Annotated in this window: 52 protein-coding genes, 1 other RNA gene and 1 pseudogene (1 of these 54 only partly in view); 33 read left to right on the forward strand and 21 right to left on the reverse strand. The window is 60.1% G+C overall.

The genetic code is table 11. The features are described from left to right. A partial coding sequence (locus tag HU755_RS19685) for a M10 family metallopeptidase (RefSeq protein ID WP_186635707.1) occupies nt 1-3,091 on the reverse strand: 3,091 nt, incomplete at its 3' end. Between the two features lie 201 nt (nt 3,092-3,292). Between HU755_RS19685 and HU755_RS19690 the strand changes: the two genes are divergently transcribed. After that, on the forward strand, nt 3,293-3,937 hold the full coding sequence (locus HU755_RS19690; RefSeq protein ID WP_186635710.1) for an MBL fold metallo-hydrolase: 645 nt from the start codon (nt 3,293-3,295) through the stop codon (nt 3,935-3,937). A 117-nt stretch (nt 3,938-4,054) separates the two neighbouring features. Further along, complete coding sequence (locus HU755_RS19695; protein WP_090286156.1) at nt 4,055-4,789, forward strand: OmpA family protein; 735 nt, start codon at nt 4,055-4,057, stop codon at nt 4,787-4,789. A 224-nt stretch (nt 4,790-5,013) separates the two neighbouring features. Here the strand turns inward: HU755_RS19695 and HU755_RS19700 are convergent, their stop codons facing one another. Then, nucleotides 5,014-5,448 (reverse strand): YhcB family protein, encoded by a 435-nt coding sequence (locus HU755_RS19700; protein WP_016773251.1) that lies wholly within the window; start codon nt 5,446-5,448, stop codon nt 5,014-5,016. A gap of 144 nt (nt 5,449-5,592) precedes the next feature. Here HU755_RS19700 and HU755_RS19705 point away from each other — a divergent pair, with 144 nt between their 5' ends. The 3 genes from HU755_RS19705 (at nt 5,593) to zapE (ending at nt 8,787) form a co-directional block, all read left to right on the forward strand. Next, nucleotides 5,593-6,222: an alpha/beta hydrolase gene (locus HU755_RS19705; RefSeq protein ID WP_186635880.1), complete on the forward strand. Its 630-nt coding sequence runs from the start codon at nt 5,593-5,595 to the stop codon at nt 6,220-6,222. A gap of 24 nt (nt 6,223-6,246) precedes the next feature. Then, nucleotides 6,247-7,602, forward strand: a complete 1,356-nt coding sequence (locus HU755_RS19710) for a tryptophan--tRNA ligase (protein ID WP_186635713.1) — start codon at nt 6,247-6,249, stop codon at nt 7,600-7,602. A 90-nt stretch (nt 7,603-7,692) separates the two neighbouring features. Next, a complete protein-coding gene (zapE, locus tag HU755_RS19715) occupies nt 7,693-8,787 on the forward strand; it encodes a cell division protein ZapE (RefSeq protein ID WP_186635716.1) in 1,095 nt (364 codons plus the stop codon). A gap of 72 nt (nt 8,788-8,859) precedes the next feature. Here the strand turns inward: zapE and HU755_RS27805 are convergent. Further along, nucleotides 8,860-8,949, reverse strand: a pseudogene (locus HU755_RS27805) (metal ABC transporter ATP-binding protein); the annotation flags it as partial. A 24-nt stretch (nt 8,950-8,973) separates the two neighbouring features. After that, entirely contained in the window at nt 8,974-9,870 is an 897-nt protein-coding gene (locus HU755_RS19720) for a GlxA family transcriptional regulator (RefSeq protein WP_186549152.1), read from the reverse strand. Nucleotides 9,871-10,121: 251 nt separating this feature from the next. On the opposite strand from HU755_RS19720, the gene HU755_RS19725 reads away from it, so the two are divergent. Next, on the forward strand, nt 10,122-11,258 hold the full coding sequence (locus HU755_RS19725) for an acyl-CoA dehydrogenase family protein (protein WP_186548984.1): 1,137 nt from the start codon (nt 10,122-10,124) through the stop codon (nt 11,256-11,258). 104 nt (nt 11,259-11,362) lie between these two features. Here the strand turns inward: HU755_RS19725 and HU755_RS19730 are convergent, their stop codons facing one another. Further along, entirely contained in the window at nt 11,363-12,403 is a 1,041-nt protein-coding gene (locus HU755_RS19730) for an NADP(H)-dependent aldo-keto reductase (protein WP_186635719.1), read from the reverse strand. 244 nt (nt 12,404-12,647) lie between these two features. Between HU755_RS19730 and rplM the strand changes: the two genes are divergently transcribed. The 7 genes from rplM (at nt 12,648) to HU755_RS19765 (ending at nt 17,533) form a co-directional block, all read left to right on the forward strand. Next, nucleotides 12,648-13,076, forward strand: a complete 429-nt coding sequence (gene rplM / locus HU755_RS19735) for a 50S ribosomal protein L13 (protein ID WP_007917032.1) — start codon at nt 12,648-12,650, stop codon at nt 13,074-13,076. 14 nt (nt 13,077-13,090) lie between these two features. Continuing rightward, a complete protein-coding gene (gene rpsI / locus HU755_RS19740; protein ID WP_003228056.1) occupies nt 13,091-13,483 on the forward strand; it encodes a 30S ribosomal protein S9 in 393 nt (130 codons plus the stop codon). Nucleotides 13,484-13,755: 272 nt separating this feature from the next. After that, complete coding sequence (gene petA / locus HU755_RS19745) at nt 13,756-14,349, forward strand: ubiquinol-cytochrome c reductase iron-sulfur subunit (RefSeq protein WP_007917031.1); 594 nt, start codon at nt 13,756-13,758, stop codon at nt 14,347-14,349. Continuing rightward, nucleotides 14,349-15,560, forward strand: coding sequence for a cytochrome bc complex cytochrome b subunit (locus HU755_RS19750; RefSeq protein WP_186548989.1), 1,212 nt, complete (start codon nt 14,349-14,351; stop codon nt 15,558-15,560). Before petA ends, HU755_RS19750 begins: the two co-directional genes overlap by 1 nt. Further along, entirely contained in the window at nt 15,560-16,342 is a 783-nt protein-coding gene (locus tag HU755_RS19755; protein ID WP_186635722.1) for a cytochrome c1, read from the forward strand. Before HU755_RS19750 ends, HU755_RS19755 begins: the two co-directional genes overlap by 1 nt. Nucleotides 16,343-16,488: 146 nt before the next feature. After that, nucleotides 16,489-17,106: a glutathione S-transferase N-terminal domain-containing protein gene (locus HU755_RS19760; RefSeq protein WP_186530436.1), complete on the forward strand. Its 618-nt coding sequence runs from the start codon at nt 16,489-16,491 to the stop codon at nt 17,104-17,106. 16 nt (nt 17,107-17,122) lie between these two features. Further along, nucleotides 17,123-17,533 carry a ClpXP protease specificity-enhancing factor gene (locus tag HU755_RS19765; RefSeq protein WP_186548993.1) on the forward strand — a complete coding sequence of 137 codons (411 nt, stop codon included), beginning with the start codon at nt 17,123-17,125 and terminating at the stop codon, nt 17,531-17,533. A gap of 76 nt (nt 17,534-17,609) precedes the next feature. Here HU755_RS19765 and HU755_RS19770 read toward each other — a convergent pair whose 3' ends face one another. From HU755_RS19770 to HU755_RS19785, 4 genes are all read right to left on the reverse strand, one after another. After that, entirely contained in the window at nt 17,610-18,188 is a 579-nt protein-coding gene (locus tag HU755_RS19770) for a BON domain-containing protein (RefSeq protein ID WP_186548995.1), read from the reverse strand. Beyond that, on the reverse strand, nt 18,185-18,778 hold the full coding sequence (locus HU755_RS19775; RefSeq protein ID WP_008082788.1) for a phosphoheptose isomerase: 594 nt from the start codon (nt 18,776-18,778) through the stop codon (nt 18,185-18,187). The genes HU755_RS19770 and HU755_RS19775 overlap by 4 nt, the downstream gene beginning before the upstream one ends. Nucleotides 18,779-18,882: 104 nt before the next feature. Continuing rightward, on the reverse strand, nt 18,883-19,245 hold the full coding sequence (locus HU755_RS19780; RefSeq protein ID WP_186635726.1) for a YraN family protein: 363 nt from the start codon (nt 19,243-19,245) through the stop codon (nt 18,883-18,885). After that, a complete protein-coding gene (locus HU755_RS19785) occupies nt 19,245-21,056 on the reverse strand; it encodes a penicillin-binding protein activator (RefSeq protein WP_186635729.1) in 1,812 nt (603 codons plus the stop codon). Before HU755_RS19785 ends, HU755_RS19780 begins: the two co-directional genes overlap by 1 nt. Before the next feature lie 177 nt (nt 21,057-21,233). On the opposite strand from HU755_RS19785, the gene rsmI reads away from it, so the two are divergent. The 18 genes from rsmI (at nt 21,234) to lpxC (ending at nt 40,806) form a co-directional block, all read left to right on the forward strand. Next, entirely contained in the window at nt 21,234-22,139 is a 906-nt protein-coding gene (rsmI, locus tag HU755_RS19790; protein WP_186635732.1) for a 16S rRNA (cytidine(1402)-2'-O)-methyltransferase, read from the forward strand. Nucleotides 22,140-22,212: 73 nt separating this feature from the next. Further along, nucleotides 22,213-22,566, forward strand: an RNA gene (rnpB, locus tag HU755_RS19795) — RNase P RNA component class A. Between the two features lie 400 nt (nt 22,567-22,966). Then, nucleotides 22,967-23,422 (forward strand): division/cell wall cluster transcriptional repressor MraZ, encoded by a 456-nt coding sequence (gene mraZ / locus HU755_RS19800; RefSeq protein WP_122590036.1) that lies wholly within the window; start codon nt 22,967-22,969, stop codon nt 23,420-23,422. A 2-nt stretch (nt 23,423-23,424) separates the two neighbouring features. Next, entirely contained in the window at nt 23,425-24,366 is a 942-nt protein-coding gene (rsmH, locus tag HU755_RS19805) for a 16S rRNA (cytosine(1402)-N(4))-methyltransferase RsmH (protein ID WP_186619894.1), read from the forward strand. Continuing rightward, nucleotides 24,363-24,656: a cell division protein FtsL gene (ftsL, locus tag HU755_RS19810; protein ID WP_095123194.1), complete on the forward strand. Its 294-nt coding sequence runs from the start codon at nt 24,363-24,365 to the stop codon at nt 24,654-24,656. The genes rsmH and ftsL overlap by 4 nt, the downstream gene beginning before the upstream one ends. Beyond that, the gene (locus HU755_RS19815) at nt 24,656-26,395 is read left to right on the forward strand and encodes a penicillin-binding protein 2 (RefSeq protein WP_186619895.1); all 1,740 of its coding nucleotides are present in this window, start codon (nt 24,656-24,658) and stop codon (nt 26,393-26,395) included. The genes ftsL and HU755_RS19815 overlap by 1 nt, the downstream gene beginning before the upstream one ends. Next, nucleotides 26,395-27,858: a UDP-N-acetylmuramoyl-L-alanyl-D-glutamate--2,6-diaminopimelate ligase gene (locus HU755_RS19820; protein WP_186635735.1), complete on the forward strand. Its 1,464-nt coding sequence runs from the start codon at nt 26,395-26,397 to the stop codon at nt 27,856-27,858. Before HU755_RS19815 ends, HU755_RS19820 begins: the two co-directional genes overlap by 1 nt. After that, entirely contained in the window at nt 27,851-29,218 is a 1,368-nt protein-coding gene (gene murF / locus HU755_RS19825) for a UDP-N-acetylmuramoyl-tripeptide--D-alanyl-D-alanine ligase (protein WP_186635737.1), read from the forward strand. Before HU755_RS19820 ends, murF begins: the two co-directional genes overlap by 8 nt. After that, entirely contained in the window at nt 29,218-30,300 is a 1,083-nt protein-coding gene (mraY, locus tag HU755_RS19830) for a phospho-N-acetylmuramoyl-pentapeptide-transferase (RefSeq protein WP_126366224.1), read from the forward strand. Before murF ends, mraY begins: the two co-directional genes overlap by 1 nt. 5 nt (nt 30,301-30,305) lie before the next feature. Beyond that, nucleotides 30,306-31,652 carry a UDP-N-acetylmuramoyl-L-alanine--D-glutamate ligase gene (gene murD, locus HU755_RS19835; protein ID WP_186635740.1) on the forward strand — a complete coding sequence of 449 codons (1,347 nt, stop codon included), beginning with the start codon at nt 30,306-30,308 and terminating at the stop codon, nt 31,650-31,652. A gap of 2 nt (nt 31,653-31,654) precedes the next feature. Continuing rightward, a complete protein-coding gene (gene ftsW, locus HU755_RS19840; protein WP_186549160.1) occupies nt 31,655-32,866 on the forward strand; it encodes a putative lipid II flippase FtsW in 1,212 nt (403 codons plus the stop codon). Continuing rightward, nucleotides 32,856-33,926, forward strand: coding sequence for an undecaprenyldiphospho-muramoylpentapeptide beta-N-acetylglucosaminyltransferase (gene murG, locus HU755_RS19845; protein WP_186635743.1), 1,071 nt, complete (start codon nt 32,856-32,858; stop codon nt 33,924-33,926). The genes ftsW and murG overlap by 11 nt, the downstream gene beginning before the upstream one ends. Further along, nucleotides 33,919-35,379 (forward strand): UDP-N-acetylmuramate--L-alanine ligase, encoded by a 1,461-nt coding sequence (murC, locus tag HU755_RS19850; protein WP_186549011.1) that lies wholly within the window; start codon nt 33,919-33,921, stop codon nt 35,377-35,379. Before murG ends, murC begins: the two co-directional genes overlap by 8 nt. Then, nucleotides 35,376-36,335 carry a D-alanine--D-alanine ligase gene (locus HU755_RS19855; RefSeq protein WP_186549013.1) on the forward strand — a complete coding sequence of 320 codons (960 nt, stop codon included), beginning with the start codon at nt 35,376-35,378 and terminating at the stop codon, nt 36,333-36,335. Before murC ends, HU755_RS19855 begins: the two co-directional genes overlap by 4 nt. Before the next feature lie 4 nt (nt 36,336-36,339). Further along, on the forward strand, nt 36,340-37,206 hold the full coding sequence (locus tag HU755_RS19860; protein WP_039761388.1) for a cell division protein FtsQ/DivIB: 867 nt from the start codon (nt 36,340-36,342) through the stop codon (nt 37,204-37,206). Between the two features lie 15 nt (nt 37,207-37,221). Continuing rightward, nucleotides 37,222-38,481: a cell division protein FtsA gene (gene ftsA / locus HU755_RS19865; protein ID WP_186549015.1), complete on the forward strand. Its 1,260-nt coding sequence runs from the start codon at nt 37,222-37,224 to the stop codon at nt 38,479-38,481. A 104-nt stretch (nt 38,482-38,585) separates the two neighbouring features. Next, on the forward strand, nt 38,586-39,782 hold the full coding sequence (ftsZ, locus tag HU755_RS19870; protein WP_016986475.1) for a cell division protein FtsZ: 1,197 nt from the start codon (nt 38,586-38,588) through the stop codon (nt 39,780-39,782). Between the two features lie 112 nt (nt 39,783-39,894). After that, nucleotides 39,895-40,806 carry a UDP-3-O-acyl-N-acetylglucosamine deacetylase gene (gene lpxC, locus HU755_RS19875; RefSeq protein ID WP_007939852.1) on the forward strand — a complete coding sequence of 304 codons (912 nt, stop codon included), beginning with the start codon at nt 39,895-39,897 and terminating at the stop codon, nt 40,804-40,806. Nucleotides 40,807-40,979: 173 nt separating this feature from the next. Here lpxC and HU755_RS19880 read toward each other — a convergent pair whose 3' ends face one another. The 7 genes from HU755_RS19880 to HU755_RS19910 form a co-directional block, all read right to left on the reverse strand. Then, a complete protein-coding gene (locus tag HU755_RS19880; protein WP_186619816.1) occupies nt 40,980-42,488 on the reverse strand; it encodes a sensor domain-containing diguanylate cyclase in 1,509 nt (502 codons plus the stop codon). A 218-nt stretch (nt 42,489-42,706) separates the two neighbouring features. Next, nucleotides 42,707-44,023, reverse strand: coding sequence for an OprD family outer membrane porin (locus tag HU755_RS19885; protein WP_186635746.1), 1,317 nt, complete (start codon nt 44,021-44,023; stop codon nt 42,707-42,709). 197 nt (nt 44,024-44,220) lie between these two features. Beyond that, nucleotides 44,221-44,442 (reverse strand): hypothetical protein, encoded by a 222-nt coding sequence (locus tag HU755_RS19890; RefSeq protein WP_186619818.1) that lies wholly within the window; start codon nt 44,440-44,442, stop codon nt 44,221-44,223. Nucleotides 44,443-44,742: 300 nt separating this feature from the next. Then, nucleotides 44,743-46,107, reverse strand: a complete 1,365-nt coding sequence (locus HU755_RS19895; protein ID WP_186549024.1) for a heavy metal sensor histidine kinase — start codon at nt 46,105-46,107, stop codon at nt 44,743-44,745. After that, nucleotides 46,097-46,774, reverse strand: coding sequence for a heavy metal response regulator transcription factor (locus tag HU755_RS19900; RefSeq protein WP_186549026.1), 678 nt, complete (start codon nt 46,772-46,774; stop codon nt 46,097-46,099). The genes HU755_RS19895 and HU755_RS19900 overlap by 11 nt, the downstream gene beginning before the upstream one ends. A gap of 7 nt (nt 46,775-46,781) precedes the next feature. Beyond that, nucleotides 46,782-49,883: a multidrug efflux RND transporter permease subunit gene (locus HU755_RS19905; protein ID WP_186635749.1), complete on the reverse strand. Its 3,102-nt coding sequence runs from the start codon at nt 49,881-49,883 to the stop codon at nt 46,782-46,784. After that, the gene (locus HU755_RS19910) at nt 49,880-51,040 is read right to left on the reverse strand and encodes an efflux RND transporter periplasmic adaptor subunit (protein ID WP_186635752.1); all 1,161 of its coding nucleotides are present in this window, start codon (nt 51,038-51,040) and stop codon (nt 49,880-49,882) included. The genes HU755_RS19905 and HU755_RS19910 overlap by 4 nt, the downstream gene beginning before the upstream one ends. A 735-nt stretch (nt 51,041-51,775) precedes the next feature. Between HU755_RS19910 and HU755_RS19915 the strand changes: the two genes are divergently transcribed. Next, a complete protein-coding gene (locus tag HU755_RS19915; protein ID WP_186549037.1) occupies nt 51,776-52,015 on the forward strand; it encodes a hypothetical protein in 240 nt (79 codons plus the stop codon). Nucleotides 52,016-52,150: 135 nt separating this feature from the next. Here the strand turns inward: HU755_RS19915 and HU755_RS19920 are convergent, their stop codons facing one another. The 5 genes from HU755_RS19920 to norR all read right to left on the reverse strand — a co-directional run bounded on the left by HU755_RS19920 (nt 52,151) and on the right by norR (nt 56,649). After that, nucleotides 52,151-52,900, reverse strand: a complete 750-nt coding sequence (locus HU755_RS19920) for a YkgJ family cysteine cluster protein (RefSeq protein ID WP_186635755.1) — start codon at nt 52,898-52,900, stop codon at nt 52,151-52,153. Nucleotides 52,901-52,983: 83 nt separating this feature from the next. Then, entirely contained in the window at nt 52,984-53,310 is a 327-nt protein-coding gene (locus tag HU755_RS19925; RefSeq protein WP_186635758.1) for a hypothetical protein, read from the reverse strand. A 150-nt stretch (nt 53,311-53,460) separates the two neighbouring features. Next, nucleotides 53,461-53,919: a GNAT family N-acetyltransferase gene (locus HU755_RS19930; protein ID WP_186635883.1), complete on the reverse strand. Its 459-nt coding sequence runs from the start codon at nt 53,917-53,919 to the stop codon at nt 53,461-53,463. Between the two features lie 27 nt (nt 53,920-53,946). Then, a complete protein-coding gene (locus tag HU755_RS19935) occupies nt 53,947-54,849 on the reverse strand; it encodes a chemotaxis protein CheV (protein ID WP_133338371.1) in 903 nt (300 codons plus the stop codon). Between the two features lie 240 nt (nt 54,850-55,089). Further along, nucleotides 55,090-56,649 carry a nitric oxide reductase transcriptional regulator NorR gene (gene norR / locus HU755_RS19940; RefSeq protein ID WP_186635761.1) on the reverse strand — a complete coding sequence of 520 codons (1,560 nt, stop codon included), beginning with the start codon at nt 56,647-56,649 and terminating at the stop codon, nt 55,090-55,092. A gap of 163 nt (nt 56,650-56,812) precedes the next feature. On the opposite strand from norR, the gene hmpA reads away from it, so the two are divergent. After that, nucleotides 56,813-57,309: the start of an NO-inducible flavohemoprotein gene (gene hmpA, locus HU755_RS19945; RefSeq protein WP_186635764.1), read on the forward strand. It continues 685 nt past the right edge of the window; the window shows 497 of its 1,182 coding nt (coding positions 1-497); the start codon lies at nt 56,813-56,815; its stop codon lies beyond the right edge, outside the window.

The following is a 57,309-nucleotide window of genomic DNA, read 5'->3' on the forward strand; positions in this document are numbered from 1 at the left end:
TGTCGACATGGTAGGTGTCATTGCCCAGGCCGCCGGTCATGGTGTCGGCACCGAGGCCGCCGTCGAGGACGTTGTTGGCATTGTTACCGGTGAGGACGTTGTTCAGGTTGTTGCCGGTAGCATTAAGGCTGGCCGAACCGAGCAGCGTCAGGTTCTCCAGATTGGCGCCCAGGGTGTAGGAGACCGACGCCATGACGGTGTCGATTTCATTGGCCAGGGTGCTGGTCTCGACAATCACATCGTTGACGTTGTCGACATGGTAGGTGTCATTGCCCAGGCCGCCGGTCATGGTGTCAGCGCCGAGGCCGCCGTCGAGGATGTTGTTATCGGCGTTGCCGACGATAATATTGTTCAGTGCATTACCGATTACTGTAAACTCACCCTTTCCGGTCACCAGCACGTTTTCAACGTTTTGCAGATTGGCCTGACGCAGGTCGACCTCGTTTTGTGCCAGATTGGATGTGAAGGTAATGTTCAGAACATCGGAACCTTCATCAGCGTTCTCGACCAGCCGATCCAGTTCCCAGTAGTTGTCAATGTTGTAAATGTCATCCCCGGCACCGCCAATCAGGGTATCGATACCCAGCCCCCCGAACATGACGTTATTGCCGGCGTTGCCGGTCAGCACGTTGTTCTGGTTGTTGCCATACGCATTGATGTTAGCGGTGCCGGTGAGGGTGAGGTTTTCAACGTTGCTGCCCAACGTGTAGCTGATGGAGGTCAGCGCTGTATCGATACCATTGGTTTGCTGGTCGCTTTCGATAATGACGTCCAGAGCATTATCAATGATGTACGTATCGTCCCCTGCACCGCCGATCATCGTGTCGACGCCAACGCCGCCGTCGAGGACGTTGTTGCCGCTATTGCCGGTAAGGGTATTGTTCAGCGTGTTGCCAGTACCATTGATATTCGCCGAACCGAGCAGTGCCAGGTTTTCGAGGTTGGTGCCCAACGTGTAATTGATCGACGTCATCACGGTGTCGATTTCGTTGGCAGAGGTGTTTTGCTCAACGACGATGTCATCGACATTGTCGACGTAGTAGGTGTCGTTGCCCAATCCGCCTGTCAGGGTGTCTGCACCGGTACCACCATCGAGAATATTGTCGCCGATGTTACCGGTGAGCGTGTTGTTCAAGGCATTTCCGGTCAGGGCAAGTGCGCCGGTACCTGACAACAGACCGTCTTCGATATTAGCCGACAAGGTGTAGCTCACCGCCGCCTTGATCAGGTCGTGACCTTCATCTGCCAGTTCTACAACCGAGTCACCGATGTTGTCGACGATATAGATGTCATTACCGCTGCCACCACTCAACGTATCGCTGCCGGCACCACCGTCGAGCTGGTCATCGCCTGCGCCACCCTGCAGGGTATTGTTCGCCGTATTACCGACCATGATGTTGTCGAGGTCGTTGCCAATGACGGTGAAAGCCCCGGAACCCGTCAACAAAACGTTTTCAACATTGGCCAGACTGTTTTGAGACAGGTCGACAATACTCGTTTGTGCATTCGCGGTGAAGGCTATGTTCAGTACATCGGCGCCTTCGCCGACCTTTTCCACGAGCACTGCCAATTCTTCAAACTGGTCGACATTGTAAATGTCGTTGCCCGCGCCGCCGATCATGATATCCATACCGGCACCCCCAAAAAGGGTGTTATTGCCGGTGTTGCCGATCAGGACATTGTTGAGTTCATTGCCGCGGGCATTTGTGTTGTCGGTGCCGGTCAGCGTAAGGTTTTCAACGTTGGCGCTGAGTATGTAGCTGACAGAGGCATAAACGCTGTCGATCTCGGTCGTCAGAGTGCCGGTTTCGATGATCAAGTCTTGGCTGTTGTAGACCAGGTAGGTGTCGTTGCCCAGGCCTCCGATCATCGTGTCGACGCCCCAGACGCCATCAATGAGGTTGTTTCCGTTATTACCTACGAGCGTGTTGTCGAGCGTGTTACCGGTCAAGTTCAGGTCGGCCCATCCGGTAACGGCCAGATTTTCAAGGTTGTCACCCAAGGTATATGTGATCGATGAGACGACTGTGTCGATTCCCGCTCCTGCGATTTCGACGACAGTATCCCCAGCGTTATCCACGTAATAGGTGTCATCGCCGTTTCCGCCCTCCATCGCGTCCGCACCGGCCATACCCTGAAGGGTATTGTCCAGATCGTTGCCGATCAGTGTGTCGTTGAACGCAGACCCAATGGCATTTTCGATCTTGGCACCAATGGCAATCGCCAAGCCATCATTCACGGAGGTGTTGTTGTTCAGATCAGTAAACGCTTTGCCGATCTGACTGTAGCTACCCTCGTTCAGATTGATGGTGACAGCCGCAAGCTGGTTGCTGCCATCAATGATGTCGTTGCCTCCCGCGTCCCAGATCGTTTCGAAAATAGACTGATTGGCGCCCCATTTGTAAACCGTGTCGCCTGCCTGCCAGGACATGTTGGCGCCGTACAGACTCTGGATCGCAACGATGTCCAGCACCATCGGCGTTGTCGGTAGATAGGAATAGTTGTTGTTGTAACTCATCACCGTAAAATGCACATCATCCAGCGATGGATTCAGCAGAGTATTGTTGGTTGCACTTGTATCAAAAGGGTGCTTGAGTCCCAGCGCGTGGCCGATTTCATGAACGAATGTCAAGAAATCATACGTGCCGTTGACAGGGTTCGGATCGTTGGTTTGCATGCCCACCCAGACGTCGCCGGCGACGGGGAGGTTGTCAGGAAAGTAGGCCCAGGCGGCAGTCTGGTTGTCCATCAACCGGTAACCGCCAAAGCGCAGGTCGCCAACATTGGTGATGGTGTCGCTGGTCAGCGTGAAGGTGAGGTTGGCAACAGCACTCCATGTGCCCAGCGCATTAGTGATCGCCGTCTTTTGTGCAGTCGTCAGTTCATACAGAGCGTTATATTCATTTAACGGACTATAGTCAGTGGCAAAATACGACGTACCCGGCGCCATGAAGCTGTAGCTGAGCTTTGTTTCCCCGGCGAATGGCCAGTTTGGTCCCAACCAGTAATTACCGGCAATAAGGCTGTCGACAATAGCATTGCCGGTCAGAGTGGCGGGTAAGGCGAAGGTGTAGCTCAAAGGCGTTGGCATGGAGTATTTCCTGAGTGCGCTGCGATCCTTCCTGAATGCGACCGCTACAAAAAAAGGCGATTTTGCACCATTGATTGTAATTTGACATCATTTGGCCACCACTTTCTGATTGGTGGCGTCAGATTCCTGACTTAGCGCCATGTATCGGCTCTTGCAGTAGAATACTGAGCAAAATGTCACTGCCGTCCGTCGAGGATGCTTATGTCTACTCCGTCTCTTTCACTCATCCGTGAAACCTTCCCCGTCGGCCCTTTGCAGTGCAACTGCACCATCATCGGCGACCCCCTCAGCAAAAAAGCCATCGTCGTCGACCCGGGCGGCAACCCTGACCTGATCATGGCGCGCCTTGATGCCCATGGTCTGAAAGTCGTCAGCATCATCCACACCCACGCGCATCTCGATCACTTCCTCGCTTCCGGGCAAATGAAAGAAAAAACCGGCGCAACCCTGCATCTGCACAAGGAAGACCAGTTCCTCTGGGACAACCTCGAGATGCAATGCAAGATGTTTGGTGTGCCGTACACCCCGGTGCCAGCGCCGGACCGCTGGCTGAGCGACGATGAAGAACTGGCCTGCGGCTGCGGCGTGGCGCTGCACACGCCGGGGCATACACCGGGCTCCATGAGCTTTTGGTTTTCCGAGGCTAAGCTGTTGATAGCCGGCGACACGCTGTTTCGTCGCGGAGTAGGGCGCACGGATTTGTGGGGCGGCGATCAAGCCACCATTGTGCGTTCGATCAAGCAGCGGTTGTACACGCTGGACGAGGACGCAACCGTCGTGACCGGGCATGGTCCCGATACGCGTCTGGGTGATGAGATGCGCGAAAACCCGTTTGTGCGGGCTTAAAAATTTCGTCATGAGTGTCGCGCGGAATTTTTGCGCATTGTCATGATCCAACGCCCGCGCAGGTCCATTAGCCAAGTGGCCGCTGCACCATAGAATGCAAAAAACCAGGAGCTCTCCATGTTCACCACGCGTCGTTTGATTATTGTCGCTACTGCCGTGGCCTTGCTGTCCGGCTGCGCCTCGCCCAACCCGTATGACAATCAGGGTCAGGCCGACGGTGGCTCGCAAGGCATGAGCAAAACCGCCAAATACGGCGGCCTCGGTGCGCTGGCCGGTGCACTCGCCGGCGCCGCCATCGGCCACGACAACCGTGGCAAGGGCGCCCTGATCGGTGCGGCTGTCGTCGGTGCCTCCGCTGCCGGTTACGGCTATTACGCTGACCAGCAGGAAAAGAAACTGCGCGCGAGCATGGCCAACACCGGTGTTGAAGTGCAGCGTCAGGGCGATCAGATCAAGCTGATCATGCCGGGCAACATCACCTTCGCCACGGATTCGGCGAACATTGCCCCGAGCTTCTACCAGCCGCTGAACAACCTGGCCAACTCGCTGAAAGAGTTCAACCAGAACCAGATCGAAATCGTCGGCTACACCGACAGCACCGGCAGCCGCCAGCACAACATGGATCTGTCTCAGCGTCGGGCACAGAGCGTGGCGACCTACCTGACCTCGCAAGGCGTCAGCGGTGCCAACCTGTCGGCCCGTGGTGCCGGTCCGGATAATCCGATTGCCAGCAACGGTGACGTCAATGGCCGCGCGCAAAATCGTCGCGTCGAGGTCAACCTGAAGGCGATTCCGGGCCAGCAGTATGGTGGTCAACAGCAACAGCCGGGTACGGTTCAGCAGTATCCGTAAGCGATTGTCTGAATGAAGAAATGCCCGGTCCTGTGATCGGGCATTTTTTTATGTTGTCGCTGCCGGCGTCATCGCGAGCAGGCTCACTCCTACAGGGGAACGCATTTCAAACTGTAGGAGTGAGCCTGCTCGCGATGAGGGCCTGACATGCACCGAAGAACCAGGCACAAAAAAGCCCCCTGACGACACACTTGTCCGGGGGCTTTTTTATCAGCGAAGGCTGCTTACTTCTTCAAACCATAATGCTCATCGAGCATACCCGGTGAGTTCGGGCTCTTCGGTGCGTAGTCACGCGGCGGTTCCTGATCGCGCGGTGGCGTCAGGCGTTCGCGCGGTGCCTGCGCGGCGTCGGCGTGCAGGGCGGCGATGAGGCGCTGGCGGGTCTGCTCGTCCAGGGCCAGACGGTTGGCGCCCTCGGCGAGATGATCCTGCACTTCCTGATAACTCTGGGTCAGCTTCTTGACCAGCATCGCCGTGCTGTTGAAGTGGGTGACCACCTCGTTTTGATAACTGTCGAAACGCTCCTGGATATCATCCAGTTGACGCTGCGTACGGCTCGGTGCGGCGTTCGGCGCAACGCGCGCGATCAGGAATCCAATGGCGACACCCACAACCAGGGCAAGAGTCGGTAACAACCAAACTAAGAGCGAGTGTTCCACGAGTCCTTCCTCTATAAACGGCTTTGCTTTACGTTAACGGCTCGAACCTGCGCTGTATACCGCGATTCACTCGCAATAGATTGGCACAGACAATTTGCTAGACGAGTCGACCCGATTCGAGGTCACGGAGTTCCTCCCTTGCTGATGCGTGAAACCCCTGTAGTAATTGACGGCCCAGTCGGGCAAATCGAGGCTTTGTACCTGGAGACTGAGCAGCCACGCGGCATCGCGCTGATCTGCCATCCGAACCCGGTGCAAGGCGGCACCATGCTCAACAAGGTCGTCTCGACCCTGCAGCGCACCGCGCGCGACGCAGGACTGATCACCTTGCGCTTCAACTATCGCGGCGTCGGCGCCAGCCAAGGCACGCACGACATGGGCAGTGGTGAAGTCGATGACGCCCAGGCCGCCGCTGCCTGGCTGCGGGAAAAACACCCCGACTTGCCGCTGACCCTGTTCGGTTTCTCCTTCGGCGGATTTGTTGCAGCAAGTCTCGGCGGCCGTCTCGAAGCGCAAGGCGTGCAGCTTGAGCACTTGTTCATGGTCGCCCCGGCGGTGATGCGTCTGGGCGAGCAGGATCAACTGCCGCTACGAGGCAAGCTGACGGTGATCCAGCCAGAAACCGACGAAGTCATCGATCCGCAGTTGGTCTATGACTGGTCGGAAAAACTCCAGCGCCCCCATGAGCTGCTGAAAGTGGCAGAATGCGGACACTTTTTTCACGGCAAGCTGACTGATCTCAAGGATCTTCTGCTGCCGCGTCTCTCGAATTGATTGCAGTCTGACAAGCGATTACCCATGACCAACCGTACCCGCATTCTCACCGGCATCACTACCACTGGCACGCCGCATTTGGGCAACTACGCCGGCGCCATCCGCCCGGCGATTCTCGCCAGCCGCGACAGCAATGCCGACTCGTTCTACTTCCTGGCCGACTACCACGCCCTGATCAAATGCGATGACCCGCTGCGCATCCAGCGCTCGCGTCTGGAAATCGCCGCGACCTGGCTGGCCGGTGGCCTCGATGTCGATCGCGTGACCTTCTACCGCCAGTCGGATATCCCGGAAATCCCCGAGTTGACCTGGCTGCTGACCTGCGTTGCTGCCAAGGGCCTGCTCAACCGTGCGCACGCCTACAAGGCGTCGGTGGACAAGAACGTTGAAACCGGTGAAGACCCGGATGCCGGTATCACCATGGGCCTCTACAGCTACCCGGTGCTGATGGCGGCGGACATCCTGATGTTCAACGCGCACAAGGTGCCGGTTGGTCGTGATCAGATTCAGCACGTCGAGATGGCGCGTGACATTGGCCAGCGCTTCAACCATCTGTTCGGCCAGGGCAAGGAGTTCTTCACCATGCCCGAAGCGCTGATCGAGGAAAGCGTGGCGACCTTGCCGGGCCTTGACGGTCGCAAGATGTCCAAGAGCTACGACAACACCATCCCGTTGTTCTCCAGTGCCAAGGAAATGAAGGACGCGATCTCGCGGATCGTCACCGATTCCAAGGCCCCGGGCGAAGCGAAAGATCCGGACAACTCGCACCTGTTCACTCTGTTCCAGGCCTTCGCCACTGCGGCGCAGTCCGACGAGTTCCGCAGCGAACTGCTCGGCGGTCTGGGCTGGGGCGAGGCAAAGAATCGCCTGTTCCAGTTGCTCGATCACCAATTGGGCGAGGCTCGCGAGAAGTATCACCAGTTGATCGAGCGTCCGGCGGATCTGGAAGATATCCTGCAACACGGTGCGAAAAAGGCCCGCGCCGTGGCGACGCCATTTCTCAACGAACTGCGCGAAGCCGTTGGCCTGCGTTCTTTCGTCAATCAGGTGCAGGTCGCCGCGACCACCAAAAAGAAAGCCGCGAAAGCCGCACGTTTCGTCAGCTTCCGTGAAGACGATGGCAGCTTCCGTTTCCGTCTGCTGGCGGCCGATGGCGAGCAACTGCTGCTGTCGCGCAACTTCGCCGACGGTAAAACTGCCGGGCAGGCGACCAAGCAACTGCAATCTGGGCAACCTTTGGACGTACGCAGCGCAGGCCTGAATTTCAGTGTCTGGCTGGAAGGCGAGTGCATCGGCGACAGCCCGGTTTTTGCCGACGCTGACGCGCGTGACGCCGCCATCGAGGCGCTGCGCATCGCCCTGACCCCGGCTCAGGACTAAACGGCGGCACGACCCGACCAAGGGCCGATTGCCATTCCCACAGGCCGTCGCTACAGTGACGGCCCGTTTTTGTTGCCTTGCTAACGAATTATGACGCCCCTAGAACGATATCAAGCTGATCTGAAACGCCCGGATTTCTTCCATGACGCCGCGCAGGAAACTGCGGTGCGTCACTTGCAGCGTCTGTACGACGACTTGATCGCCGCCGACCAGAACAAGCCGGGCCTGCTGAGCAAGCTGTTCGGCAAAAAAGATCAGGCGCCGGTCAAGGGCCTGTATTTCTGGGGCGGCGTCGGTCGCGGCAAGACTTACCTGGTCGACACCTTCTTCGAAGCGCTGCCGTTCAAGGAAAAGACCCGCACCCACTTCCACCGCTTCATGAAGCGTGTGCACGAAGAAATGAAAACCCTCGGCGGCGAGAAAAACCCGCTGACCATCATCGCCAAGCGTTTTGCCGCCGAGTCGCGGGTGATCTGCTTCGATGAATTCTTCGTCTCCGATATCACCGACGCGATGATCCTCGGCACGCTGATGGAAGAGCTGTTCAAGAACGGCGTGACCCTCGTCGCGACCTCGAACATCGTTCCGGACGGCTTGTACAAGGATGGCCTGCAACGCGCGCGGTTCCTGCCGGCCATCGCGCTGATCAAGCAGAACACCGAGATCGTCAACGTCGACAGCGGCGTCGACTACCGTTTGCGTCACCTCGAGCAAGCGGAGCTGTTCCACTATCCGCTCGACGAAGCCGCTCACGAAAGCCTGCGCAAGAGCTTCCGCGCGCTGACGCCGGAGTGCACCGCTGCCGTCGAGAATGACGTGCTGATCATCGAAAACCGCGAAATTCGCGCGTTGCGCACCTGCGATGACGTGGCCTGGTTCGACTTCCGCGAATTGTGCGACGGTCCACGCAGCCAGAACGACTACATCGAGCTGGGCAAGATCTTCCACGCCGTGCTGCTCAGCGGCGTCGAGCAGATGAGCGTCACCACCGACGACATCGCCCGTCGCTTCATCAACATGGTCGACGAGTTCTACGATCGCAACGTCAAGCTGATCATTTCTGCTGAAGTCGAGCTGAAGGATCTGTACACCGGCGGACGCCTGACGTTCGAGTTTCAGCGCACGCTGAGTCGGTTGCTGGAGATGCAATCCCACGAGTTTCTGTCTCGGGCGCACAAGCCTTAAGCGGAGTTTCGGCAAAGAAAAAGGGCCTGCGATTGCAGGCCCTTTTTTATATTTTGAATTCACCTCAAAACCCTGTGGGAGCGAGCTTGCTCGCGAAAGCGGTGTGTCATTCAGTGTTGAATTCGACTGATGCACTGCCTTCGCGAGCAAGCCCGCTCCCACAGGGGATCTCTGTGTAGTTCGAAACTAGGCAGCCTGCTGAAACTGCTGCCGATACTGGTTCGGCGACAGTTCAGTGTGCTGGCGGAACAGCCGCGCAAAGAAGCTCGCATCGTCGTAACCGACTTCATAACTGATGGTCTTGATGCTCTTGCGCGTGCCGGACAACAATCCCTTGGCCGTCTCGATGCGCAGTCGTTGCAGGTAGTGCAGCGGCTTGTCGCCGGTGGCGGTCTGGAAGCGGCGCATGAAGTTGCGGATGCTCATGCCATGCTCGCGGGCGACGTCTTCAAAGCGGAACTTGTCGGCGAAATGCTCTTCGAGCCAGTGCTGGATCTGCAGGATGATCACGTCCTGGTGCAGCTTCTGCCCGCCGAAACCGATGCGGCCCGGCGAATAGCTGCGCTGCACTTCGTAAAGGATGTCGCGGGCCACGGCTTGCGCCACGTTCGAGCCGCAGAAGCGTTCGATCAGATAAATGTACAGGTCGCAGGCCGAGGTGGTGCCGCCCGCGCAGTAGAGATTGTCGGCATCGGTGAGGTGCTTGTCCTGATTCAGGTACACCTTGGGGAAGCGTTCGGCGAAGGCGTTGAAGAAGCGCCAGTAGGTGGTGGCTTCCTTACCGTTGAGCAACCCGGCCTCGGCCAGCCAGAACACTCCAGTCGCTTCTCCGCATAGCACCGCGCCGCGCGCGTGTTGTTCGCGCAGCCACGGCAGGACTTGGGGGTAACGGGCGCACAGCGTATCGAAATCGTCCCAGAACGCCGGGAGGATGATCACATCGGCGTTTTCCAGGCCGCCATCGACCGGCATGATCACATCGCTGAAGCTCTTCACCGGTTTGCCATCGGGACTGACCAGGCGCGTTTCGAATGCCGGTGTCAGGCCATGGCCCAGTTGCTTGCCATAACGCAGGCTGGCCACATGGAAGAAATCCTTGGCTTGCATGAGGGTGTAAGCGAATACCCGGTCAATGGCCAGGATGCTGACGCGCCGTAGGGGCGGGGAGACTTGCTTGGACATAATTCAACTTTTTGTTTTGTTTTTATAAGGGAAAGTGGTCACCAGACGGCTGGATCGTCTTATTTTTTGTCGGATGTGTCCAGTGTCCTGTAGCACAAGCCAGGCTTAGTCTCTGAAGGTCGTATTCCTTCAACAAGAAAGACAGGTGCCGCATGATCCCCAGAACCTTGTTCAGCCCCGAGCACGAATTGTTTCGCGACAGCGTACGAACATTCCTCGAAAAAGAGGCGGTGCCGTTCCACGGGCAATGGGAAAAGCAGGGGCATATCGATCGCCAGCTCTGGAACAAGGCGGGGGAGGCGGGGATGCTCTGCTCGCATCTGCCGGAGGAGTACGGCGGGCTGGGCGCCGATTTCCTGTACAGCACCGTGGTGATTGAAGAGGTCGGTCGCCTGGGCTTGACCGGTATCGGTTTTTCGCTGCACTCGGATATCGTCGCGCCGTACATCCTGCATTACGGCAGCGAGGCGCTGAAGCACAAATACCTGCCGAAACTGGTTTCCGGGGAGATGGTCACCGCCATTGCCATGACCGAGCCGGGCGCCGGATCCGACTTGCAAGGGGTGAAAACCACGGCGGTGCTGGACGGTGACGAGTACGTGATCAACGGTTCGAAAACCTTTATCACCAACGGCTTTCTCGCCGATCTGGTGATCGTGGTGGCCAAGACCGACCCGAAGGCCGGCGCCAAGGGCACTAGCCTGTTTCTGGTGGAGGCGAATACGCCCGGCTTCGAGAAGGGCAAACGCCTGGAGAAAGTCGGAATGAAGGCGCAGGACACGTCGGAATTGTTCTTTCAGGACGTGCGCGTGCCGAAGGAAAACCTGTTGGGGCAGGCGGGAGCCGGGTTTGCCTACCTGATGCAGGAATTACCACAAGAGCGCCTGACGGTGGCCATCGGCGGGTTGGCCTCGGCGGAAGCGGCGTTGCAATGGACGCTGGATTACACCCGTGATCGCAAGGCGTTCGGCAAGGCGATTGCCGACTTTCAGAACACCCGATTCAAATTGGCCGAGATGGCTACAGAGATTCAGATCGGCCGGGTCTTTGTTGATCGCTGCCTGGAACTGCATCTGCAAGGCAAACTCGACGTGCCGACGGCGGCGATGGCCAAATATTGGGGTACAGACCTGCAATGCAAAGTGCTCGACGAATGCGTGCAACTGCATGGCGGCTACGGCTTCATGTGGGAATACCCGGTGGCCCGGGCGTGGGCGGATGCACGGGTGCAGCGGATTTATGCCGGGACCAATGAAATCATGAAAGAGATCATTGCGCGTTCGCTTTAATTTGGGGGGACTATCAGACCGCTATCGCGAGCAGGCTCACTCCTACAGGGGAACGCATTCCAAATGTAGGAGTGAGCCTGCTCGCGATCGGTTTTATGGATCAATCAGGGGGCAGGATTCGGATGATCCTTGTGAATCGCCTCGATCCCGGCCAGCACTTCATCGGAAAGCTTCAGATCAAAACTGGCAATGTTGCTGTCCAGTTGCGCAAGCGTTGTCGCGCCAATGATGTTGCTGGTCACGAACGGTTGCTGCGTAACAAACGCCAGAGCCATTTGCGCCGGATCCAGGCCGTGTTCACGGGCCAGCGCGACATAACGGCTGCATGCCGCTTCCGATTGCGCGTTGAAATAGCGGCTGAAGCGGCTGTAGAGGCTCAGGCGGCCTTTCGGTGGGCGGGCTCCGCCTTCGTACTTGCCCGACAGGAAGCCGAACGCCAGTGGTGAATAGGCGAGCAGGCCGCATTGTTCACGGATGGCGATTTCCGCCAGTCCGATTTCAAAGCTGCGGTTGAGCAGGTTGTACGGGTTCTGGATCGACACCGCCCGGGGCCAGCCGCGGGCTTCAGCCAGGGCGAGAAAACGCATGGTGCCCCATGGCGTCTCGTTGGACAGACCGATATGGCGGATTTTGCCGGCCTTCACTTGTTCGTCGAGGGCTTCGAGGGTGTCTTCGAGCGGGGTGAGGTTGGCTTCGACCTTGTGCTTGTAGCCCAGCTGTCCGAAAAAATTGGTGCTGCGCTCCGGCCAGTGCAACTGGTACAGGTCGATGTAATCGGTCTGCAGGCGCTTGAGGCTGGCGTCCAGCGCTTCGGTGATGTGCTGGCGGTTGTGGCGCAGGTTCTTGTCGCGGATGTAGTCGATGGTGTTGCCGGGACCGGCGATCTTGCTGGCGAGAATCCAGTCGGCACGGTCGCCGCGGCTTTTGAAGTAATTGCCGATATAACGCTCGGTGGTGGCGTAGGTTTCGGCTTTTGGTGGCACCGGGTACATCTCGGCGGTGTCGAGGAAATTGATCCCGGCCTCTTTGGCCCTTTCGATCTGGGCGAAGGCTTCAGCTTCAGTGTTTTGCTCGCCCCAGGTCATGGTGCCGAGGCAGATTGCACTCACGTTCAGGTCGGTACGGCCTAGCTGGCGATAGTCCATCGGGTGCTCCTTGGGCAAAACAATCATAAAAGCAGGTTGAAAAATTTTTCGCAATCTGCATAATTGCCGACCTCTTTCTGCAGTGGAAGTGATGCGCCGCCGCCGAAGAATCTTGCCGTTGAACGGACGCGCCGACCCGAGCCCCCGAAAGCGTCTGTATCCGGCTGCCTTTGACTTGTCAAAGTACGCACTATTCAGTAAGATCCGCCGTCTAATTTACAGGCGGCCCCTGAGGCTATAAAGAATGAAAACTTTTACTGCTAAACCGGAAACAGTAAAGCGCGACTGGTTTGTCGTCGACGCTGCTGGTCAGACCCTGGGTCGTCTGGCCACCGAAATCGCGAGCCGTCTGCGTGGCAAGCACAAGCCTGAGTACACTCCTCACGTTGACACCGGCGACTACATCGTCGTCATCAACGCCGAGCAGATCCGTGTTACCGGCGCTAAAACCACTGACAAAATGTACTACTCCCACTCCGGTTTCCCGGGCGGCATCAAGTCGATCAACTTTGAAAAGCTGATCGCCAAAGCCCCTGAGCGCGTGATCGAGACCGCGGTTAAAGGCATGCTGCCTAAAAACCCGCTGGGTCGCGACATGTACCGTAAGCTGAAAGTCTATGCGGGCGCTGCACACCCTCATACTGCTCAGCAGCCCCAAGAACTGAAGTTTTAACGGAATAGTACATTATGTCGGCGACTCAAAATTACGGCACTGGCCGTCGCAAGACCGCAACCGCACGCGTTTTCCTGCGTCCGGGTACTGGTAACATCTCCATCAACAACCGTTCGCTGGATAACTTCTTCGGCCGCGAAACTGCCCGCATGGTAGTTCGTCAGCCGCTGGAGCTGACCGAGACTGTCGAGAAATTCGACATCTACGTCACCGTGATCGGCGGTGGTGTAAGTGGTCAGGCTGGCGCAATCCGCCACGGCATCACTCGCGCTCTGATGGACTACGACGAAACCCTGCGTAGCGCTCTGCGCAAAGCTGGCTTCGTTACCCGCGACGCCCGTGAAGTTGAACGTAAGAAAGTGGGTCTGCGTAAAGCGCGTAAGCGTCCGCAGTACTCGAAGCGTTAATTCCGCTTCCACGTTCAAAAAAGAACGCCCGATTCCTCACGGAAGCGGGCGTTTTTTTATGCCTGCGATTTATCAAAGAATTGCGTTGTGACAACTTGCCACATCCGTAGACCCCCTATACTCCAAGGCTTGAGGGGGTTAGCCCCGGGTAATTAACCTTGTCAGAATTGGGGGTTTTCATTACCATTCGGGCAAAATTTTTATAAGTAACATTTGATTTATTTAGTAGACGCCTGATTTAACAGGCCAAAAAGCTGATGGGAGAGGACTGAATGAGCAATGACGGCGTGAATGCAGGCCGGCGTCGCTTCTTGGTAGCAGCCACATCCGTGGTGGGTGCTGCAGGAGCGGTGGGGGCTGCGGTCCCGTTCGTGGGGTCATGGTTTCCCAGTGCCAAGGCGAAAGCCGCCGGTGCACCGGTGAAAGTGAATGTCAGCAAAATCGAGCCAGGACAGCAGATGATTGCTGAATGGCGCGGCCAGCCGGTGTTCATTGTCCGCCGTACCGAGGAAATCCTGGGGAATCTCAAGAAGATCGAAGGCCAGCTCTCCGATCCGACTTCCAAAAACTCCACGCAACCCACCTATGTCGACCCTGAAGTGCGCTCGATCAAGCCGGAAATTCTGCTGCTGATCGGGATCTGCACGCACCTGGGTTGCTCACCGACCTTCCGTCCCGAAGTGGCACCTGCGGATCTGGGCAAAGACTGGGTAGGCGGGTATTTCTGCCCGTGCCACGGTTCCCATTACGATCTGGCTGGCCGCGTCTACAAGTCGCAACCTGCGCCTTTGAACCTGCCAGTTCCCCCGCATTCCTATGAGACCGATGACCTGATTGTCATCGGCGTCGATACGGAGAAAGCGTGATGAGCAAGTTCATGGATTGGGTTGATGCGCGCTTTCCCGCGACCAAAATGTGGGAAGACCATCTCAGCAAATATTACGCGCCAAAAAACTTCAACTTCTTCTACTTCTTTGGTTCCCTGGCGCTGCTGGTGCTGGTCAACCAGATCGTCACCGGTGTCTGGCTGACGATGAGCTACACGCCGTCGGCAGAAGAAGCCTTCGCTTCCGTCGAATACATCATGCGCGACGTCGAGTACGGTTCGATCCTGCGGCTGCTGCACTCGACCGGCGCCTCGGCGTTCTTCATCGTGGTCTATCTGCACATGTTCCGTGGCCTGCTTTACGGTTCGTACCAGAAGCCGCGTGAGCTGGTCTGGGTGTTCGGCATGCTGATTTATCTGGCTCTGATGGCCGAAGCGTTCATGGGTTACCTGCTGCCGTGGGGGCAAATGTCCTACTGGGGCGCGCAGGTGATCATCTCGCTGTTCGGCGCGATTCCGCTGATCGGCGATGACCTGACCCAGTGGATTCGTGGTGACTACCTGATCTCCGGAATCACCCTGAACCGCTTCTTTGCCTTGCACGTCGTGGCGCTGCCGATCGTGATTCTCGGACTGGTGGTGTTGCACATTCTGGCGCTGCACGAAGTGGGTTCGAACAACCCTGACGGCGTCGACATCAAGAAGCACAAGGACGAAAACGGCATCCCGCTGGACGGCATCGCCTTCCACCCGTACTACACGGTGAAAGACATTGTCGGCGTCGTGGTGTTCCTGTTCATCTTCTGCTTCATTGTGTTCTTCTTCCCGGAAATGGGTGGCTATTTCCTCGAAAAACCCAACTTTGAGCCGGCTAACCCGTTCAAGACGCCTGAGCATATCGCCCCGGTCTGGTACTTCACACCGTTCTACGCAATCCTGCGCGCGGTGCCGGACAAGCTCCTTGGCGTGATCGCCATGGGCGCGGCGATTGCCGTGCTGTTTGTGCTGCCTTGGCTGGATCGCAGTCCGGTCAAGTCGATGCGCTACAAAGGCTGGCTGAGCAAAATCTGGCTGGTGGTGTTCTGCATTTCGTTCGTGATCCTCGGCGTTCTGGGTGTGCTCGCCCCGACACCGGGCCGCACGCTGCTGTCGCAGGTCTGCACCTTCCTGTACTTCGCCTACTTCATTCTGATGCCGTTCTACACCCGGCTCGAGAAGACCAAACCGGTTCCGGAAAGGGTGACTGGCTGATGAAAAAGTTATTTTTTGCTCTGATTTTTGCTGCGCTGCCTGCCCTCGCTTTTGCTGCCGGGGGCCACGGTCCGGAATTGGAAAGTGTCGACATCGACGTCTCCGACAAAGCCGCCTTGCAGGATGGTGCGCGGACCTTTGCCAACTATTGCATGGGGTGCCACAGCGCCAAGTTCCAGCGTTACGAGCGAGTCGCCGATGACCTCGGCATCCCGCACGAGTTGATGCTGGAGAAGCTGGTATTCACGGGCGCCAAGATCGGCGATCACATGAACATCGGCATGCAGCCGAACGACGCCAAGACCTGGTTCGGTGCGGCGCCGCCGGACCTGACTCTGGTGGCTCGCGTGCGTGGCACTGACTGGTTGTACGGTTACCTGAAGTCGTTCTACGAAGACCCGGCACGTCCGTGGGGCGTGAACAACAAGGTCTTCCCGAACGTCGGCATGCCTAACGTGCTGGTCGGCCTGCAGGGTCGTCAGGTCATCGGTTGCAAACAGGTGCAGATCGTTGAGGACGGCAAGAAGCAATATGATCCGCTGACCGGCACGCCGCTGACCCATGAAGCGTGCGATCAGTTGACCATCGTGCCGAAATCCGGTGCTCTGAACGAAGAGCAGTTCGATGAGAAGGTCAAGAATCTGGTAACCTTCCTGGCTTACTCGGCTAACCCGGTTAAGCTGCAACATCAGCGCATCGGTACTTATGTCTTGCTGTACCTGGCGTTCTTCTTTGTGTTCGCCTACCTGCTCAAGCGTGAATACTGGAAAGACGTGCACTGATACGCTTCAAGCATTGCTGTTAATCGCGCGCGCCCAAGGGCGCCTCCGCTAAAGCAGGGTCTGCTCAGTCAGACCCCGCGGGAGGTGCCCTCTGGGCGCGCGCGTTTTTCCGGTTCCGACAATTTCAACAAGCGAGGAGGATCGCCATGGGCGTGACCAATCGGTTGGCCTGTTACTCCGACCCCGCCGACCACTATTCCCACCGAGTGCGCATCGTGCTTGCAGAGAAGGGTGTCAGCGCAGAGATCATTTATGTGGAAGCTGGTCGTCAGCCGCCTAAACTGATTGAAGTGAACCCTTACGGCAGTCTGCCCACGCTGGTCGATCGTGACCTGGCGTTGTGGGAGTCGACCGTGGTGATGGAATATCTGGATGAGCGTTACCCGCACCCGCCGCTGTTGCCGGTTTATCCGGTGGCGCGTGCCAATAGCCGTCTGCTGATTCACAGGATTCAGCGTGACTGGTGCGGGCTGGTGGATCTGATTCTGGATCCTAAAAGCAAAGAGGCCGCGCGGGTCGTGGCACGCAAGGAATTGCGCGAAAGCCTGACGGGCGTTTCGCCGCTGTTTGCCGACAAACCGTTCTTCCTCAGTGAGGAACAAAGTCTGGTGGATTGCTGCCTATTACCCATACTCTGGCGTTTGCCGATTATGGGTATTGAACTGCCGCGGCCGGCCAAGCCGCTGCTTGATTATATGGAGCGCCAGTTTGCGCGTGAGGCATTCCAGGCGAGTCTGTCTGGTGTCGAACGCGATATGCGCTAAGGCTTAAGGAGCCGCTATGAACTCCAGTCGACCTTATCTGGTCCGCGCGCTCTACGAGTGGATTGTGGATAACGATTGCACCCCGCACATGCTGGTCAATGCCGAGTACCCGGCAGTGCAGGTGCCGCAGGGTTTCGCCAGCGACGGGCAGATTGTCCTGAACATCTCGCCCAGTGCCGTGCGTCATCTGCACATGGACAACGACGTGGTGACCTTTGAAGGTCGCTTCGGTGGTGTCCCGCACAGCCTGTACGTGCCGATCAGCGCGATCCTGGGTATCTACGCCCGGGAGAATGGTCAGGGCATGGTGTTTGATCTTGAGTCGCCGCTGGACGACGAGGAAGAGATCGATCCGGACGATCTGCCGCCACCCGACAGCGAGCCACCGCGGCCAAGCGGCCGGCCAAGCCTGAAGGTTGTGAAGTAATAAAAAAGGCGATCCGAATGGATCGCCTTTTTTATTACGTAGGAGCTGACGAGTGCACAGCTCCTACGCAATCAGGTCAGTCGATGTACTCGAACAGCTTCACGATCTTCTGCACGCCGGAAACACCCTGAACCAGATTGGTCGCCTGGGCGGCTTCCTGTTTGGTCAGCAGGCCCAGCAGGTAGACGATGCCGTTTTCGGTAATGACTTTGATGCGCGAGCCAGGAATGCTCGCGTCGGTGAGCATCTGCGTCTTGATCTTGGTGGTCAGCCACGCGTCGTTCTGGCGGGCCAGCAAGGAGGATGGTTGCAGCACTTGCAGCTCGTTGTGCACCTTCTTTACGCGCTGGACGTTGGCGGCAGCCTGTTCCGCCTTGGCCTTGAGGTCTTCGCGCGGGGTCTGGCCGGCCAGCAGCACGACGCCGTTGAAACTGGTGACGACAATGTGCGAATCGTTATCCAGGGCCGGATCGGCCTTCGCCACGTTCACACCGACTTTGGTTTCGATCAACGAATCGTCGATCTTGCTGCCGAAGGTGCGCGTGCCGCGGTCGTCTTCGATCGGCGCTTCACGGCTGGCGTTCACCACCGAGGTGCAGCCGCTGATGCCGAGGCACAGGGTCAAGGCCAGAAGGCCAAGGCGATTAGGGGTCATTCTTCACTCCCGAACAGTTGGCTGTCGATCAGATCGCAGAGGCAATGGATCGCCAGCAAGTGGACTTCTTGAATACGTGCAGTGACATTGGCCGGTACGCGAATCTCGACGTCCTCGGGCAACAGCAGCGACGCCATGCCGCCGCCATCGCGTCCGGTCAAAGCTACGACAATCATTTCGCGATCATGTGCGGCCTGGATCGCTTGAATAATGTTCGCCGAGTTGCCGCTGGTCGAAATCGCCAGCAGGACATCGCCCGGCTGACCCAGTGCGCGAATCTGTTTGGAGAACACTTCGTTGTAGCTGTAGTCGTTGGCGATCGAGGTGATCGTCGAGGTGTCGGTGGTCAGGGCAATCGCCGGCAGGCTCGGGCGTTCGCGCTCGAAGCGGTTCAGCAGCTCCGAAGAAAAGTGCTGGGCGTCGCCGGCGGAGCCACCGTTGCCGCACGAAAGCATTTTGCCTTCGTTGAGCAGGGCGTTGACCATGATCTGGCTGGCTTGCTCGATGTGCGGTGCAAGTACGTCCATCGCCTGTTGCTTGGTGTCGATACTGGCCTGGAAAAGCTGGCGAATTCGGGATTGCATGTCCATCTGTGTGACCTTAAGTAGCGCGGCTGTCCGGCACATGAATGTGCAGCCCGCAAAGCAAAGAGCAAAATTTATCGGTGGGATTGTCCGGGACGCAGCGCAGACGATCAACTGTCGAAAGCATTCTGCAGCCAGTTCAACTGATCCGGATGGCTGTCGATGGCCACCACGTCGAAGCGGCAGGGGGCGTTGGCCCAACGCGTCTCGCGCTGAAGAAAATACTGCGCAGCGAGAATCAGCTTCTGCTGCTTGCGCCCATCGATGCTAGCGAGCGCGCCACCCCATTGGGTGTCTTTCCTGTAACGAACTTCAACGAATACTACTGTATCGCCATCAAGCATGACCAGATCAAGCTCGCCGCGTTTGCATAACCAGTTCTGCGCCAGCAGGCGCAGACCGTGTTGTTGCAGATGCTCGAGCGCCTGGCGCTCGGCATCCTTGCCGCTTTGCGAGCGTGACCTGTCGGGCATCAGCGTGGGGTGTCCGGCAGGCGCTGAACCTGGCCGCTGACGAACTGCGCCCAAGGCAACTGACGCACAACACGCTGGGTCTGGGTCATGCCGAGGCTGCCCGACTGACCTTCGATGCGGCTGTCCGGCAGGGCTTTGAGCTGGCCCAGGCGCGGTGCCAGGCGATACGCATCGGCGCCCATCGCATACAGGCGGCCGAGACTGCCGGCAGCCTGTGGCCATTGCGCGACGACTTGCTGGCGCAGCGGGTCGCTGGTTTCAAGCAACCATGGGGTTTCGCAGAAGCGAATGCCGGTCATGTCGTTGTACTGGTTAACGTCGCCACTGGCGCTGTACACATGGGAGGTCGCATAGACCGGAACGTCACCTGCGTACTGGAAGTTCAGGGTTGGCTTGATCTGCTGGGCCTGTTGCGGCGTCGCGGCAAGGAAGATGAACTCGATGTCCTGGCGACGCGAAGGCTGCGCGGCAACGTTGGTGCCGGCGGCATTCTGCAGGCTCTTGGCGCGGGCTTCGCTCTGGCGCAGCTGGAACATGTCGGCGATCTGCTGGGCCAGTTGCACTGGCTGATCGACACGTTCGGTGGCAACGATGCTGCCACCATTGGCTTGCCAGTCCTGGCTGAACGCACGCAATACGCGGTCGCCCCATTCGCCTTTCGGCACCATGATCGCGGCGCGGTGCAGGCCGTCGGCGCGGGCGCGGCGCGAGACTTCGCGGGCTTCGTCCTCCGCGGCAAGACCGAACTGGAACAGTTGCGCAGGGCCCTGATCGCCTTCGCTGTAGTTCAGCGCAAGGGTGGTGATCGGCAGTTGCGGACGGGTGCTCAGTTGTTTGACCAGAGGTTTTTCCAGCGGACCGACCACCAGTTGCACACCGTCAGCCTGGGCCTTGCGGTAGAACTCATCCATCGAAGTCAGTTTCGAGCTGTCATAGAACTCGATGGCAGGCGGCTTTTGTCCGGCCTGTTGCGCCTGATAGTGCGCGGCCATGAAACCTTCGCGCAGCGCTTTGCCGACAGCGGCCAGTTGGCCGTCCTGCGGCAGCAGCAGGGCGATTTTGCTCAGCGGCTGGCTGGCCAGCTCCTTGAGTTTGGTCAGCGGCAGCGGCAGATTGATTGCGGCCGGGTGCTTTGGATTCTGTGCGCGCCAGGTGTCGATTGCGGCTTGCTGCTGTTCCAGCGTGCCGGCAGTTTTCACCGCTTGCGCCAGCGCCATCCAGCCACCGAGGTCATCGGTCGCGTTCGGTTGCAGTTGATCGGTCGGCAGTGAAGCGATCAGGGTCCAGATCGCTTCGTGGTTCTTGCTTGCGGCTTCGCCTTCGAGCATTGGCGCGATGAACACTCGCTCGCGTGCGGCGGCCAGGGTCTGGCCGTCGGCTTCCAGGGCGCGGGCACGAACGGTGCCGGTGCGCACTTGTTGCTCTTCAGGCATCTCGCCCAATTGTTGCAGGCTTGGATGGCTCAGGGCGGTCAGCGCGGCTTTCGGCTGGTTGCGCGTCATCGCCAGTTCGGCGGACAGTGTGTTGGCGAAAATCTGCTGGCCGGGCTTGAGTTGCTCCATCGGCACTTGTTGCAGGATTTGCGCGGACTGCCCGGCGTTGCCCTGGCGATAAGCCAGGTCTGCCGCGCTCAGGCGCAACAGGGCGGCTTTTTCCGGGGTTTTCGCCTGGCCAGCCTGTTCGAGCAGCTGCTCGATGCTGGCGTCCGGGGTCCGTGGAAGTTCGCCAAGGCTGGAGGAAGGGGAGCTGGCACACGCCGCCAACAAGGCAGCGAGGCAGAGGGCAGTGAACAGCCGCAGGCAAGCGATCATGTAAGTGTTCCTGATACTCGATCAAATTAGCGTGGAATTGTACCCAAGCACTGGCCGGGGCGCGATGTTACTGGCGTGAATCGATCAATTTAGCTGGCGCAAAGGGTGTCGCGCCGCACAACGGTGTGAAAAACCCGGGGCGGGTGAAGCGCATCGCAAGCTGCGTGACGCGCTACAATGGCCGCTTTTACCGATCACGAGGTGTGCGCTTTGACTGCTCCAGGTTCCCTGAATTCCGCTGCTGGCTCGCTTTATGTGGTGGCGACGCCCATCGGCAACCTGGACGACATCAGCGCCCGGGCCCTGAAAATCCTTCGTGAGGTGGCGCTGATTGCGGCCGAGGACACGCGTCACTCGGCGCGGCTGATGCAGCATTTCGGGATTTCCACGCCGCTGGCGGCTTGCCACGAACATAACGAACGAGATGAAGGTAGCCGTTTTATCACCCGTTTGCTGGCGGGCGACAACGTCGCGCTGATTTCCGATGCCGGTACGCCGCTGATTTCCGATCCGGGTTATCACCTGGTGCGTCAGGCCCGTGCTGCCGGAATCAATGTGGTGCCGGTACCGGGTGCTTGTGCCCTGATCGCTGCACTGTCGGCGGCGGGGCTGCCGTCGGACCGTTTCATCTTTGAAGGTTTTCTGCCGGCCAAGTCGGTCGGGCGCAAGGCTCGACTCGAGGCAGTAAAAGAAGAACCGCGCACGCTGATTTTTTATGAGGCCCCGCACCGCATTCTCGAATGTTTGCAGGACATGGAAGCAGTGTTCGGTGGCGAGCGCCACGCGTTGCTGGCCCGAGAGATCACCAAAACCTTCGAAACGCTTAAAGGCCTGCCGCTGTCGCAGTTGCGTGAATTTGTCGAATCCGACAGCAATCAGCAGCGCGGCGAATGCGTGGTGCTGGTGGCTGGCTGGACCGCCCCGGAGTCTGAAGACGCGGTCAGCAGCGAGGCGATGCGCATTCTTGACCTGTTGCTTGAAGAAATGCCACTCAAGCGCGCCGCCGCGTTGGCCGCGCAGATCACCGGTGAGCGCAAAAACGTGCTGTACCAGGTGGCGCTGGATAAACAGAAGGGCGAGTAACCCGTCGCGCAGACAGGTTTCGCGGCTATTAGCGCTTGTTCTTCAGGCGCGCTGCCGTTAACCTTCGCGGCGGAGAGTCGATCGGACAGTCGCTGCCCTCTATGAAAATTAGGGGGGGGAGGAAAGTCCGGGCTCCATAGGGCGAAGTGCCAGGTAATGCCTGGGAGGCGTGAGCCTACGGAAAGTGCCACAGAAAATAACCGCCTAAGCGCGCAAGCGCCGGTAAGGGTGAAAAGGTGCGGTAAGAGCGCACCGCACGACTGGCAACAGTTCGTGGCTAGGTAAACCCCACTTGGAGCAAGACCAAATAGGGTCCCAAGGCGTGGCCCGCGCTGGGACCGGGTAGGTTGCTAAAGATGTCCAGTGATGGCCATCGTAGACGAATGACTGTTCAAGACAGAACCCGGCTTACAGATCGACTCTCCACCTTTTTCTTTCCCTGCATGAAGCAAAGACCACAGGGCTGTGTAATATCGGCAGGCCTGCTCTGAAGTTCGGCAGCGGCAAACGCAGTAATAGCCATTTCCCACCTGCTTCAATCAACAGCAGAAGCGCTTTTGTAATACCGAAAAAATCTTACTCTTAACAAATTACTTTAACTTCCGAGCGCAGCTTTCAGTGCAGCCTCAAGTTATGGGTCAAAAGTCTCCGCCAGTTTCCCGTTGCACCTCCTTTTAAGCTCCTAAATCTCCGTTCTGTAAGGGTTTTCCTTTAATCCGCGCCTTGACGGTGTGGTGGGCGCATTCCTATAGTGTGCGCAAGTGGCGGAAAGTGGCATGAAGTGGGTTTTTTGAGCTCAAAACGATAAAAATTGGAGAAACGCAGACGTGTTTCGCGGAGCTAACGCTATCAGTCTCGATGCAAAGGGCCGTCTCGCCATGCCGAGCCGGTACCGTGACGAGCTCGATTCGCGCAGTTCCGGCCAATTGATCGTGACCATTGATGCCGTTGATCCGTGTCTGTGTGTCTATCCGCTCGACGAGTGGGAAATTATTGAAACCAAGTTGCGCGCGCTCCCTTCGCTACGCGAAGAGAACCGTCGCCTGCAACGTTTGCTGATTGGTAATGCCGTCGACCTCGAACTCGATGGCAGCGGTCGTTTCCTGGTTCCGCCGCGTCTGCGCGACTACGCCAAGCTGGATAAGCGCGCGATGCTGGTGGGCCAACTGAACAAGTTCCAATTGTGGGACGAGGATGCATGGAACGCGGTGTCTGCCGCTGACCTTGCTGCTATTCAACAACCGGGCGCGATGCCTGATGAACTGCGTGATTTGATCCTGTGACTATTGATAGCGGCTTTAACCACATCACCGTACTGCTTGACGAAGCCGTCGAGGCTCTCGCCGTACGTCCTGATGGCTGCTATCTGGACGGCACGTTCGGGCGCGGCGGGCACAGCCGGTTGATCCTCAGCCAGCTCGGGCCGGACGGTCGACTCATCGGATTCGACAAGGATCCACAAGCGATTGCCACCGGGCAAACGCTAGCGGCCGAAGACGGCCGCTTTGTCGTTGTGCAGCGCAGCTTTGCCGAGCTGGGTTCGGTGGTTGCCGAGCAAGGCCTGACCGGCAAGGTCAGCGGCATTCTGCTCGACCTGGGCGTGTCGTCGCCGCAGCTCGACGATGCCGAGCGCGGCTTCAGTTTCCTCAACGACGGTCCGCTGGACATGCGCATGGATCCGTCCCGTGGCATCAGCGCGGCCGAATTCGTCAACACCGCGCCGGCTGAAGAAATCGCCCGGGTGTTCAAGGAATATGGCGAAGAGCGGTTCTCCGGGCGTATGGCCCGTGCCGTCGCCGAGCGTCGTGACATCAAGCCGTTCGAGCGTACTGCCGATCTGGCCGAAGTGTTGAAAGTCGCCAACCCGGCGTGGGAAAAGGGCAAGAACCCGGCCACCCGTGCGTTCCAGGGTTTGCGCATTCACGTCAACAACGAACTGGGCGATCTGGAGGCTGGCCTCGAAGCCGCGCTCGAAGCTCTGGAAGTGGGCGGTCGTCTGGTGGTGATCAGCTTCCACTCGCTGGAAGACCGCATCGTCAAACTGTTCATGCGCAAGCTGGTGAAAGGCGAAGCCGACAACCTGCCGCGCAACCTGCCGGTTCGCCACGTCGCGTTCGAACCGAAAATCAAAATCCATGGCAAAGCGCAGACGGCCTCCGACGCCGAACTCAAGGCCAACCCACGTTCCCGTAGCGCCGTCATGCGCGTCGCGGAGAAGTTGCGGTGAGCAAGCTTTTCGCCAAGCCACTGCCCGGCGGCAGCTTTCTGATGCTGCTGCTGTTTGTCGGCGTGCTCGTATCGGCGATCGCCGTGTCTTACAGCGCGCACTGGAACCGGCAGTTGCTCAACACCCTTTATAACGAACTCAGCGTGCGCGACAAGGCGCAGGCCGAGTGGGGCCGGCTGATTCTCGAGCAAAGCACCTGGACCGCGCACAGTCGCATCGAAGTGCTCGCCACCGAACAATTGAAGATGCACATCCCTGGCGCGGCTGACGTGAAAATGGTGGCGCCATGATGAAACTCGAAGGCGCACTGTTCCCTTGGCGCTTCCGCCTGATGGTCGCACTGCTTGGCTTGATGGTCGCGGCGATCTGCTGGCGCATCATCGACCTGCAAGTGGTTGACCGTGACTTCCTCAAAGGGCAGGGCGATGCGCGCAGTCTGCGGCACATCCCGATTCCGGCGCACCGTGGCCTGATCACCGACCGTAACGGCGAACCGCTGGCCGTGAGTACCCCGGTGACCACGCTGTGGGCCAACGCCAAGGAAATGCAATCGGCCAAAGAGAAGTGGCCGGCGCTCGCCGCTGCGCTGGGCCAGGACCCGAAAGCCCTGAGCGAACGCCTCGAAGCCCAGGCCAACAAAGAATTCATTTACCTGGTGCGCGGGCTGACCCCCGAGCAGGGCCAGTCCGTGCTCGACCTGAAAGTGCCGGGCGTCTATGGCATCGAAGAATTCCGCCGGTTCTATCCGGCCGGTGAAGTCACCGCGCACATGGTCGGCTTTACCGACATCGACGATCACGGTCGTGAAGGCGTCGAACTCGCCTATGACGAATGGCTGGCCGGGGTGCCGGGCAAACGACAAGTCATCAAGGATCGCCGTGGCCGGCTGATCAAGGATGTCCAGGTCACCAAAAACGCCAAGGCCGGCAAGCCCTTGGCGTTGTCGATTGACCTGCGCCTGCAATACCTGGCCAACCGCGAACTGCGCAACGCGATCATCGAGAACGGCGCCAAGGCCGGCAGCCTGGTGATCATGGACGTGAAGACCGGCGAGATCCTCGCCATGGTCAACCAGCCGACCTACAACCCCAACAACCGTCGCAACCTGCAACCGGCGATGATGCGCAACCGCGCGATGATCGACGTGTTCGAACCGGGTTCGACCATGAAAGCCATCTCCATGAGCGCCGCGATCGAAACTGGCCGCTGGAAGCCGACCGACACCGTCGAGGTGTATCCGGGCTCGCTGCAGATCGGCAAATACACCATTAAGGACGTGTCGAAATCCGAAGGCCCGGTCCTCGACCTGACCGGCATTCTGATCAATTCCAGTAACGTCGGCATGAGTAAGGTCGCCTTTGATATCGGCGGCGAAACCATTTTCCGTCTGGCGCAGAAAGTCGGCCTCGGCCAGGACACCGGTCTGGGCTTCCCGGGCGAGCGCGTTGGCAACCTGCCGAACTACCGCGAGTGGCGCAAGGCTGAAACCGCGACGCTGTCGTACGGCTACGGTATTTCCGTGACCGCGATCCAGCTGGTGCATGCGTTCTCGGCGCTGGCCAACAACGGTCGCCTCGCGCCGCTGACCCTGATCAAAACCGACAAGATGCCGCAGACCACGCAAGTGCTGCCCGAAGCGGTGGCGAAAACCATGCAAGGCATGCTGCAGCAAGTGATCGAAGCCCCGCGCGGCGTGTTCCGTGCGCAGGTGCCGGCGTATCACGTCGGCGGCAAGTCGGGTACGGCGCGCAAGACCTCGGTCGGCACCAAGGGCTATGCCGAGAATTCCTACCGCTCGCTGTTCGCCGGTTTCGGCCCGATGAGCGATCCGCGTTACGCCATTGTTGTCGTGATCGATGAACCGACCAAGGCCGGTTACTTCGGTGGTCTGGTCTCGGCGCCGGTGTTCAGCCGTGTGATGTCCGGCACCCTGCGTCTGATGAACGTGACCCCGGACAACCTGCCAACCACGCAGCAGGCCAATGCCACCCCGGTCGTTCCGCTGAAAGCCAATGGAGGGCGCGGCTGATGTCATTAAGTCTGAACAAGATATTCCCCCACGCCGGCCACGATCTGTTGATCCGTGAACTGGCGCTGGACAGTCGCAACGTGCGCGCCGGCGACCTGTTTCTCGCCGTGCCCGGCGGCAAGTTCGATGGCCGCGCGCACATCGCCGATGCCTTGCAACGCGGTGCTGCGGCAGTTGCCTATGAAGTGGAAGGCGCCACCGTGCTGCCGATTACCGACGTGCCACTGATTCCGGTCAAAGGCCTGGCGGCGCAGCTGTCCGACATCGCCGGGCGCTTTTACGGTGAGCCGAGCCATCACCTGAACCTGATCGGCGTCACCGGCACCAACGGCAAGACCAGCGTGACCCAACTGGTCGCGCAGGCGCTGGATCTGCTCGGCCAGCATTGCGGGATCGTCGGCACGCTTGGTTCCGGCTTCTATGGCGCGCTGGAAAGCGGCCTGCACACCACGCCGAATCCGATCGCCGTGCAAGCGACCCTGGGCGACCTGAAAAAGGCCGGTGCCAAAGCCGTCGCCATGGAAGTCTCGTCCCACGGTCTGGATCAGGGCCGCGTGACGGCGCTGGCCTTCGACGTGGCGGTGATGACCAACCTGTCCCGCGATCATCTCGATTATCACGGCACCATGCAGGCGTACGCCGAGGCCAAGGCCAAGCTGTTTGCCTGGAATGACCTGAAGTGCCGCGTGGTCAACCTCGACGACGACTTCGGCCGGCAATTGGCGGCGGAAAAACGCGAGTCGCGGCTGATCACCTACAGCCTGCTCGACAGCAGTGCGTACCTGTATTGCCGCGAAGCACAGTTCGACGACCACGGCGTGCGCGCCACGCTGGTCACGCCGCAGGGCGAGCATCACCTGCGCAGCACATTGCTCGGGCGTTTCAACCTGAGCAACGTCTTGGCCGCGGTCGGTGCCTTGCTCGGTCTGGATTACGCCCTCGACGAAATTCTCAAGGTGCTGCCGAAGCTCGAAGGCCCGGCCGGACGCATGCAGCGTCTGGGCGGCGGCACGCAGCCGCTGGTAGTGGTCGATTACGCCCACACGCCGGATGCGCTGGAAAAAGTCCTGACCGCACTGCGTCCGCACGTCAAAGGCCAATTGCTGTGCCTGTTCGGCTGCGGCGGCGATCGCGATCGCGGCAAGCGTCCGTTGATGGCCGAGGTGGTCGAGCGTCTGGCCGATCAAGTGTTGGTCACCGATGACAATCCGCGCACTGAAGACCCGGCAGTGATTTTCGATGACATCCGCGCTGGTTTCACCGCTGTGGATAAAGTCACCTTCGTGGCCGGTCGCGGCCAGGCTATTGCGCAATTGATTGCCGGTGCGACCGCTGACGACGTCATTGTCCTCGCCGGCAAAGGCCACGAGGACTATCAGGAAATCAACGGCGTGCGCCATGCGTTTTCCGATCTGGTCGAGGCCGATCACGCCCTGACCGCGTGGGAGGTGGCCCATGCTTAAGGCCCTGACACTCAGCGAACTGATCAATGCACTCGACGCCCGCCTGATCGGCGACGATGCCAGTTTCAATGGCGTGAGCATCGACAGTCGCGCCATTCAGCCCGGCCAGTTGTTCATTGCCCTGACCGGCCCGCGTTTCGACGGTCATGATTATTTGAACGACGTCGCCGGCAAAGGCGCCGTGGCTGCACTGGTCGAGCGCGAAGTCGCCGACAGCGCGCTGCCGCAATTGCTGGTCAAGGACACCCGTCAGGCGCTGGGCCAGCTCGGCGCGCTGAATCGTGCGGCGTTTACTCAGCCAGTGGCGGCGGTGACCGGTTCCAGCGGCAAGACCACGGTCAAGGAAATGCTTGCGAGCATCCTGCGCACGCGCGGTCCGGTGCTGGCGACCCGTGGCAACCTGAACAATGACCTCGGCGTACCGCTGACCCTGATCGAACTGGCGCCGGAGCACACCTCTGCCGTGATCGAACTGGGCGCCTCGCGTCTGGGCGAAATCGCCTACACCGTCGGGCTGACCAAGCCGCACGTCGCGATCCTGAACAATGCCGGCACCGCCCACGTCGGTGAGTTTGGCGGTCCGGAAAAAATCGTCGAAGCCAAAGGCGAAATCATCGAAGGGCTGGCGGCCGATGGCATCGCCGTGCTCAACCTCGATGACAAGGCTTTTGCTATCTGGAAGGCCCGTGCAGCCGGTCGCCAGGTGCTGACCTTTGCCCTGAGCAACACCGAGGCGAATTTCCATGCCAGCGATCTGGCCACCGACGCGCGTGGTTGCCCGGCGTTCAACTTGCACACTCCAGAAGGCAGCGAGCGTGTGCAACTGAATCTGCTCGGTACCCATAACGTCGCCAACGCCATGGCCGCCGCCGCTGCCGCCCACGCCCTGGGCGTGTCGCTGTTCGGCATCGCCACCGGGCTGGGTGCTGTACAACCCGTCAAGGGCCGCACCGTCGCGCAACTGGCGAAAAACGGCATGCGCGTGATCGATGACACTTACAACGCAAACCCCACCTCGATGTGCGCGGCCGTTGATATACTCGCCGGCTTTTCCGGCCGCACCGTCCTGGTGCTCGGGGATATCGGCGAGTTGGGCGACTGGGCGGAGCAGGGGCACCGCGACGTGGGCGAGTACGCCCGAGGCAAGGTTTCCGCGCTTTATGCCGTCGGACCGAACATGGTTCACGCCGTAAACGCATTCGGTGAACAGGCGCATCACTTCGGCAGCCAAGCCGAACTGATCCAGGCCCTCGACGCCGAGCAGGACACAAACACCACCATTTTGATCAAGGGTTCGCGCAGTGCAGCGATGGAAAACATCGTTGCGGCTCTGTGCGGGTCCAGTCTGGAGAAACATTAATGCTGCTGCTGCTAGCGGAGTATCTGCAACAGTTCCACAAAGGCTTCGCGGTCTTTCAGTACCTGACCCTGCGCGGGATCCTCGGTGTGCTGACCGCGCTGGTCTTGTCGCTGTGCTATGGCCCGTGGATGATCCGCACGTTGCAGAACCGGCAGATCGGCCAGTCCGTTCGCAATGACGGCCCGCAATCGCACCTGTCCAAATCCGGCACGCCGACCATGGGTGGCGCGCTGATTCTGTCTTCGATTGGTGTCAGCACGCTGCTCTGGGCAGACCTGAGCAACCGTTACGTCTGGGTGGTGCTGTTGGTGACCCTGCTGTTCGGCGCCATCGGCTGGGTCGACGATTACCGCAAAGTCATCGAGAAGAACTCCCGCGGCCTGCCGAGCCGCTGGAAGTATTTCTGGCAGTCGGTGTTCGGCCTCGGCGCGGCGATCTTCCTTTATATGACTGCTTCCACGCCGGTGGAAACCACGCTGATCCTGCCGATGCTCAAGGACTACAGCATCCCGCTGGGCGCCGGTTTTATCGTGCTGACCTATTTTGTGATCGTCGGCTCGAGCAACGCGGTCAACCTGACTGACGGTCTCGACGGTCTGGCAATCATGCCGACGGTGATGGTCGGCGGCGGCCTGGGCATTTTCTGCTACCTGTCGGGTAACGTGAAATTCGCCGAATACCTGTTGATTCCTTACGTGCCGGGCGCGGGCGAGCTGATCGTGTTCTGCGGCGCGCTGATCGGTGCCGGCCTCGGCTTTCTCTGGTTCAACACTTACCCAGCGCAAGTGTTCATGGGCGACGTCGGTGCCCTGGCACTCGGCGCGGCATTGGGCACCATCGCGGTGATCGTCCGTCAGGAAATCGTCCTGTTCATCATGGGCGGCGTGTTCGTGATGGAAACCCTGTCCGTGGTCATTCAGGTTGCCTCATTCAAGCTGACCGGTCGCCGCGTGTTCCGCATGGCGCCGATTCACCACCACTTTGAACTCAAGGGCTGGCCCGAGCCGCGCGTGATCGTCCGTTTCTGGATCATCACCGTGATTCTCGTCCTGGTCGGCCTTGCCACCCTGAAGCTGAGGTAGAACGAGTGTCTCTGATCGCTTCTGACCACTTCCGCATCGTTGTCGGCCTCGGCAAGAGCGGCATGTCCCTGGTTCGCTTCCTGGCGAACCGGGGCACGTCGTTTGCCGTGGCCGACACGCGGGAAAATCCACCGGAACTGGCCACGCTCAAGCGTGACTATCCGCACGTGGAAGTGCGTTGTGGCGAGCTGGACGTCGAATTCCTCTGCCGTGCCGACGAGCTCTACGTGAGCCCCGGCCTGGCGCTGGCGACCCCGGCCCTGCAAGCCGCCGCGGCCCGTGGCGTGAAACTGTCCGGCGACATCGAACTGTTCGCGCGTAACGCGCGGGCGCCGATCGTCGCCATCAGCGGTTCCAACGCGAAAAGCACCGTGACCACCCTGGTTGGCGAGATGGCGGCTGCGGCCGGCAAGCGCGTGGCCGTCGGCGGTAACCTCGGCACCCCGGCGCTGGACCTGCTCAGCGATGACATCGAGTTGTACGTGATGGAGCTGTCGAGTTTTCAGTTGGAGACCACCGACCAGCTCAACGCCGAAGTCGCCACCGTGCTGAACATCAGCGAAGACCACATGGATCGCTACAGCGGTCTGCCGGCGTACCACCTGGCCAAGCACCGGATCTTCCGCGGCGCCAGGCAGTTCGTGGTCAACCGTCAGGATGCGTTGACCCGTCCGTTGATGGGCGAGGGCCAGCCATGCTGGACCTTCGGCCTGACCAAACCGGATTTCAAAGCCTTCGGTATCCGCGAAGAAGACGGCGAGAAGTATCTGGCCTTTGAATTCCAGAACCTGATGCCGGTGCGCGAGCTGAAGATTCGCGGCGCGCACAACCAGGCCAACGCCCTCGCGGCGCTGGCGCTGGGTCACGCTGTCGGCTTGCCGTTCGATGCCATGCTTTCGGCGCTGCGCACTTTTGCCGGTCTCGAACATCGCTGCCAGTGGGTGCGCGATCTTGACGGCGTGGCGTATTACAACGATTCCAAAGCCACCAACGTTGGCGCCGCACTGGCCGCCATCGAAGGCCTCGGCGCGGACATCGACGGCAAGGTCATTCTGATCGCCGGCGGTGACGGCAAGGGCGCCGAGTTCAAGGATCTGCGCGATCCAGTGGCGGCCAACTGCCGCGCCGTGGTGCTGATGGGCCGTGACAGCGACAAGATCGGTGAGGCCATCGGTGATGCCGTGCCACTGATTCGCGCGACTTCGCTGGTCGACGCCGTCGCGCAATGCCGCGCCGCCGCGCAAGCGGGTGATGTGGTGCTGTTGTCGCCGGCCTGCGCCAGTTTCGACATGTTCAAGAATTACGAAGACCGTGGTCACCAGTTCGTCCGCGCTGTGGAGGAATTGGCATGAACCTGAGAAACATCATCAAGCCGTACCCGTCGCCGCTGATCACCGGGCGTGGCATCGACCTCGACTTCCCGATGCTGGCCGGTTGTCTGGCGCTGCTCGGTCTGGGCCTGATCATGATCGCTTCGGCCTCCACCGAAGTGGCGGCGGCGCAGTCGGGCAGCCCGCTGTATTACATGATTCGCCACCTTATTTATGTGGTGCTGGGGCTGGGCGCGTGCATCGTCACCATGATGATCCCGATCGCCACCTGGCAACGCCTCGGCTGGTTGATGCTGCTCGGCGCCTTTGGTCTGCTGGTGATGGTGATCATCCCGGGCATCGGCCGTGAAGTGAACGGTTCGATGCGCTGGATCGGCTTCAGCTTCTTCAACGTGCAACCCTCGGAAATCGCCAAGGTGTTTGTGGTGATCTACCTCGCCGGCTATCTGGTGCGCCGCCAGAAAGAAGTGCGCGAGAGCTGGATGGGCTTCTTCAAGCCGTTCATCGTGCTGCTGCCGATGGCCGGTCTGTTGCTGATGGAGCCGGACTTCGGTGCCACCGTGGTGATGATGGGCGCGGCGGCGGCGATGCTGTTTCTTGGCGGGGTCGGGCTGTTCCGTTTCTCGCTGATGGTGGTGCTGGCGGTCGGCGCCGTGGTCTTGTTGATTCAGATGCAGCCGTATCGAATGGCGCGTCTGACCAACTTTGCCGACCCATGGGCTGACCAGTTCGGCGCTGGTTATCAACTGTCGCAAGCCTTGATCGCGTTCGGTCGCGGCGAGTGGCTGGGCGTTGGCCTGGGTAACAGCGTGCAGAAACAGTTCTATCTGCCGGAAGCACACACCGACTTCGTGTTCTCGGTGTTGGCCGAGGAGCTCGGCGCCGTGGGTTCGCTGTGCACCGTGGCGCTGTTCGTGTTCGTGTGTATTCGCGGCATGTACATCGGCCTGTGGGCGGAGAAGGCCAAGCAGTTTTTCGCCGCTTACGTGGCTTACGGTCTGTCGTTCCTGTGGATTGGTCAGTTCCTGATCAACATCGGCGTGAACGTCGGCCTGCTGCCAACCAAAGGCCTGACCTTGCCGTTCCTCAGTTATGGCGGCAGCTCCTTGGTGATCTGCTGCGCCTGTCTGGGCTTGTTGCTGCGCATCGAGTGGGAGAGTCGAACCCACCTGGGCAGCGAAGAAATGGAATTCCATGAAAGCGACTTCGCCGAGGAGCCGACTCATGGGCGCTAACGTATTGATCATGGCCGGCGGTACCGGCGGCCACGTGTTTCCGGCGCTGGCCTGTGCCGGCGAGTTTCAGGCGCGCGGCTATACCGTGCACTGGCTCGGCACGCCACGCGGAATCGAGAACGAACTGGTGCCGGCGGCAGGTCTTGAGCTGCACCGCATCAACGCCAGCGGTCTGCGCGGCAAGGGCAAGCTGTCGCTGCTCAAGGCGCCATTGATGCTGCTCAAATCGGTGTGGCAGGCGCGGGCGATCATGCGCCGCTTGAAGCCGGTATGCGTGGTGGGCTTTGGTGGTTATGTGACCGGCCCCGGCGGTCTGGCCGCGAAACTGGCCGGTGTGCCGGTGATCGTTCACGAGCAGAACGCCGTGGCCGGCACCGCCAATCGGTTGCTGGTGCCGTTCGCCGCCCGGGTGTGTGAAGCGTTCCCCGACACCTTTACTCTGTCGGACAGCCGCCGTACCACCGGTAATCCGGTGCGCAGCGAGCTGTTCCTCGATACACCGCGACCGGCGCTGGCCGGGCGCAAAGCGCGTTTGCTGATCCTGGGCGGAAGCCTGGGCGCAGAGCCGTTGAACAAGTTGCTGCCTGAAGCCCTGGCCCAAGTCGCTGCCGACCTGCGCCCGGAAGTGTTTCATCAGGCCGGCAAAAATCACGATGAAGTGACTGCCGAGCGTTACCGCGCCGCGGGCGTGGACGCGCAAGTGCAGCCATTCATCAAAGACATGGCCCAGGCCTATGGCTGGGCTGACCTGGTGGTGTGCCGCGCTGGCGCGCTGACCATCAGTGAGCTGGCGGCCGCCGGTCTGCCCTCGATGCTGGTGCCTTTGCCCCACGCGATCGACGATCACCAGACCCGCAACGCCGATTATTTGGCCCGCGAAGGCGCTGCCTTCCTGATGCCGCAAAGAACGACTGGTGCCGCGGACCTTGCCGCGCGCCTGACAGAGGTCTTGATGCAACCGCAACGACTCGAAGCAATGGCCCAAGCGGCCCGCCGACTGGCCAAACCCGATGCCACCCGTAGCGTGGTCGATACCTGTCTGGAGGTGGCCCATGGTTGAGAATCAGAAAGCCATGCCACAACCGGAAATGCGCCGCATCCGTCGCATCCACTTCGTCGGCATCGGCGGCGTGGGCATGTGCGGTATCGCCGAAGTGTTGTTGAACCTGGGCTATCAAGTCTCCGGTTCCGACCTCAAAGCTTCGCCGGTCACCGAGCGCCTGGAATCCTTCGGTGCGCAGATTTTTATCGGCCACCGGGCCGAGAACGCTGCTGCCGCTGATGTGCTGGTGGTGTCGAGCGCTGTAAACACCTCCAACCCGGAAGTCGCGACTGCGCTCGAGCGCCGTATTCCGGTGGTGCCGCGTGCCGAAATGCTCGCCGAGCTGATGCGCTACCGCCATGGCATTGCCGTCGCCGGTACCCACGGCAAAACCACCACCACCAGCCTGATCGCTTCGGTGTTCGCCGCCGGTGGCCTCGACCCGACGTTCGTTATCGGTGGTCGTCTGAATGCGGCGGGCACCAATGCCCAGCTTGGCACCAGTCGCTACCTGATCGCTGAAGCTGACGAAAGCGATGCGAGCTTCCTGCACCTGCAACCGCTGGTGGCCGTGGTCACCAATATCGACGCCGACCACATGGCGACCTACGACGGTGACTTCAACAAACTGAAGAAAACCTTCGTCGAGTTCCTGCACAACCTGCCGTTCTACGGTTTGGCGGTGATGTGCCTGGACGACCCGGTGGTGCGCGAAATCCTGCCGCTGGTGAAGCGTCCGACCGTGACCTACGGCTTCAGTGAAGACGCTGACGTGCGCGCGATCAATGTGCGCCAGCAAGGCATGCAGACCTTCTTCACCGTGTTGCGTCCAGACCGCGAGCCGCTGGAAGTGTCGGTGAACATGCCCGGCAACCACAACGTGCTCAACTCGCTGGCGACCATCTGCATCGCCACCGACGAAGGCGTCAGCGATGAAGCCATCGTCCAGGGCCTGTCGGGTTTCCAGGGTGTCGGTCGACGCTTCCAGGTCTACGGCGAACTGCCGGTGGACGGCGGCCACGTGATGCTCGTTGACGACTACGGTCATCACCCTACCGAAGTCGCAGCCGTGATCAAAGCCGTGCGCGGTGGCTGGCCGGAGCGGCGTCTGGTGATGGTTTACCAGCCGCACCGCTACAGCCGCACCCGCGACCTGTACGACGATTTCGTCAATGTGCTGGCCGACGCCAACGTGCTGCTGCTGATGGAAGTCTATCCGGCCGGCGAAGAGCCGATTCCGGGCGCCGACAGCCGCAAGCTGTGCAACAGCATTCGCCAGCGCGGTCAGCTCGACCCGATCTACATCGAGCGTGGCGTCGATCTGGCGCCGCTGGTCAAGCCACTGCTGCGCGCCGGCGACATTCTGTTGTGCCAGGGCGCCGGTGATATCGGCGGTCTCGCGCCGAAGCTGTTGAAAAGTGAATTGTTCGCCGGCGCCGTGGCGGCGTCGGTCGAGGGGAAGTTGAAATGACTGCTGCCTACGCCAAACTGTTCTCCACCCTCGCGCCGAAAGACTTCGGCCGCGTCGCCGTGCTCTTCGGCGGGCTGAGTGCCGAGCGTGAGGTTTCGTTGAAATCCGGTAACGCCGTGCTCGAGGCGCTGCAAAGCGCTGGCGTGGACGCGTTCGGCATCGATGTTGGCGCAGATTTCCTGCAGCGTCTGCTCAGCGAAAAGATCGACCGCGCATTCATCATTCTTCACGGTCGTGGCGGTGAAGACGGCAGCATGCAGGGTTTGCTCGAGTGCGCGGGCATTCCGTACACCGGCAGCGGCATTCTGGCGTCCGCGCTGGCGATGGACAAACTGCGCACCAAGCAGGTCTGGCACAGCCTCGGGATCCCGACACCGCGTCACGCCGTGCTGTGCAGCGAAGCCGATTGTATTTCGGCGGCGACGGAACTGGGCTTCCCTTTGATCGTCAAACCGGCGCATGAAGGTTCAAGTATCGGGATGGCCAAAGTGAGTTCTGCGTCCGAGTTGATCGACGCATGGAAAGCGGCCAGTACCTACGATTCGCAAGTGTTGGTCGAGCAATGGATTCAAGGTCCGGAGTTCACCATCGCCACCCTGCGTGACCAGGTGTTGCCTCCTATTGCCCTGGGTACACCGCACACGTTCTACGACTACGACGCCAAGTACATCGCCAACGATACCCAGTACCGCATTCCGTGCGGGCTGGATGCCGCCAAGGAACAAGAACTCATGGAACTCACGGCCAAGGCCTGTGAGGCGCTGGGTATCGCCGGTTGGGGCCGGGCGGACGTGATGCAGGACGCCGACGGGCAGTTCTGGTTCCTGGAAGTCAATACCGCACCGGGCATGACCGACCACAGTCTGGTGCCGATGGCGGCCCGTGCCGCCGGTCTGGATTTCCAGCAACTGGTCCTGGCCATTCTGGCGGCCAGCGTTGAAGAGTCGAGAGGTTAAGGGCATGCAAGGCGCGCATCTCAGACATCAGCCACCCGCACCCGGCCGCAAGCCGGTGCCGCGGGGTGCCAGCCGAATGGTGGCGAAAGAGCCGATGTCCGCGCGCCTGCCGAAAGCCAATTTCAGCTTTCTGAAAAGTCTGTTCTGGCCGGTGCTGCTGGTAGCGCTGGGCTTCGGTACTTACGAAGGCGCGCAGCGTCTGCTGCCCTACGCCGACCGGCCGATCAGCAAGATCGCGGTGCAGGGCGACCTGAGCTACATCAGCCAGCAGGCGGTGCAGCAGCGGATCGCCCCGTTCGTGGCGTCGAGCTTCTTCACCATCGACCTCGCCGGCATGCGCACCGAGCTTGAGCAGATGCCCTGGATCGCCCACGCCGAAGTGCGCCGGGTGTGGCCGGATCAGGTGGTGATCCGCCTCGAAGAGCAACTGCCGGTGGCGCGTTGGGGTGACGAGTCGTTGCTGAACAACCAGGGCCAGGCGTTCACGCCCAAGGAACTGGCGAACTACGAACACCTGCCACAGCTGTTCGGCCCACAACGGGCCCAGCAGCAAGTGATGCAGCAGTATCAGGTGCTGAGCCAGATGCTGCGCCCGCTGGGCTTTTCGATTGCACGCCTGGAATTGCGTGAACGCGGCAGCTGGTTTTTGACCACCGGTGCCGGCAGTTCCGGCCCCGGCATCGAGTTGCTGCTGGGACGCGGCAACCTGGTGGAAAAGATGCGCCGCTTCATCGCCATCTATGACAAGACGCTGAAAGAGCAGATTACGAACATTGCGCGGATCGATCTGCGCTACGCCAACGGCCTCGCCGTTGGCTGGCGGGAACCCGTAGCGCCGACGACAGCCCAACCCGCTGTCGCAAAGAATTAAGAAGAGGCAGGACCCATGGCAAACGTGCAAAGCGGCAAAATGATCGTCGGTCTGGATATCGGCACCTCCAAAGTGGTGGCGCTGGTAGGCGAGGTCGCGGACGACGGCACGCTGGAAATCGTCGGTATCGGTACGCACCCGTCCCGCGGCCTGAAGAAGGGCGTGGTGGTGAACATCGAGTCCACCGTGCAATCGATCCAGCGCGCGATCGAAGAAGCCCAGTTGATGGCGGGCTGCCGCATTCACTCGGCATTTGTCGGCGTGGCCGGCAATCACATCCGCAGCCTGAACTCCCACGGCATCGTCGCGATTCGTGATCGCGAAGTCAGCTCGGCTGACCTTGAGCGTGTGCTCGACGCCGCCCAGGCCGTGGCGATCCCGGCCGACCAGCGCGTGCTGCACACCCTGCCGCAGGATTACGTGATCGATAACCAGGAAGGCGTGCGCGAGCCACTGGGCATGTCCGGCGTGCGTCTGGAAGCCAAGGTTCACGTGGTCACCTGCGCCGTCAACGCCGCCCAGAACATTGAAAAATGCGTGCGTCGCTGCGGCCTGGAAATCGACGACATCATTCTTGAGCAACTGGCCTCGGCCTACTCGGTACTGACCGACGACGAAAAAGAGCTGGGCGTGTGCCTGGTCGACATCGGCGGCGGCACCACCGACATCGCGATCTTCACCGAGGGCGCGATCCGCCACACGGCCGTGATCCCGATTGCCGGTGATCAGGTGACCAACGACATCGCCATGGCGTTGCGCACCCCGACCCAGTACGCCGAAGAGATCAAGATCCGTTACGCCTGCGCCCTGGCCAAACTGGCCGGTGCCGGTGAAACCATCAAGGTGCCAAGCGTCGGCGACCGTCCACCGCGCGAGCTGTCGCGGCAGGCCCTGGCCGAAGTGGTCGAGCCGCGTTACGACGAACTGTTCACGCTGATCCAGGCCGAGCTGCGTCGCAGCGGCTACGAAGACCTGATCCCGGCCGGCATCGTCCTGACCGGCGGTACGTCGAAGATGGAAGGCGCCACCGAACTGGCCGAAGAAATCTTCCACATGCCGGTGCGCCTCGGTGTGCCGCATGGCGTGAAAGGTCTGGATGACGTGGTGCGCAACCCGATTTATTCCACTGGCGTGGGCTTGCTGATGTATGGCCTGCAGAAGCAGTCCGACGGGGTTTCGTTCTCCGGCATCGGCAGCCGCGACAGCTACAGCAACGACGAGCCACAGGCGCCGTTGCTGGACCGCTTGAAAAAGTGGGTTCAGGGCAACTTTTAAGCGCAGCTCGAAGCGTCAAGCTTCGCGCTGCAAGCAGTAGCAGTAGATGCACCGCGACAAAAATGCAGTAGGCGAAAAAACTAGAGAATGTAAGGAGAGGGAAAATGTTTGAACTCGTAGACAACATCCCCGCAAGCCCGGTAATCAAAGTTATCGGTGTTGGCGGTGGCGGCGGCAACGCTGTCAATCACATGGTCAAGAGCAACATCGAAGGCGTTGAATTCATCTGCGCCAACACCGATGCTCAAGCGCTGAAAAACATCGGCGCGCGGACCATCCTGCAACTGGGCACTGGCGTGACCAAAGGCCTGGGTGCCGGCGCCAATCCTGAGGTCGGCCGTCAAGCCGCTCTGGAAGACCGCGAGCGTATTGCCGAAGTGCTGCAGGGCACCAACATGGTGTTCATCACCACCGGCATGGGCGGCGGTACCGGTACCGGTGCGGCGCCGATCATCGCCGAAGTGGCCAAGGAAATGGGCATCCTGACCGTTGCGGTCGTGACCCGTCCGTTCCCGTTCGAAGGCCGCAAGCGCATGCAGATCGCCGACGAAGGCATCCGCATGCTCTCGGAAAGCGTTGACTCGCTGATCACCATCCCGAACGAGAAGCTGCTGACCATCCTTGGCAAAGACGCCAGCCTGCTGTCGGCTTTCGCCAAGGCTGACGATGTCCTGGCCGGTGCCGTTCGCGGTATCTCCGACATCATCAAGCGTCCGGGCATGATCAACGTCGACTTCGCCGACGTACGTACCGTGATGAGCGAAATGGGCATGGCAATGATGGGCACTGGCTGCGCCAGCGGTCCGAACCGTGCGCGTGAAGCCACTGAAGCGGCAATCCGCAACCCGTTGCTGGAAGACGTGAACCTGCAAGGCGCACGCGGCATCCTGGTCAACATCACTGCCGGTCCTGACCTGTCCCTGGGTGAGTACTCCGACGTTGGTTCGATCATCGAAGCCTTCGCTTCCGAGCACGCCATGGTCAAGGTCGGCACCGTGATCGATCCGGACATGCGCGACGAGCTGCACGTCACTGTGGTTGCCACCGGTCTGGGCGCGAAAATCGAGAAGCCTGTGAAGGTCATCGACAACACCGTTCACACCTCCATGGCTTCGGCTCAGGTGCAACAACCGGCTCCGGCCCGTCAGGAAGCGCCAGCGGTGAACTACCGCGATCTGGACCGTCCGACCGTCATGCGCAACCAGGCTCAGGCCGGTGCTGCGGCTGCCGCGAAGATGAATCCGCAAGATGACCTGGACTACCTGGACATCCCGGCTTTCCTGCGTCGTCAGGCCGATTGATGGAATGTATCAGGGCTATGAAGGTGATTGGTGTTCAGCAAAGGCATGGTCTGCTATCATCGCCAGCCTTTGTTGATACCAGTTCGCAATTTGCGCTGAAGCGGCCCAAGCCATGATTAAACAACGCACACTGAAAAATATTATCCGTGCCACAGGTGTAGGCCTGCATTCCGGTGAGAAGGTCTACCTGACCCTCAAGCCTGCGCCTGTCGACACTGGCATTGTGTTTTGTCGCGCTGACCTTGACCCTGTGGTGCAGATTCCTGCCCGCGCGGAAAACGTCGGTGAAACCACTATGTCGACGACGCTGGTCAACGGCGACGTCAAAGTGGACACGGTAGAGCACTTGCTCTCGGCCATGGCTGGCCTGGGCATCGATAACGCCTACGTCGAGCTCTCCGCGTCCGAAGTCCCGATCATGGATGGCAGCGCTGGACCCTTCGTATTCCTGATTCAATCGGCAGGCCTGGAAGAACAGGACGCCGCCAAGAAATTCATCCGCATCCTGCGTGAAGTGACAGTGGAAGACGGCGACAAGCGCGCCACTTTCGTCCCTTTCGAAGGCTTCAAGGTGAGTTTCGAGATCGATTTCGATCACCCGGTATTCCGGGACCGCACCCAGAGTGCAAGCGTGGATTTTTCCAGCACTTCGTTCGTAAAAGAAGTCAGCCGCGCCCGTACCTTTGGTTTCATGAGTGACATCGAGTACTTGCGCAAGCACAACCTCGCACTCGGCGGCAGCGTTGAAAACGCGATCGTGGTCGACGCGGATGGCGTGTTGAACGAAGACGGTCTTCGTTATGAAGACGAGTTCGTCAAACACAAGATCCTCGATGCGATTGGCGACCTGTACCTGCTGGGCAACAGCCTGATTGGTGAGTTCAAAGGCTTCAAGTCCGGTCATGCACTGAACAACCAGCTGCTGCGCAAATTGATTGAGCAGACAGATGCGTGGGAAGTGGTGACGTTCGAAGACGCCAGCACCGCACCGATCTCTTACATGCGCCCGGTTGCGGCCGTGTAAGTAAAAAACCTCTCTAGTTTTTTGAAGGCCATCCTTGGATGGCCTTTTTTTATACCTGTGATTTCTCTGGTGATTGGGATGACGCTATCGCGAGCAGGCTCACTCCTACAGGGAACGCATTCCAATTGTAGGAGTGAGCCTGCTCGCGATAGGGCCGGTGGCCATTGCATCTCTCAAACCGACACCACGACCCGATTCCGCCCGCCTTCCTTGGCCTGATACAACGCCTTGTCCGCCGCAAACAGCAACTGCTCCAAGGTCATTTCGCTGGCCGATGTCCACGTCGCGATGCCGATACTCACGGTCATCGCCCGTTCAGCCCCATCGACCCACGGCAAGTTCTCCACGGCCTGACGAATCTGCTCGGCAATCTGCTGCGCGCCGGCGCTGTCGGTTTCGGCGAGAATCACCGAAAACTCCTCGCCGCCGTAACGCGCCACCAGATCCGCCGGGCGCCGGACGTTTTCGCTGATGACCCGGGCCAGCGTCTTCAACGCCTGATCGCCAGCCTGATGGCCATGCCGGTCGTTGAACGCCTTGAAGTGGTCGGCATCGATCATCATCACCGACAGCGGCTGGCCCGAGCGCTGGGCGCGGAACCACTCGTGACGCAACGTCTGATCGAGCATGCGCCGATTGGCTACGCCGGTCAGGTCGTCGGTGGCCGCCAGCTGCGCCAGTTCGCGCTCGGCGCGCTGGCGTCGGCGCAACTCGCGGGCCAGCAGCCAGGTCAGCCACAGCAGGCCCATGCACAGCACGCCGGTGGCGCCGCTGATCAGCAGGGCCGTGCGCCGCCACGTGCCGAACACTTCAGCGCTGGACAGCGCAACCATCACAGTCAACGGCAGATTGCCGACCCGTGAGTAGGTGTAGAGCCGGCGTTGTTCATCCATGCTGGACGTACTGGTGAAACTGCCGCTGCCATCGCGGTCGTTGAGAATTCGTATAACGTTGGGCCGATTGCCGAAGCTCTTGCCGACCGAGTCGCTCTGCAGGTACGGCTTCTGTGCGAGCAGAACGCCATCGCTGTTGATGATGTTCAGCGTACTGTCGGTGCCGATGTCGAGGCTTTTGAACAGGTCGTCGAAATAATCGAGTTTCAACGAAGCGACGGCTACGCCGAGGAACTCGCCGGTCTGCGAAGCAATGCGCCGGCTGAAGCTGATCCGCCACTGGTCAGCCTCGTCGCAGTCGCAACGGGTCTTGAACGGTCGGCTGATAAACATGCCCATGTCGCGGTTGAACGCATGGGCGAGAAAATAATCCCGGTCAGCGAAATTGCCCGGTTTCGGTTCGATGCGCGAGGAGTCGGCGATCACCTCGCCGTGCTTGTCGAGTAACAGGATGTCGCCTTTGAAGCGTGCGGTGGTGGAGCGATCGAACAACGCCAGATGGCGGATCTGTGGCGAGACGTTTTGCAGATCATCACGCTGGGCGGCGGCGATCAGGCCTTGCAGCGTCAGGTCGTACAGTTCGACGGTACGCAGCACATCGGCGTCAATCAGTTGCGCAATGGTGGTGGCGCGACGGGTGGCGGCTTCCTGTGCACTGGCGTGCTCGCGGATCAGCAAGAAGGTGACGATGCACACCATCGCAATCACGGTCAGCAGGCTGCCGCCGATCAACAACAGTTCGGGGCGACCGGTCTGGCCTGTGATGGACGGGGTGCGGTTGGCGATCATGATGGGGTTTCGGTTGGAGTGGTTTCATAAGCTTAGTAGGTGCTGACGCCGGACAACCTTGTGGGAGCGGGCTTGCTCCGGGCGGCGTTCCGACGAAAGCTGTCTATCAATCAATATTTCTATTAAGAGACACACCGCCTTCGTCGGAACGCCGCCCGGAGCAGGCTCGCTCCCACAGGGTAAATCAGCGAATCTGAAAGGGTGGCGCAGCGCCGATCTTAGAAGACGTTGATCGGGTAGTCGATGATCACGCGGTATTCATCGGTATCTGAATCAATCGCGCCATAACCGTTGCCGCCACGGTTGGTCGCCCATTGCAGGCGCAACGCCAGGTCCTTTGCCTGGCCGCTTTGCACGACGTACTGCAAATCGACGTCGCGTTCCCAGTGTCTGGCGTTGCGGCCATCGGCGCTGTACCAGTTGGCATAGCCCTGACTGTCTGGATCAGCCTTGGTCAGGTCCAGCGTACCGCGCGAATAGGACAGCGCCGAGGTCAGCCCGGGCACGCCGACGCCGGCGAAGTCATAGGCATATTTGAGCTTCCACGAGCGCTCGTTCGGCCCGTTGAAATCCGAGTATTGCTGGGAGTTGTCCAGATAAACGCTGTCGCCTTGGCTGATGTAGTCGAACGGCGTGTTGCCATTGACCCGCTGGTAGGCGGCGGTGACGCTATGGTGGCCGATGCCGACGGTGAAATGCAGGCTGTAAGTGTTGTTGTCGATATTGCCGAGCAGCGCATCGCCGGCGTCCTGCGTGTGATAGACGTGCAGGCCCGGGTTGAGGCTGATCAGGTCGTTCAGTTGCCAAGTGTAGTCGAGGTCGTAGTAGTACTGGTGCCAGATGTCTTTCAGTTCGGACGCGTACAGGCTGCTGGTCAAACCTTCGACGCCGCTCCAGGCCACGCCGGCCCAGTTCAAGTGCTGGCTCTCGGCGCCGTCCGCAAGCGTGCCGTATGAAGTGCCGATACGCGTATGCCCGCTCTGGTTGTAGGGCTTGGTGAAGCTGGCCTGGCCACCTTCGATCAGCCAGCCATCGAAGCTATGGTTGCTCAGGCTGACGCCACGAAAAGTCTGCGGCAGCATGCGCGTGTCGCCGCCGGCGATCACCGGGTTGGTGAGGAACAGATCGCCGGCCTTCAACTCGGTGTCGAACGCACGCATCTTCAACGTCGCGCCCGCGGTGGAAAACGACCCCGGCGCTTTGCCGTTGCCATCGCTGATGGGCAGGATGCTCGAGCCGTCCGTGCCGCCGCCCCCGTCGAGCTTCAGCCCGAGCATGGCGTGGGCATCCAGACCGAAGCCGACCGTGCCTTCGGTGTAGCCCGATTGAAACACGCCGAGAAAGCCCTGGCCCCACTCGATGTTGTCGTCCGCCTTCTGCAAGCGGTTGCGATTCATGTAGTAGTTGCGGGCGTTGAGGTTGAGGCTTGAACCGGCGACGAAACCTTGCGCGGGGGATTCATCGGCGTGGGCGACGGGTGCAATCGTTGCGGCTATTGCAATGAACATCGGACTAAAACGGACTGGGTAACGCACGTGCAGTGGAGCTCCTTGGGTCAGCTGACACCTCAATGGCTTGAGGGTGTTGATGTTTCTTGTTGTTACAGACGAACCGGACGGCTTTCAGACCACAACGAAAAAAGGCCGCTGAACGGCAGCGGCCTGGAATGACGACGGTTGAACGGGAAGAGCCAAACAACCGCGTCGAGGGAAACGTTGGTGTGTTGCGCGATTCAGCTGTCGGTCTCGCTGGCTTGCGCCTGGGAAGTCGCAGCCTGCGGGGCTTGCGTAGCGTTTTGCGCCTTGGCCATGACCTCGGCCTGATGCTGGTCGAACGCCTGAGCGCGGGCGACGTTGTGCGCCACGAACGACTGCGATTCTTCAGCCATCGCCATCGGCGAAAGGATCAATGAGGACAAAACGAACGCGCTGGCAATACCCATACTGTTGGACATCTGGAAAACCTTCTTGCTTGGCAAGTGCTGTTTGGTGCGGGCAAAGATAAGGTTGCCGGGGCTGGCGAAACAGCGTGATTTTCATAAATGACTGTTACAGCACAAGCAAAGATCGGCACGGGGAACAACCCGCTCTGTGCGTAATGGTGGCCTGTGGCGAGGGGATTTATCCCCGTTGGGCTGCGAAGCGGCCCCAAGAATTCCAGCGTCAAGGACTCCTTAGACCTTGTGCACAGGATTTGCGACTGCTGCGCAGCCGAGCGGGGATAAATCCCCTCGCCACAGCGCTTGGCTGAGCATTCAGACCGGAAGGTGAATGCCAAAGGTGTTCATCCCCCGATCACTGCGCACAAACACATCCCCGCCATGCATCAGTGCAATCGCCTTGACGATCGCCAGCCCCAGGCCATGGTTGTTGCCACTGTTGCTGCGCGACGCATCGACCCGATAAAAGCGCTCGAACAATCGCGGCAAATGCTCATTGGCAATCGGTGCGCCGGGGTTGGCGACACCGATGCTCACTTGACGTTCCTGCACCTCGATCAGCACTTCGATCACCTGACCCGGCTCGGTATGCTGCACCGCGTTGCTGAGCAAATTGATCAATGCCCGGCGCAAATGCGCGACCTCGATCTGTACCTGCGCATCTCCACTGACCTGCACTTGAACCTGCGCGTCCTCAAGGATGAAATCCAGATACTCCAGCGTCGTGGCTACCTCCTCAGCCAGTGACGTCGAGGTCAGTTTGGTCGCTTTGTTGCCCTGGTCGGCACTGGCGAGAAACAGCATGTCATTGACGATCGAGCGCAGTCGCTCCAGCTCTTCAAGATTGGATTGCAGCACTTCGAAATAATGTTCGGCAGAACGGCCGCGGGTCAGCGCCACCTGGGTCTGGCCGATCAGATTGGTCAGCGGCGAGCGCAGTTCGTGGGCGACGTCGGCGTTGAACGATTCCAGCCGCGACCAGGCCAGTTCGACCCGCTCCAGCGTCGAGTTGAACGATTCGACAAACTGCTTGAGTTCCGGCGGCAACGGCGACAGACGCAAGCGCCCGGCTCTTAGCGGTGGCGCCAGACGCTGGGCCTCCTGAGACAATTTGATCAGCGGCTGCAGGCCAATGCGCGCCACCCAGTAACCCAGCGCCGAGGCCAGCAGCACTCCGACAATCGCCAGGCTGATCAGGGCGATGAGCAATTGATGCTGGGTCTGATGCAATGTCTCGGTGTTGATACCGATCATGAAGCGCAGCGGCGGGCGCTGGTCCTTGGCCGGGAACTGGCTGACCAGCACTTTCAGCGGGTAAGGTTGATCGGGCAGGTGCAGGTCATGCGTACCCAGCGGACCGTTGGCGGCAGCGCGGATCTGCGCGGTGAAATGGCCGTATTCGTAGCGCGGATCGCCGCTGCTGATCCAGAAACTGATGCGCTTGTCTTCCTCGCCGAGCAGCTTGAGTTTGTTGTTGATCTTCACCCAATGCTCCGGCGTGCCGTAACGGCCGACGGTGGATTCGAGCACACTGTAGCGCGCATCGAGTTCGGCTTCCGGCAGCAATCCCAGACCCTTGTCGACCTGTTGATAAAGCGCACCGCCAATCAACACAAACACCAGCAACGCCACCAGCGTGAACATGCCGCTTAAACGCAAGGCAATCGAGTTACTGGACACCACGGCTCTCCAGCACATAACCCATGCCGCGAATGGTGTGCAGCAGTTTTTCATCGAACGGCCCGTCGAGCTTGGCGCGCAGGCGTTTGATCGCGACCTCGACGACGTTGGCGTCGCTGTCGAAATTGATGTCCCAGACCATTTCGGCGATAGCGGTTTTCGAGAGGATTTCGCCCTGGCGGCGAGCGAGTACGCTGAGCAGGGAGAATTCCTTGGCGGTCAGGTCCAGGCGCGTGCCGGCGCGGGTGGCTTTGCGGCTGATCAGATCGATCCAGAGGTCGGCGATAGTCACTTGCACCGGTTCGTGGCCACCGCTGCGCCGGGTCAGCGCTTGCAGGCGGGCGACCAGTTCGAGGAAGGAAAACGGTTTACCGAGGTAATCGTCGGCGCCGTCGCGCAGGCCTTTGATGCGGTCTTCGACGCGCTCGCGGGCAGTGAGCATGATCACCGGAGTCTGCTTGCGTGCGCGCAATGCCCGCAGCACGCCGAAGCCATCGAGGCCTGGCAGCATGACGTCGAGGACGATCACCGCGTAATCGCACTCCAGCGCCAGATGCAGACCTTCAACGCCATCGCGGGCGCGGTCCACGGTGTAGCCCTGTTCAGTCAGGCCACGGTGCAGATAATCCGCGGTTTTTTCTTCGTCTTCGATAATCAGAACGCGCATGACCGCCTCAGTCTGTGGTCGCCAATGCCGCTGCAGGCAAAGGTTTTGGCCGGTGAAACAGCCGCTCGAGCCATAAGTATATGACCGGCGTGGTGAACAGCGTCAGCATCTGGCTGACCAGCAAGCCGCCGACCACGGCAATACCCAGTGGCTGGCGCAGTTCGGCGCCGGTGCCGTAGCCGAGCATCAGCGGCAACGCGCCGAGCAGGGCGGCGAGGGTGGTCATGATGATCGGCCGGAACCGCGTGATGCAGGCCTCGAAAATCGCCTCCTGCGGTGACAGCCCACGCTGGCGCTGCGCCTCCAACGCAAAGTCGATCATCAGGATGCCGTTCTTCTTGACGATGCCGATCAGCAGCACCAGCCCGATCAGCGCCATGATCGAAAAATCCTGGCCGCAGAGCCACAGCATGATCACCGCGCCCAGGCCTGCCGCCGGCAAGGTCGAGATGATCGTCAGCGGGTGCACGAAGCTTTCATAAAGCACGCCGAGAATGATGTACACCGCCACCAGCGCCGCGAGAATCAGCCACGGCTGGCTGGCCAGCGAACTCTGGAATGCCTGCGCTGCGCCCTGGAAGTTGCCGCTGATCGCGGTGGGCATGCCGATCTCGGCCTTGGCCTGATTGAGCAGAATCACTGCATCGCCCAACGCCACGCCGGGGGCGAGGTTGAACGACAGGTTGGCGGCGGGAAACATGCCGTCGTGGGCAATCGACAGCGGGCCGATGGTCGGTGCGTCGAACCTTGCCAGCGCCGACAGCGGCACCATTTCCCCGCTGAGCGGTGAGCGCAGGTAGAAATAGTTGAGGCTTTCGGCCTTGCCGCGCTGTTTGGTATCCAGCTCCAGAATCACGTTGTACTGATTGACCTGAGTCTGGAATTCGTTGATCTGCCGTTGACCGAACGCATCGTACAACGCCTCGTCGACATCGCTGGCGGTCAGGCCGAACCGCGCCGCCGCGCTGCGATCGATGTTGATGTGGGTGATGCTGCCGCCCAGTTGCAAGTCATTGGAAATGTCGCGAAACGCCGGGTTGCTGCGCAGTTTTTCGGTCAGGCGCTGGGTCCAGGTCGCCAGCGTTGCGCCGTCGTTACTCTTGAGTACGTATTGGTACTGCGCGCGGCTCGGGCCGGAGCTGAGGTTGATGTCTTGCCCTGCGCGCAGGTACAGAACGATGCCGGGGACTTTCATCAGTTGCGGGCGGATGCGGTCGATGAACTGGCTGGCGGAAACATCGCGGTCGCCGCGTTTTTTCAGCGCGATCCAGAAGCGGCCGTTGGCGATGGTCTGGTTACTGCCGGAGACACCGACCGAATGGGAAAACGCCTGCACCGCCGGATCGGCGGCGACGATTTCGGCCATCGCCAAGTGTTTTTTCACCATGTCGCCGTAGGAAATATCCGCAGCGGCTTCGGTGGTGCCAAGGACAAAACCGGTGTCCTGCACCGGAAAGAAACCCTTGGGGATAAAGATGTAGCCGCCGACAGCCAGCGCCAGCGATAAACCGAACACACCAATCATCAGTTTCTGATGGGCGAGCGCACGGCGCAGACCTTTCTCGTACCAGCCAAGCAAGCGTTCGCTGAAGCCGGGTTTGGCGTGGGCGTGATGCACCGGTTTGCGCATGAACAGTGCGGCAAGAGTGGGCGCCAGCGTCAGCGACACCACCACGGAAATCATGATGGTCGAGGTCGCGGTCAGGGCGAATTCCTTGAACAGTCGGCCGACCACACCGCCCATGAACAGCAGCGGAATAAACGCCGCCACCAGCGAGAAACTGATCGACACCACGGTAAAACCGATCTCGCCGGCCCCTTTGATCGCCGCCTCGCGCATGCCGTCGCCAGCCTCAAGATGGCGGTGGATGTTTTCCACCACGACAATCGCGTCATCCACCACGAAGCCGACCGCGACGACAATCGCCACCAACGTCAAATTGTTCAGGCTGAAGCCGAGCACGTACATCAACGCAAAACTGGCGATCAGCGACACACCGAGCACCGCCGAGACAATCAGCGTTGCCGACAACTGGCGCAGGAACAGCGCCATCACCGCGACCACCAGCAGGATCGCGATCAGCAAAGTGATTTCCACCTCATGCAGCGAAGCGCGGATGGTTTGCGTGCGATCGATCAGGGTTTTCACTTCCACCGAGGCCGGCAGCATCGCTTCGAGGCCGGGCAGGGCCGCTTGAATGCGGTCGACGGTCTCGACGATGTTGGCGCCGGGCTGGCGCGAGATCACCAGGTTCACCCCCGGCCGACCACCAGCCCAGGCCTGTACGTAGGCGTCTTCTGCGCCATTGACGACTTTAGCGACATCGCGCAGGTGAACCGGGGCGCCATCCTTGTAGGAAACGATGAGTTGGCTGTAGTCCTCGGGATGGAACAACTGGTCGTTGGTCGACAGTGTGGAAATGCTCGATTCACCGTACAGCGCACCTTTCGCCAGGTTGAGGCTGGTCTGCTGGATTGCCAGTCTGATGTCAGCGAGAGTCAGACCAATTGCCGCGAGTTTGTCCGCCGACGCCTGCACCCGAATCGCCGGACGTTGCTGACCGGTGATGTTGATTTGGCCTACGCCGTCGATCTGACTGATCTGACGGGCGAGCAGGGTTTCCACCAGGTCACTGAGTTCGGTGCCGGGCATCTGCGTCGAGCTGACGCTGAGGATCAGCACCGGACTGTCGGCCGGGTTGACCTTCTTCCAGGTCGGCAGCGTCGGCATGTCCTTGGGCAGCTTGCCGGCGGCGGTATTGATCGCTGCCTGCACTTCTTGGGCGGCGGTGTCGATGCTTTTGTCGAGGGTGAACTGCAGGGTCAGCAGGGTTGAGCCCAAGGCACTGCTCGAGGTCATCTGCGTCATGCCGGGGATGGCGCTGAATTGCACCTCCAATGGCGTGGCCACCGACGAGGCCATGGTGTCGGGGCTGGCACCGGGCAACTGCGCCGAGACCTGAATCGTCGGAAATTCCGCTTCCGGCAGCGGGGCAATCGGCAGGCGCGGGAAGGCAATCGCCCCGACCAGCACCAAGGCAATCGTCAGCAGAATCGTCGCCACCGGGTGGTCGATGCACCACGTCGAAATGCCCTTGTGCGAGGTCATGGCTTCGGCTCCGCCTGCACCACTTGCGGCGGCTCGGTCATGACTTGCACAGTCGAACCCGGTTTGAGCCGCGACTGGCCGTCAGTGACCAGCACGTCACCGGCGTTGACGCCCTTGATGATGTCCTGACCGCTGCCCTGATAAACCATCTGCACCGGTACGGCTTCAACCTTGTCGCCGATCACGCGGTAAACGAAGTGTTGGTCGAGGCCGCGTTGTACGACGGTGGGCGGAACGACCAGCGCATCTTTATCCACAGCCGTCTGAATCTTTACCGTAACCAGCAAACCGGGCCAGAGCTTTTGGCTGGCGTTGGCGAATTCGGCCTTGGCGCGAAGGGTGCCGGTGTTGGCGTTGATCTGGTTGTCGATCAGGGTCAGATGACCCTCGCCGAGCAGGTTGGCGGTTTCGCCGTCCGTGTCGGCGCCGATGTAAGCCTTGACTGGTGCTTTCTGTGGGTCGTTGAGCAAGCCTTGCAGGGTCGGCAGCATTTGCTGCGGCAGGGAAAACTCGACGGCGATCGGGTCAATCTGGGTCACGGTAAACAGGCCCAGGGTGTCAGTCATGCGCAGGAAATTGCCCTCATCAACGGTACGAATACCGACGCGTCCGGTGACCGGGGAGCGAATCTGCGTGTAGGACAGTTGCACTTGAGCGGCGTCGATGGCGGCCTGATTGCCTTGAGCCGTGGCCTTGAGTTGATTGACCAGCGCTTGTTGCTGGTCGTAGGTCTGCTTCGAAACGCCGTCGTCGACGCTGAGCAGCTTGTAACGCTTGAGGTTGAGCAGGGCAACTTGCAGTTGCGCCTGGCTTTCGCCCAGTTGCGCGCGGGCCTGGTCGAGGCTGGCGCGGATCGAGCGATCGTCGATAGTCGCGAGCAGGTCGCCTGCCTCGACCAGTTGGCCTTCCTTGACGAGGATCTTCGTCAGGATCCCGTCGATCTGCGGACGCACCACAACGCTATGCAGCGAAAGCACCGAGCCGATGCCGCTGGTGTAGCGCGGCACGTCTTTGGCGCTGACTGCGACGACGCGCACGGGAATAGCGGTCGGGGTGGTGAGCCTGGTCGGAGCGGGTTTGAGTGCAAACCACAGGCCGGCGGCGGCCAGCAGGATTAACAGAATGGCAAGCAGGGCTTTGTTTTTCTGGATTGGCATGCGGGGCGCCGGGGTTCGGAGTTGGGGCAGATTGGCTAGTTATAAACAGGTTTGAGGGTCGGGAGAGTGACGGCTGGCTGTCAGCGCTGTCAGTTTCGGTGTGTATATATCCGTTGCTGCGGTAACGGCGGCTTAGGGTTTCGCCCTTACGGCGACTCACTTTTTTACAAGCGCCGAAAAAAGTAAGCAAAAAACGCTTGCTCCTGCGTTCGGCCCGCTCGCTGGGGCTCGGGGTTCCTTCGCTGCGGGATCGATACGGGGGCAGCGCCTCCGGTTTGCTTCGCTGCACCTCCTCTCGCTGTGTTTGGCTGCGCCAAACGGTCGCTGCGCTCCCGCCCCCGGATCAATCCCTCCACTCAGCCTTCCGATGTCGCCCGTGGATCAAGATCAAGATCAAGAGCGGTACTCGAGCTTGCGCTCATTGTTTTGAGAGGGGCGGCTGCGCCGCGAGCTCCATGCAGGAGCTGTCGAAGGCTGCGATCTTTTGATCTTGCTTCTGCTTTTCTGCGGGAGCGAGCCTGCTCGCGAAGGCGAGTGATTGGGCAACACATCTCTACCGGTCAGTTTTGTTAAACGGTCCCCAAAAGGGACCGATCGTTCCCAGAAAAGGATTTGCTGGTCTGCAAGCCGTTCGGCGTGCGCTGCAAATCTCCAGGTGCCGAGCCATGGCGCACAGGTATACTGCGCGCCTTTGCGGCTCACTGATCGGGCCGACTTTTTGTTCCCGGAGCTTTTATGACTTCCCCGACCCAACCGTCGGTTGACGACGCTGTGAGCGACGTCCCGGCTGAAGTGGCTGACGCCAGCGAAACCAAAGCCGATATCCCCGCGTTCAAGTTCCCCTTCAAACCGGGCGAGCTGGCGTCGGCGAAAGGCTCGAATCAGCCGTGGTACAAGAATGGTGCGAAGAACGGCCACACCAAGACCCCGGGGATGGCACCGCCGGGGACGCGTCGGTCGATGGGTAAGCGCTGATATTCGCAAGTGACCGTGTCTTTGCTGGCCCCTTCGCGAGCGGGCTCGCTCCCACAGATTTAGTGTTCGGCACAGATCCCATGTGGGAGCGAGCTTGCTCGCGAAGGCGGCAGCCGCTACACCACGAATGTCAGATCAAGCCGCGCGCAATGAAATAAACGCATAGGTCAGCGCCGGCTCAGTCACCACCTGCCCACCCGCGGCCAGCACTTGCCCCGCTACATCATCGCCGGATAAATGAAACAGCCAGTCGCTCTGTTCAGGCGTCAGCGGCAGCGCGGTCACTTGATCAATCACCGCTGCAAACGCATCCATGTTCGGCAAGTACGCGGTAAATCCGTCACCCTTCAGCGCCGTGGTACGAATCCCCAGCCTTGCACAGATCGCATCCTTGAGCTGAATGTCATCCCGGTCCGCCTGCCGTGAGCGCTGGATCAGCGTCAGCAGTTCCTGATCGACCAGCTCGCCGCCAACGATCAACGCCGGCCCCTGTTCCCAGGACTCGGGCGGGCAATCCTTGGCTGCGGGGTTGAGCGGGATGTGCGGATTGATTTCTGCCGGGTAAATCCGGCACACCAAGGGGCGCCGTTCATAGATCCGGCAGCGTTTGTCGTCGTCAAGATTCCGGCAGGGGCCGACGTTGTAGGCTGCGAAGGTGATTGCTACATGCGCATCTGTGGCCCCACTGCGCACCACCACCGAACGGCGTTCGGCATGTTCGCGTTGCTGCGCCGGCAAGCCCAGGCCATTGCCGAGAAACGCCTCGACCAGGACGATCACCTGACCGCCATCCGCAGCCCACATACGGGCTTCGGTCAAGGTCAGCGGGACATGGTGGTCGGTGCAGCACTTGCCGCAGCCTACGCAGGAAAACGTCGTATTCATTGAGCGATCTGTCTTCAATCAAGGTATGAAACGGTGGCGGAAAACCACCGCACAGACGCGGATCGAAGCAAGTTATGCGCCACTCAACGGTTTTTCGCGGTTGGGCGGATCGAGTCCCATTCGGTAACGAAGGCGGTTTTTGACTGTTTGTTGTACAGGCACAGTTCGCTGCCCTGCTGGCCTTTCATGTGTTTCTGCGGGTATTGGCCTTGCAACAGCACGGCGGTGTAGCCGACGCGATCATCGAATTGCGCGGGTGTGCCGACCGGTTTGACGTTTTTCAGGTTGCTGGCCTTGGTGCAACTGGCGAGCACGGTTTTGTCGTACGCGGCCCAGGCGTCAGGGCTGGAGGCGTGGGCCTGGGGGGCGAGGGCGGTGAGGGCGAGCAGGGCCAGGGTGATGGCTTTCATGGTAAGGGCATCCTTGGTCGTGAGTGGCCAGGGTTGGAGTATGCCTGAGGGTTGGAAGTTGCCTGTACCGGCGTCATCGCGAGCAGGCTCACTCCTACATTTGAAATGCGTTCCAACTGTAGGAGTGAGCCTGCTCGCGATGGCGCTGGATCATTCAGCGACCATCTCCCGTCGAATCACGTACATCCCGACACTTTCATACAACCGCTGCGCCCGCAGGTTGTCCTCCAGCACTCTCAAATCAACAAACCCTTCGCGCCGTTGTTCGAACACTTTGAAGGCATGCAGCAGCAACCCCCGTCCAAGCCCGCGGCCCTGCCAGCGCGGATGCACTACCAGATTCTTGATATATGAACTGGTCCAGCACTGCGCTACACCAACGACGCCCCCGGCATCGCAAGCAACGAAACACAGCGCCGGATCGTATTCAGGATCGCTGAGAAACCGCTGCTGCCAATCGTTCAGCGGCGGCACGCGACCGCCACCGTCACGCTGCCCGAGTTGCATCAACTGATGCACCGCTGGCGCCAGTTCAGCGCAGTAAACGGACAATTCGATACCTGACGGCCATTGCGCATCCGGCACTCCTGCATCCAGGTCGCGGCGCATCAGAAAGCAAAACGTCTCGGCCAAGACTCAGTGACCGTTGGCCGCGACGTGTTTGGCCGCTTCGATCAATCGTTGGGTCAATTCCGGCGAGGAGAACTTGGTCAGCACGGCGTTGGCCCCGGCCAGCCGGGCTTTTTCGCTGTTCATCGCGCTGTCGAGCGAGGTGTGCAGCAGCACGTACAAATGGGCAAAATCCGGGGTTTCGCGCAAGGTGCGGGTGAAGGCGTAGCCGTCCATCTCGGACATTTCGATGTCAGAGACAATCAGGTTGATCTGCTGCGCGGTGCCTTGCAGGTCGAGCAGGCAGTCGATGGCTTCCTTGGCACTGCGCGCGGTGTGGCATTGCAGGCCGAGATTACGCAGGGTGTGCACCGATTGTTGCAGCGCCACCTGACTGTCATCGACCACCAGAATCCGCGCATTGCCGAGGACTTCGGCGTCTTCCATGGACAGGTCGGTCGGGGCCATTTCGATCTGCGCCGGGGCGATGCTGTGGATGACTTTTTCGATATCCAGCACTTGCACCAGTGTGCCGTCTACCGAGGTCACGCCAGTGATGTAAGCTCGCGAGCCGCCGGAGCCGAAGGGCGGCGGCTTGATGTCGGTGGTCAGGCAATGGACGATCTTGCTCACTGCCTGCACATGCAGGCCTTGCTTGGAACGGCTGACGTCGGTAACGATCAGGCAGCCGCCGTTCGGGTCTTCCAGCGGGCGTTCGCCGATGGCGCGGCTCAGGTCGATCACTGACAACGATGCACCGCGCAGAGACGCGATGCCTTTAACATGCGGATGCGACTCCGGCAGCTTGGTCAGCGGCGGGCAGGGGATGATTTCACTGACTTTCAGCAGGTTGATCGCCATCAGCTTGCCGCTGCGCAAGGTGAACAGCAGAAGCGAAAGTGAATCTGCGCGGGCTTTGGTGGAGGACATAAGAACCTTCTGTGGAAAAAGGTGATGGGCGAGGATGGAAATCGCCGGAAACCATTGATGCCGGGTTATCGGCGTCAAAAGGTGGGGCTTTAGGTCAGTTGTCGGCAGGAAAAAAACATCTGTGGCGAGGGGATTTATCCCCGTTGGGTCGCGTAGCGGCCCCAAAAGATGGGACTGCTGCGCAGTCCAGCGGGGATAAATCCCCTCGCCACAGGTCATCAAGCAAGCTACATGGCGTGGTTATTTCATGCCCAAGCGCTTGGCCATTCGCCCAAGATTAGCCCGGTCCACCCCCAGCTCCCGGGCCGCACTCGCCCAATTATCCTGATTACGCTCCAGCGCTGCGCTGATCAACCGCCGCTGGAACTCATCGGTGGCACTGCGCAAATCCCCGCTGATCATTGGCATCTCGTCAGGCAGACCCGCCGGAGCCGGCTCAACCACGTTATCCACAACCTCCCGCGGCAAATCCAGATCTGTCGCGCTCAAGCTGAGAATCTTCGGTCGCACTTTGCAATTGCCCAGCGCCTTCAATGCACTGCGCCCGATCAGGTGTTCCAGTTCGCGTACATTGCCCGGCCATGCGTAGGCGAGCAGCGCCTCCTGGGCGTCGGCGGTCAGGCGCAGGCTGTTGAGGCCCATGCGCGAGCGGTTCTGTTCAAGGAAAAAACCGCTGAGCAACAAGACATCGCGCCCGCGATCGCGCAGCGCCGGCACTCGCAGCGGGTACACGCTCAAACGGTGATAGAAGTCGGCACGGTAACGCCCGCTGCGCACCTCTTCGGCCAGATCGCGGTTGGTTGCCGCAATCAAGCGCACATCGACCTGATGCTCCTTGTCCGAGCCCAGTCGCTGCAACTGGCCGCTTTGCAGCACGCGGAGCAATTTGGCCTGCACGGTCAGCGACAATTCGCCGACTTCATCGAGAAACAAGGTGCCGCCGTTGGCCAGTTCGAACTTGCCGCGGCGGTCGCTGGTGGCGCCGGTGAAGGCGCCGCGCACATGGCCGAACAACTCGCTTTCTACCAGCGTGTCGGGCAGGGCGGCGCAGTTGAGGCTGATGATCGGCTGGTTGGCGCGCGGCGAGGCGGCATGGATGGCTTGGGCGACGAGTTCTTTGCCGACGCCCGTTTCACCGGTGATCAACACGGTCAAGTCGCTGCCACCGACCAGATTGATTTCTTCGATCAGGTGTTTGTGCGCCTTGCTTTGGCCGATCATCTCGCGGTGCTGCTGGCCGCTGGCCTGACGGTAAACCTCGGCGCGTTGATGCTCGTCTTCGGCGCGAATCGCCAGGCGCTCGATGCGCTCGGCGGCGTTGACCGTGGCCGCGGCGAGGCTGGCGAAGGCTTGCAAAGCATCGAGTTCGATCGGTTCGAAACGCTCCGGGTCCAGCGCATCGAGAGTGATCAGGCCCCACAGCTTTTCATCGACAAATAAAGGACAGCCGAGACAGTCGTGCACTTCAAGGTGCTCGTCGAGACCCTCGACCAAGCCGTCATAAGGGTCGGGCAAGTCGCTGTCGGCGGCGAAGCGCGTCGGCCCGGCGCCGCCCAGAAGAATCTCGAAACGCGGGTGCTCGCGGACCTTGAAGCGCCGGCCCAGAGTGTCGGTGCTTAAACCGTCGACCGCCAGCGGCACCAGGGATTCGCCATCCAGACGCAATAACGCCGCCGCATCGCAGGGCAACAGCGCGCGCATGGCTTCCAGAAGACGCCGGTAGCGCTCGCCCTCGGGCAGTTCGCGGGAAAGGTCAGCGACCAGGGGCAGCAAAGTGGTGAGTAACGATTTGGCGATCATAGGCTGCTAGTCAAAAAGACACGATGTAGTCGAGATGACTATACGGGGTATCGAGTCGATATGACTACTCAATGTTTAAGCTATTGATCTATAACGATTATTTAGTTGGCACGAAACCTGATACCGCTAAAGCAACTTTTCAAGAAAGCGCAGGAGTCACCTTATGCTTAGCGTTCAGGATCGTGCCATCATCAAATCCACCGTGCCTCTGCTCGAAAGCGGCGGTGAGGCGTTGATCAACCATTTCTACCGGATGATGCTGTCCGAGTACCCCGAAGTGCGCCCTCTGTTCAACCAGGCTCACCAGGCCAGTGGCGACCAGCCACGGGCGTTGGCCAACGGCGTCTTGATGTACGCCCGTCACATTGATCAGCTCGACCAGTTGGGCGATCTGGTGGCGAAGATCATCAACAAGCATGTGGCCCTGCAGATCCTGCCAGAGCATTATCCAATTGTCGGTGCCTGCCTGCTGCGCGCCATTTCCGAAGTACTTGGCGACGAGATCGCCACACCCGAAGTGATGAGCGCCTGGGGCGCGGCGTACGGGCAATTGGCCGACATCCTGATCGGTGCGGAAAGCGCCATTTATGACCAGAAGGAACAGGCCGTCGGCGGCTGGCGCGGTGCGCGGGAATTCATCGTCGCGGCCAAAGTGCAGGA

Origin of the sequence: Pseudomonas sp. SWRI111 (genome assembly GCF_014268555.1) — a bacterium.
GTDB lineage: Bacteria > Pseudomonadota > Gammaproteobacteria > Pseudomonadales > Pseudomonadaceae > Aquipseudomonas > Aquipseudomonas hamedanensis.

Bases quoted from the DNA above. Each gene is read 5' to 3' on its own strand.
- HU755_RS19690 (WP_186635710.1), top strand. From the start codon at position 3,293: ATGTCTACTCCGTCTCTTTCACTCATCCGTGAAACCTTCCCCGTCGGC.
- HU755_RS19695 (WP_090286156.1), top strand. From the start codon at position 4,055: ATGTTCACCACGCGTCGTTTGATTATTGTCGCTACTGCCGTGGCCTTG.
- HU755_RS19705 (WP_186635880.1), top strand. From the start codon at position 5,593: ATGCGTGAAACCCCTGTAGTAATTGACGGCCCAGTCGGGCAAATCGAG.
- HU755_RS19710 (WP_186635713.1), top strand. From the start codon at position 6,247: ATGACCAACCGTACCCGCATTCTCACCGGCATCACTACCACTGGCACG.
- zapE (WP_186635716.1), top strand. From the start codon at position 7,693: ATGACGCCCCTAGAACGATATCAAGCTGATCTGAAACGCCCGGATTTC.
- HU755_RS19725 (WP_186548984.1), top strand. From the start codon at position 10,122: ATGATCCCCAGAACCTTGTTCAGCCCCGAGCACGAATTGTTTCGCGAC.
- HU755_RS19730 (WP_186635719.1), bottom strand. From the start codon at position 12,403: ATGGACTATCGCCAGCTAGGCCGTACCGACCTGAACGTGAGTGCAATC.
- rplM (WP_007917032.1), top strand. From the start codon at position 12,648: ATGAAAACTTTTACTGCTAAACCGGAAACAGTAAAGCGCGACTGGTTT.
- rpsI (WP_003228056.1), top strand. From the start codon at position 13,091: ATGTCGGCGACTCAAAATTACGGCACTGGCCGTCGCAAGACCGCAACC.
- petA (WP_007917031.1), top strand. From the start codon at position 13,756: ATGAGCAATGACGGCGTGAATGCAGGCCGGCGTCGCTTCTTGGTAGCA.
- HU755_RS19750 (WP_186548989.1), top strand. From the start codon at position 14,349: ATGAGCAAGTTCATGGATTGGGTTGATGCGCGCTTTCCCGCGACCAAA.
- HU755_RS19755 (WP_186635722.1), top strand. From the start codon at position 15,560: ATGAAAAAGTTATTTTTTGCTCTGATTTTTGCTGCGCTGCCTGCCCTC.
- HU755_RS19760 (WP_186530436.1), top strand. From the start codon at position 16,489: ATGGGCGTGACCAATCGGTTGGCCTGTTACTCCGACCCCGCCGACCAC.
- HU755_RS19765 (WP_186548993.1), top strand. From the start codon at position 17,123: ATGAACTCCAGTCGACCTTATCTGGTCCGCGCGCTCTACGAGTGGATT.
- HU755_RS19770 (WP_186548995.1), bottom strand. From the start codon at position 18,188: ATGACCCCTAATCGCCTTGGCCTTCTGGCCTTGACCCTGTGCCTCGGC.
- HU755_RS19775 (WP_008082788.1), bottom strand. From the start codon at position 18,778: ATGGACATGCAATCCCGAATTCGCCAGCTTTTCCAGGCCAGTATCGAC.
- HU755_RS19780 (WP_186635726.1), bottom strand. From the start codon at position 19,245: ATGCCCGACAGGTCACGCTCGCAAAGCGGCAAGGATGCCGAGCGCCAG.
- HU755_RS19785 (WP_186635729.1), bottom strand. From the start codon at position 21,056: ATGATCGCTTGCCTGCGGCTGTTCACTGCCCTCTGCCTCGCTGCCTTG.
- rsmI (WP_186635732.1), top strand. From the start codon at position 21,234: ATGGCCGCTTTTACCGATCACGAGGTGTGCGCTTTGACTGCTCCAGGT.
- HU755_RS19815 (WP_186619895.1), top strand. From the start codon at position 24,656: ATGAAACTCGAAGGCGCACTGTTCCCTTGGCGCTTCCGCCTGATGGTC.
- HU755_RS19820 (WP_186635735.1), top strand. From the start codon at position 26,395: ATGTCATTAAGTCTGAACAAGATATTCCCCCACGCCGGCCACGATCTG.
- murF (WP_186635737.1), top strand. From the start codon at position 27,851: ATGCTTAAGGCCCTGACACTCAGCGAACTGATCAATGCACTCGACGCC.
- mraY (WP_126366224.1), top strand. From the start codon at position 29,218: ATGCTGCTGCTGCTAGCGGAGTATCTGCAACAGTTCCACAAAGGCTTC.
- murG (WP_186635743.1), top strand. From the start codon at position 32,856: ATGGGCGCTAACGTATTGATCATGGCCGGCGGTACCGGCGGCCACGTG.
- murC (WP_186549011.1), top strand. From the start codon at position 33,919: ATGGTTGAGAATCAGAAAGCCATGCCACAACCGGAAATGCGCCGCATC.
- HU755_RS19855 (WP_186549013.1), top strand. From the start codon at position 35,376: ATGACTGCTGCCTACGCCAAACTGTTCTCCACCCTCGCGCCGAAAGAC.
- HU755_RS19860 (WP_039761388.1), top strand. From the start codon at position 36,340: ATGCAAGGCGCGCATCTCAGACATCAGCCACCCGCACCCGGCCGCAAG.
- ftsA (WP_186549015.1), top strand. From the start codon at position 37,222: ATGGCAAACGTGCAAAGCGGCAAAATGATCGTCGGTCTGGATATCGGC.
- ftsZ (WP_016986475.1), top strand. From the start codon at position 38,586: ATGTTTGAACTCGTAGACAACATCCCCGCAAGCCCGGTAATCAAAGTT.
- lpxC (WP_007939852.1), top strand. From the start codon at position 39,895: ATGATTAAACAACGCACACTGAAAAATATTATCCGTGCCACAGGTGTA.
- HU755_RS19880 (WP_186619816.1), bottom strand. From the start codon at position 42,488: ATGATCGCCAACCGCACCCCGTCCATCACAGGCCAGACCGGTCGCCCC.
- HU755_RS19890 (WP_186619818.1), bottom strand. From the start codon at position 44,442: ATGTCCAACAGTATGGGTATTGCCAGCGCGTTCGTTTTGTCCTCATTG.
- HU755_RS19900 (WP_186549026.1), bottom strand. From the start codon at position 46,774: ATGCGCGTTCTGATTATCGAAGACGAAGAAAAAACCGCGGATTATCTG.
- HU755_RS19905 (WP_186635749.1), bottom strand. From the start codon at position 49,883: ATGACCTCGCACAAGGGCATTTCGACGTGGTGCATCGACCACCCGGTG.
- HU755_RS19910 (WP_186635752.1), bottom strand. From the start codon at position 51,040: ATGCCAATCCAGAAAAACAAAGCCCTGCTTGCCATTCTGTTAATCCTG.
- HU755_RS19915 (WP_186549037.1), top strand. From the start codon at position 51,776: ATGACTTCCCCGACCCAACCGTCGGTTGACGACGCTGTGAGCGACGTC.
- HU755_RS19920 (WP_186635755.1), bottom strand. From the start codon at position 52,900: ATGAATACGACGTTTTCCTGCGTAGGCTGCGGCAAGTGCTGCACCGAC.
- HU755_RS19925 (WP_186635758.1), bottom strand. From the start codon at position 53,310: ATGAAAGCCATCACCCTGGCCCTGCTCGCCCTCACCGCCCTCGCCCCC.
- HU755_RS19930 (WP_186635883.1), bottom strand. From the start codon at position 53,919: ATGCGCCGCGACCTGGATGCAGGAGTGCCGGATGCGCAATGGCCGTCA.
- HU755_RS19935 (WP_133338371.1), bottom strand. From the start codon at position 54,849: ATGTCCTCCACCAAAGCCCGCGCAGATTCACTTTCGCTTCTGCTGTTC.
- norR (WP_186635761.1), bottom strand. From the start codon at position 56,649: ATGATCGCCAAATCGTTACTCACCACTTTGCTGCCCCTGGTCGCTGAC.